This is a genomic window from uncultured Methanobrevibacter sp., from assembly GCF_902769175.1.
Taxonomy (GTDB): domain Archaea; phylum Methanobacteriota; class Methanobacteria; order Methanobacteriales; family Methanobacteriaceae; genus Methanobrevibacter.
Window position 1 is genome coordinate 1 of the sequence record NZ_CACXNW010000002.1, and the last position, 57,671, is coordinate 57,671.

47 protein-coding genes and 4 tRNA genes are annotated in these 57,671 nt (G+C 30.8%); 16 read left to right on the top strand and 35 right to left on the bottom strand.

From position 1 onward, the window contains the following. The 11 genes from rpoB to tpiA form a co-directional block, all read right to left on the bottom strand. Positions 1 to 1,791: DNA-directed RNA polymerase subunit B (gene rpoB, locus QZV12_RS00745; RefSeq protein WP_295615678.1), on the bottom strand; the 1,791-nt coding region annotated here is incomplete at its 3' end. 13 nt (positions 1,792 to 1,804) lie between these two features. Further along, complete coding sequence (locus QZV12_RS00750; RefSeq protein ID WP_295615681.1) at positions 1,805 to 3,373, bottom strand: DNA-directed RNA polymerase subunit B''; 1,569 nt, start codon at positions 3,371 to 3,373, stop codon at positions 1,805 to 1,807. Positions 3,374 to 3,478: 105 nt separating this feature from the next. After that, on the bottom strand, positions 3,479 to 3,727 hold the full coding sequence (locus tag QZV12_RS00755) for a DNA-directed RNA polymerase subunit H (protein ID WP_295615684.1): 249 nt from the start codon (positions 3,725 to 3,727) through the stop codon (positions 3,479 to 3,481). A gap of 448 nt (positions 3,728 to 4,175) precedes the next feature. Then, positions 4,176 to 4,249 (bottom strand) — tRNA-Lys (locus QZV12_RS00760). Between the two features lie 186 nt (positions 4,250 to 4,435). After that, a tRNA-Tyr gene (locus QZV12_RS00765) sits at positions 4,436 to 4,508 on the bottom strand. A gap of 12 nt (positions 4,509 to 4,520) precedes the next feature. Continuing rightward, a tRNA-Pro gene (locus QZV12_RS00770) sits at positions 4,521 to 4,595 on the bottom strand. A 160-nt stretch (positions 4,596 to 4,755) separates the two neighbouring features. Continuing rightward, positions 4,756 to 4,829, bottom strand: a tRNA-Thr gene (locus tag QZV12_RS00775). Positions 4,830 to 5,145: 316 nt separating this feature from the next. Beyond that, complete coding sequence (gene thiE / locus QZV12_RS00780; protein ID WP_366925516.1) at positions 5,146 to 5,772, bottom strand: thiamine phosphate synthase; 627 nt, start codon at positions 5,770 to 5,772, stop codon at positions 5,146 to 5,148. A gap of 284 nt (positions 5,773 to 6,056) precedes the next feature. Beyond that, positions 6,057 to 6,956, bottom strand: a complete 900-nt coding sequence (gene thiM, locus QZV12_RS00785; RefSeq protein ID WP_295615690.1) for a hydroxyethylthiazole kinase — start codon at positions 6,954 to 6,956, stop codon at positions 6,057 to 6,059. A 391-nt stretch (positions 6,957 to 7,347) separates the two neighbouring features. Then, entirely contained in the window at positions 7,348 to 8,574 is a 1,227-nt protein-coding gene (locus tag QZV12_RS00790; RefSeq protein WP_394350712.1) for a phosphoglycerate kinase, read from the bottom strand. A 65-nt stretch (positions 8,575 to 8,639) separates the two neighbouring features. Further along, positions 8,640 to 9,314, bottom strand: a complete 675-nt coding sequence (gene tpiA / locus QZV12_RS00795) for a triose-phosphate isomerase (RefSeq protein WP_295615693.1) — start codon at positions 9,312 to 9,314, stop codon at positions 8,640 to 8,642. Between the two features lie 367 nt (positions 9,315 to 9,681). Here tpiA and twy1 point away from each other — a divergent pair, with 367 nt between their 5' ends. After that, on the top strand, positions 9,682 to 10,596 hold the full coding sequence (twy1, locus tag QZV12_RS00800; protein ID WP_295615698.1) for a 4-demethylwyosine synthase TYW1: 915 nt from the start codon (positions 9,682 to 9,684) through the stop codon (positions 10,594 to 10,596). Between the two features lie 419 nt (positions 10,597 to 11,015). Here the strand turns inward: twy1 and QZV12_RS00805 are convergent, their stop codons facing one another. The 15 genes from QZV12_RS00805 to QZV12_RS00875 form a co-directional block, all read right to left on the bottom strand. Next, on the bottom strand, positions 11,016 to 11,147 hold the full coding sequence (locus QZV12_RS00805) for a hypothetical protein (protein WP_295615701.1): 132 nt from the start codon (positions 11,145 to 11,147) through the stop codon (positions 11,016 to 11,018). Positions 11,148 to 11,184: 37 nt separating this feature from the next. After that, entirely contained in the window at positions 11,185 to 15,690 is a 4,506-nt protein-coding gene (locus QZV12_RS00810; protein WP_295615704.1) for a hypothetical protein, read from the bottom strand. 153 nt (positions 15,691 to 15,843) lie between these two features. Further along, positions 15,844 to 18,939 carry a hypothetical protein gene (locus QZV12_RS00815; protein ID WP_295615707.1) on the bottom strand — a complete coding sequence of 1,032 codons (3,096 nt, stop codon included), beginning with the start codon at positions 18,937 to 18,939 and terminating at the stop codon, positions 15,844 to 15,846. Next, complete coding sequence (locus QZV12_RS00820; RefSeq protein WP_295615710.1) at positions 18,908 to 20,200, bottom strand: hypothetical protein; 1,293 nt, start codon at positions 20,198 to 20,200, stop codon at positions 18,908 to 18,910. The genes QZV12_RS00815 and QZV12_RS00820 overlap by 32 nt, the downstream gene beginning before the upstream one ends. Continuing rightward, positions 20,184 to 21,104, bottom strand: coding sequence for a hypothetical protein (locus QZV12_RS00825; protein ID WP_295615712.1), 921 nt, complete (start codon positions 21,102 to 21,104; stop codon positions 20,184 to 20,186). Before QZV12_RS00825 ends, QZV12_RS00820 begins: the two co-directional genes overlap by 17 nt. Positions 21,105 to 23,014: 1,910 nt before the next feature. Beyond that, entirely contained in the window at positions 23,015 to 24,139 is a 1,125-nt protein-coding gene (sucC, locus tag QZV12_RS00830; protein ID WP_295615714.1) for an ADP-forming succinate--CoA ligase subunit beta, read from the bottom strand. 493 nt (positions 24,140 to 24,632) lie between these two features. Next, positions 24,633 to 25,178 (bottom strand): 2-oxoacid:ferredoxin oxidoreductase subunit gamma, encoded by a 546-nt coding sequence (locus QZV12_RS00835; protein ID WP_295615717.1) that lies wholly within the window; start codon positions 25,176 to 25,178, stop codon positions 24,633 to 24,635. A 1-nt stretch (position 25,179) separates the two neighbouring features. Further along, entirely contained in the window at positions 25,180 to 26,040 is an 861-nt protein-coding gene (locus QZV12_RS00840; protein WP_295615720.1) for a 2-oxoacid:ferredoxin oxidoreductase subunit beta, read from the bottom strand. A gap of 9 nt (positions 26,041 to 26,049) precedes the next feature. Then, the gene (locus tag QZV12_RS00845) at positions 26,050 to 27,180 is read right to left on the bottom strand and encodes a 2-oxoacid:acceptor oxidoreductase subunit alpha (protein WP_295615723.1); all 1,131 of its coding nucleotides are present in this window, start codon (positions 27,178 to 27,180) and stop codon (positions 26,050 to 26,052) included. Next, positions 27,180 to 27,386 carry a ferredoxin family protein gene (locus tag QZV12_RS00850; protein WP_295615726.1) on the bottom strand — a complete coding sequence of 69 codons (207 nt, stop codon included), beginning with the start codon at positions 27,384 to 27,386 and terminating at the stop codon, positions 27,180 to 27,182. The genes QZV12_RS00845 and QZV12_RS00850 overlap by 1 nt, the downstream gene beginning before the upstream one ends. 378 nt (positions 27,387 to 27,764) lie before the next feature. Further along, on the bottom strand, positions 27,765 to 28,133 hold the full coding sequence (locus tag QZV12_RS00855) for a dihydroneopterin aldolase family protein (RefSeq protein WP_295615728.1): 369 nt from the start codon (positions 28,131 to 28,133) through the stop codon (positions 27,765 to 27,767). Positions 28,134 to 28,326: 193 nt separating this feature from the next. Further along, entirely contained in the window at positions 28,327 to 29,088 is a 762-nt protein-coding gene (locus QZV12_RS00860; RefSeq protein ID WP_295615731.1) for a class E sortase, read from the bottom strand. Positions 29,089 to 29,521: 433 nt separating this feature from the next. Next, the gene (locus QZV12_RS00865; protein WP_295615734.1) at positions 29,522 to 30,763 is read right to left on the bottom strand and encodes a hypothetical protein; all 1,242 of its coding nucleotides are present in this window, start codon (positions 30,761 to 30,763) and stop codon (positions 29,522 to 29,524) included. A 224-nt stretch (positions 30,764 to 30,987) separates the two neighbouring features. Beyond that, positions 30,988 to 31,173: a hypothetical protein gene (locus QZV12_RS00870; protein WP_295615737.1), complete on the bottom strand. Its 186-nt coding sequence runs from the start codon at positions 31,171 to 31,173 to the stop codon at positions 30,988 to 30,990. 392 nt (positions 31,174 to 31,565) lie between these two features. Then, positions 31,566 to 32,516 (bottom strand): archaetidylserine synthase, encoded by a 951-nt coding sequence (locus QZV12_RS00875; protein ID WP_295615740.1) that lies wholly within the window; start codon positions 32,514 to 32,516, stop codon positions 31,566 to 31,568. Between the two features lie 610 nt (positions 32,517 to 33,126). Between QZV12_RS00875 and QZV12_RS00880 the strand changes: the two genes are divergently transcribed. The 3 genes from QZV12_RS00880 to rnhB all read left to right on the top strand — a co-directional run bounded on the left by QZV12_RS00880 (position 33,127) and on the right by rnhB (position 36,204). Next, positions 33,127 to 33,765: a hypothetical protein gene (locus QZV12_RS00880; RefSeq protein ID WP_295615743.1), complete on the top strand. Its 639-nt coding sequence runs from the start codon at positions 33,127 to 33,129 to the stop codon at positions 33,763 to 33,765. A gap of 542 nt (positions 33,766 to 34,307) precedes the next feature. Further along, complete coding sequence (locus QZV12_RS00885; RefSeq protein ID WP_295615747.1) at positions 34,308 to 35,378, top strand: rod shape-determining protein; 1,071 nt, start codon at positions 34,308 to 34,310, stop codon at positions 35,376 to 35,378. A 166-nt stretch (positions 35,379 to 35,544) separates the two neighbouring features. Beyond that, positions 35,545 to 36,204 carry a ribonuclease HII gene (gene rnhB, locus QZV12_RS00890; RefSeq protein ID WP_295615750.1) on the top strand — a complete coding sequence of 220 codons (660 nt, stop codon included), beginning with the start codon at positions 35,545 to 35,547 and terminating at the stop codon, positions 36,202 to 36,204. A gap of 162 nt (positions 36,205 to 36,366) precedes the next feature. Here the strand turns inward: rnhB and QZV12_RS00895 are convergent, their stop codons facing one another. The 3 genes from QZV12_RS00895 to QZV12_RS00905 form a co-directional block, all read right to left on the bottom strand. Then, on the bottom strand, positions 36,367 to 36,990 hold the full coding sequence (locus tag QZV12_RS00895; protein ID WP_295615753.1) for an IMP cyclohydrolase: 624 nt from the start codon (positions 36,988 to 36,990) through the stop codon (positions 36,367 to 36,369). A gap of 166 nt (positions 36,991 to 37,156) precedes the next feature. Beyond that, positions 37,157 to 37,564 carry a biopolymer transporter ExbD gene (locus QZV12_RS00900; RefSeq protein WP_295615756.1) on the bottom strand — a complete coding sequence of 136 codons (408 nt, stop codon included), beginning with the start codon at positions 37,562 to 37,564 and terminating at the stop codon, positions 37,157 to 37,159. A 16-nt stretch (positions 37,565 to 37,580) separates the two neighbouring features. After that, positions 37,581 to 38,420, bottom strand: coding sequence for a MotA/TolQ/ExbB proton channel family protein (locus QZV12_RS00905; protein WP_295615759.1), 840 nt, complete (start codon positions 38,418 to 38,420; stop codon positions 37,581 to 37,583). Between the two features lie 319 nt (positions 38,421 to 38,739). On the opposite strand from QZV12_RS00905, the gene QZV12_RS00910 reads away from it, so the two are divergent. From QZV12_RS00910 to QZV12_RS00940, 7 genes are all read left to right on the top strand, one after another. Further along, positions 38,740 to 39,504: a coenzyme F420-0:L-glutamate ligase gene (locus QZV12_RS00910; protein WP_295615762.1), complete on the top strand. Its 765-nt coding sequence runs from the start codon at positions 38,740 to 38,742 to the stop codon at positions 39,502 to 39,504. An 81-nt stretch (positions 39,505 to 39,585) separates the two neighbouring features. After that, on the top strand, positions 39,586 to 40,104 hold the full coding sequence (locus QZV12_RS00915; RefSeq protein WP_295615765.1) for a hypothetical protein: 519 nt from the start codon (positions 39,586 to 39,588) through the stop codon (positions 40,102 to 40,104). Positions 40,105 to 40,223: 119 nt separating this feature from the next. Further along, the gene (gene cofD, locus QZV12_RS00920) at positions 40,224 to 41,129 is read left to right on the top strand and encodes a 2-phospho-L-lactate transferase (protein ID WP_295615767.1); all 906 of its coding nucleotides are present in this window, start codon (positions 40,224 to 40,226) and stop codon (positions 41,127 to 41,129) included. 271 nt (positions 41,130 to 41,400) lie between these two features. Next, complete coding sequence (locus tag QZV12_RS00925; RefSeq protein ID WP_295615770.1) at positions 41,401 to 42,162, top strand: GTP cyclohydrolase III; 762 nt, start codon at positions 41,401 to 41,403, stop codon at positions 42,160 to 42,162. Between the two features lie 137 nt (positions 42,163 to 42,299). Beyond that, complete coding sequence (locus QZV12_RS00930) at positions 42,300 to 43,013, top strand: MJ0144 family RNA dihydrouridine synthase-like protein (RefSeq protein WP_295615773.1); 714 nt, start codon at positions 42,300 to 42,302, stop codon at positions 43,011 to 43,013. Between the two features lie 321 nt (positions 43,014 to 43,334). Further along, the gene (locus tag QZV12_RS00935) at positions 43,335 to 44,387 is read left to right on the top strand and encodes a hypothetical protein (protein ID WP_295615776.1); all 1,053 of its coding nucleotides are present in this window, start codon (positions 43,335 to 43,337) and stop codon (positions 44,385 to 44,387) included. Next, positions 44,378 to 45,277 (top strand): hypothetical protein, encoded by a 900-nt coding sequence (locus QZV12_RS00940; RefSeq protein WP_295615779.1) that lies wholly within the window; start codon positions 44,378 to 44,380, stop codon positions 45,275 to 45,277. Before QZV12_RS00935 ends, QZV12_RS00940 begins: the two co-directional genes overlap by 10 nt. Positions 45,278 to 45,329: 52 nt before the next feature. Here QZV12_RS00940 and QZV12_RS00945 read toward each other — a convergent pair whose 3' ends face one another. Continuing rightward, the gene (locus QZV12_RS00945) at positions 45,330 to 45,587 is read right to left on the bottom strand and encodes a TfoX/Sxy family protein (RefSeq protein ID WP_295615782.1); all 258 of its coding nucleotides are present in this window, start codon (positions 45,585 to 45,587) and stop codon (positions 45,330 to 45,332) included. A 224-nt stretch (positions 45,588 to 45,811) separates the two neighbouring features. Between QZV12_RS00945 and QZV12_RS00950 the strand changes: the two genes are divergently transcribed. The 5 genes from QZV12_RS00950 to hemA all read left to right on the top strand — a co-directional run bounded on the left by QZV12_RS00950 (position 45,812) and on the right by hemA (position 51,098). Continuing rightward, the gene (locus tag QZV12_RS00950) at positions 45,812 to 46,450 is read left to right on the top strand and encodes a DUF134 domain-containing protein (protein WP_295615785.1); all 639 of its coding nucleotides are present in this window, start codon (positions 45,812 to 45,814) and stop codon (positions 46,448 to 46,450) included. 205 nt (positions 46,451 to 46,655) lie between these two features. Next, a complete protein-coding gene (atwA, locus tag QZV12_RS00955; protein ID WP_295615788.1) occupies positions 46,656 to 48,266 on the top strand; it encodes a methyl coenzyme M reductase system, component A2 in 1,611 nt (536 codons plus the stop codon). Positions 48,267 to 48,695: 429 nt separating this feature from the next. Then, positions 48,696 to 49,178 carry a methanogenesis marker 9 domain-containing protein gene (locus QZV12_RS00960; protein ID WP_295615791.1) on the top strand — a complete coding sequence of 161 codons (483 nt, stop codon included), beginning with the start codon at positions 48,696 to 48,698 and terminating at the stop codon, positions 49,176 to 49,178. 51 nt (positions 49,179 to 49,229) lie between these two features. Continuing rightward, positions 49,230 to 49,850, top strand: coding sequence for a bifunctional precorrin-2 dehydrogenase/sirohydrochlorin ferrochelatase (locus QZV12_RS00965; RefSeq protein ID WP_295615794.1), 621 nt, complete (start codon positions 49,230 to 49,232; stop codon positions 49,848 to 49,850). 45 nt (positions 49,851 to 49,895) lie between these two features. Next, complete coding sequence (gene hemA, locus QZV12_RS00970; protein WP_295615797.1) at positions 49,896 to 51,098, top strand: glutamyl-tRNA reductase; 1,203 nt, start codon at positions 49,896 to 49,898, stop codon at positions 51,096 to 51,098. Between the two features lie 128 nt (positions 51,099 to 51,226). On the opposite strand, the gene QZV12_RS00975 is transcribed toward hemA, so the two are convergent. From QZV12_RS00975 to QZV12_RS00995, 5 genes are all read right to left on the bottom strand, one after another. Continuing rightward, a complete protein-coding gene (locus tag QZV12_RS00975; protein WP_394350713.1) occupies positions 51,227 to 52,354 on the bottom strand; it encodes an AAA family ATPase in 1,128 nt (375 codons plus the stop codon). A 352-nt stretch (positions 52,355 to 52,706) separates the two neighbouring features. Continuing rightward, positions 52,707 to 54,839 (bottom strand): Ig-like domain-containing protein, encoded by a 2,133-nt coding sequence (locus QZV12_RS00980; RefSeq protein ID WP_295615800.1) that lies wholly within the window; start codon positions 54,837 to 54,839, stop codon positions 52,707 to 52,709. Positions 54,840 to 54,889: 50 nt separating this feature from the next. Then, positions 54,890 to 55,252, bottom strand: coding sequence for a hypothetical protein (locus QZV12_RS00985; RefSeq protein ID WP_295615803.1), 363 nt, complete (start codon positions 55,250 to 55,252; stop codon positions 54,890 to 54,892). A 63-nt stretch (positions 55,253 to 55,315) separates the two neighbouring features. Beyond that, positions 55,316 to 56,152: a TIM barrel protein gene (locus QZV12_RS00990; protein WP_295615806.1), complete on the bottom strand. Its 837-nt coding sequence runs from the start codon at positions 56,150 to 56,152 to the stop codon at positions 55,316 to 55,318. Between the two features lie 156 nt (positions 56,153 to 56,308). After that, complete coding sequence (locus QZV12_RS00995; protein WP_295615809.1) at positions 56,309 to 57,325, bottom strand: phosphorylating glyceraldehyde-3-phosphate dehydrogenase; 1,017 nt, start codon at positions 57,323 to 57,325, stop codon at positions 56,309 to 56,311. Between the last annotated feature and the right edge of the window lie 346 nt (positions 57,326 to 57,671).

A 57,671-nucleotide genomic window follows, 5' to 3' on the forward strand; every position in this document is an offset into this window, starting at 1 on the left:
TAATTTAGGGAAAATACATAAACTTTTAAGTTCATCTAATAATAATTTGAATGCATATGAAATTTCAACAGGATAAGTTTCGCTGTCTCCACAAATTGGGCAGTACATTTTACGTTTATTCTTATCGTATACTGCTAACATTCCACATTCATTACATACAACAGCTTCATACTTGTCAGATTCATCTAAGAGTCTTTCCTTCAATGCAAGAGCTGCACCGTGTGCAATAAGACAGTCTCTTTCCATTTCTCCGAACCTGAGACCACCTTCACGAGCCCTACCTTCTGTTGGCTGACGTGTAAGCACTTGTACTGGACCAGTTGAACGAGCATAAACCTTATCAGTTGTCATGTGGTGTAATTTTTGGTAATATGCAACACCTACAAAGATTTCAGCTTCAATACGTTCACCAATTACACCATTGTATAATGATTCGCATCCTGCAGATTCAAAACCGTTTTCCTTAAGTGCACGTTTGATTTGATGTTCTGCAGCATCATTGAATGGAGTACCATCCATACGGCGTCCTTCCATACAACCTGCTTTACCTGCTACCATTTCCAATACTTGACCTACAGACATCCTTGAAGGGATAGCGTGAGGGTTTACAATAATATCTGGCACTACACCATCTTCTGTAAATGGAATGTCATCTTGAGCTAAGATAAGACCTACAACCCCTTTCTGACCGTGCCTTGATGCAAACTTATCACCGAATTCAGGTTGTCTGGTATCTCTTACTCTTATTTTAGTTAATTTGCTTCCTTCAACAGTTTCAGTTAAAAGAACTGCATCTACAATACCTTTTTCACCGTGTCTTACAGTTACAGAAGTTTCTCTTCTTTTTTCAGCAACAGTACCGAATTCGTCAATTTCTCCTAAGAATCTTGGAGGAGAGGTTTTACCAATCAATACATCACCAGATTCCACATGGGATTCTGGGTTTACAATACCGTCTTCATCTAAGTTTCTGTAAGACTCTTCACTACGGTATCCTTTAACTCCCTTTTCTGGAACTTCGAATTTATCCTCTTGTCCACCAGGGTATCTTCTTTCAGATGCTTCATAAGATCTGAAAAAGCTAGATCTTCCCATACCTCTTTCAAGAGAGGATTTGTTGAGAATCATTGCGTCTTCCATGTTATATCCTTCATAGGACATAAGTGCTACAACTAAGTTTTGACCGGAAGGTCTGGAATCATAATTGATAGCATCAATGATTCTTGTTTTTACTATAGGAGTTTGAGGATGGTGTAATAAGTGAGCACGAGTGTCAGTACGTAAAGCATAGTTAGATACGTATAAACCTAATGCTTGCTTTGTCATCCCTGCTTCCATTGTATTCCTTGGAGAAGAGTTGTGGTCTGAAAATGGAATAATTCCTGCACAGATTCCAAGCATAGTTGAAGGGTCGATTTCCAAATGAGTGTGGTCTTCATTTAATTGACTTAAATTCATTGCAATATAGGAGTTTTCTTCCTCTTCAGCATCCGAGTATTCTAAAATTCCTAATTCAAATAATTGGTCCCATTTCAAATCGCCATTTGCAATAGCATCCATATGTTCATCTTTAAGTGCTGGAACACCGTCTTCAACAAGAATTAAAGGTCTTCTTGCTCTACCAGGGTCAGTGAAAATATAAATTTCATTATTATCATCATAATAGGTGATGTTCATTTCATTGTTGATTTCACCAGCTCTTCTTTTAGCACGCATTTCATCGGTAAATTCTTCAGGATTATCACAGTAACCGGTTAGTTTACCATTAATATAAATTTTAGCCCCTACCATAAAATTCCTCCGATTAATCTATCATCTCTACATCCATGTCTCTAATGATGTTTACAATTTCCTCTCCGTCAAATCCTTCAGAGATCTTACACATTAGAGCTAAGTTCTTTACTAATCCACAGTTTGGTCCTTCTGGAGTTTCGTTTGGACATATCTTTCCAAATTGAGTAGGGTGCAAATCCCTAGCTTCAAAGTGAGGCTGACTTCTAGTAAGTGGAGAAACAACCCTTCTTAAGTGAGAAAGTGTTGCCATGTAACTGACTCTATCTAAAAGCTGACTTACACCAGCTCTTCCACCTACCCAGTTACCTGTAGCAATAGCATGCTTAATGTTTTCAGTTAAAACGTCAGAACGAACAGCTTGCTTGATTGAAAGCTCTTTTCCTCTGGACAAGCTTCTTTCAAGTTGGTAACTCATATCTCTTGTTAAGGAAGAGAAAGCAACTCTGAACAAGTCTTCCATCAAGTCACCAGAAACTCTTAACCTTTTATTGGTATAGTGGTCCTTATCGTGAGGTTCTCTTTGACCTTCAATAACTTGGAGTAACATTTCAGTCATTTCTGCTAAATAAATAGCCTTATCATAACGTTTGTCCTCTTCAATACCCATATGAGGCAATAGGTATCTGTCGATTACATCTTGAGCACGTTTGATTCTGTACTCTTCAGTCATACCTTTAGCGACTCTGTTACCAATGTATTTGATTGCAGCCATTCTCATGTATTCGGCTCTTTCCTCTTGGGTCATACCCATCATTTCATCATTATCAAGTTTTAAATCCTTTTCAGAAACTTGAATATCGTCTGCAATGTACATTTGGAAGTTAAAGTCATCTGAAATTTTTCTAATAATGTCTTGGTCAGTGGATAAGCCTAATGCTCTAAGCAATATGACTAATGGAATTTCACCAGGAACATATGGGAAAGAGATTCTTAAAAAGACTCCGCTTTTACGTGGCTTTTTATATTCTAAGGTAATTCTTGCTCTGAAACCACTTTTGATAGAAGTTACAATAGCCTTTGCATGCCTATCTTCGATTTCATCAATTCTTTCCAAGATGATCTTATTTGGAGCAATCTCTTCCATAGTAACAACAGCTCTTTCAGAACCGTTTACAATGAAGTATCCACCTGGGTCTTTAGGGTCTTCTCCTTTTTCCATTAATTCCTCATCGGTAAGTCCATGTAAATGACAAATGCTTGATTTAAGCATAAGAGGCAATTCACCAATGTAAACATAAGATTCATCATCTAAAATTGGTTCTTCGTCTTTTTCATTGTCAACTAATGCCATTTGCAAGTACATATGAGCAGAATAGTTTAAGTTTCTAAGTCTAGCTTCAGTAGGGTAAATCATACTTTTAGAACCGTCAGCTTCTTTAGTGAAAGGTTTTTCAATTTTGATTTTACCAGTTTTGAGAGTATAATTTCCCTTTTCGTTTTCTATAGTAATTGGTTCAGTGATATCAATAATGTTTTGAATACGATTTTCAACAAAATCGTTATAAGATTTGATATGATGATCTACAATGTCATATTTATCAAAAAATGAATCTACTAAACCCCATGTCTTGTTTTTCATTTAATATCTCCAAAAAATACAATCAGATAAAAAATCTACATAAAAATTATTCTAATTAATTAAAAATCATAAAAAATATTTTATATATAAATTTTAATTTAAAATCTATTTTTGATTATTTTCTCCACTGACAAGTCTATATGTGACAAATATACCTGCAGTTTCACTTTTACGAGTAATTTTTAAAACTTGACCTTCTTTAGCACCAATTGCTTTAGAAACAGGATCATTTACTTTAATTTTTGGAAGTTGACTAATGTCATAATCAACATCTGCAAAAATTTCTTCAATTTCATCATCAGACAAAATTTCGTGCTTAGAAACAGCACTATGGTTTAATATATTAAATGCCAAAATATTCCTCCGATAAAAGTATTTTAAAATAATATCATTGCAATAAATCAATAACTTTCACTAAACTAATTAATAAAAAATTTCAAATAATCTTTTTAGTAAGCTTTTTAACATTCCCTTTAATTATTTCAATTAATAATTACACTTATTTCTTCATCATCATAGAATAGATTTGATTAAAGGATAAAGAGCCATAGAGTTGTCAATAATCATAAAAATCATAGCTTTTTGGAAATAAAAAATAGACTAAGCCTTGAAAAATTTACAATATCTAAAACACTAACCCCTTCACAATTTAATAAACCATTATTCCAGTAGAATAAATTCCAAATTCAAATACGACAAAATTTAAATATGATTTAAATAAGACACATGAAAATTAAAAAATCTAGAAAAATGTTATTTAAAAATTTAAATTTAGTAAAGTTAATAATAAAAAAAATCAGAGCGGGCCCGACGGGAATTGAACCCGCGGCCGCTTGGTTAAAAGCCAAGCGCTCTGCCAGACTGAGCTACGGGCCCTGATTAAACGACAGGCCCACATGATAGCCCCTACACCACCAGGGCAAAACTATGTGAGTATAAACTATACTCATTAAAATGATATATTTATTATCATATATAAAGGTTTCTATATATCCTATATTTTTATGAAAATTCGAAAAGAAATTTCATAAAGATAAGATAAATAGAAAATAATAATAAAAATCCCGTCTGCCGGACTTGAACCAGCAACATTTGGATCTACAGTCCAACGCTCTGCCAATTGAGCTAAGACGGGATAGATACAAAGTGGGACCACCCGGATTTGAACCGGAGTCTCAGGCTCCCAAAGCCCAAAGGATCGACCAAGCTACCCTATGGTCCCGACATAATTATTATACAACATAATTATTTTATATTACCATAATATATAAATCTTTTGGTAAATTCAGTAAATTTGATATTCTATGAAAAGATTTATTAATAAATTTTGTAGATTAAAAAAGATTAATTAAACAATAATTAATACAAATCAACATAAAAAAAGCCCCGGACGGGAATTGAACCCGCGACCACGAGATTACAAGTCTCGCGCTCTACCAGACTGAGCCACCGAGGCAATGAATAGATTTAATAAAAAAGACTTTTAAAAAATTAAAAAGTTTTTAAAATTATTCAACAATAATATATAGTATAGTATCATTTAAATAGTTTACTATTAAAACTTTTCCTAAAAAATTAATTATGAAAAGAAAAAATGATGGAAAATAATTAATTAAATTTAAAATATTAAAAAATAATCAATTAAATTTAAACTTAAAATATTAAAAAGAAAGTAAATAATCAATTAAATTTAAATTTAAAATATTAAAAAGTAAGAAAATAATAAAAAGAAAACAATCGAATAGTAAATTAAAAATAAAAAAAAAGAAAATTTAAGATGAATAAATCTCTTTTAATTTTTTAGAAGCTTCCTTAGGATCTTCCGCATTCATGATAGCAGAGATAACAGAAAATCCTGCTATTCCAGTGGATTTAATACTTGGTGCATTTTCTAAGCTAATTCCACCAATAGCAACAACAGGAATATCTACAGAATCAACAATATCCTTTAATTCTTCTTTTGAGACAGACTCTGCATCATCTTTAGTTGATGTAGGGAATATGGCTCCAGAACCAATATAATCAGCACCCTCAGCTTCAGCCTTTATTGCCTCTTCAACTGTGGAAGTGGAAACTCCTAATATCTTCTCATCACCAATAATCTTTCGAGCAATTGTAGCAGGCATATCATCCTGACCAATGTGAACTCCTTCACTGTAAATTGCAAGAGCAATATCAATTCTATCATTAACCAATAGAGGAACATTGTATTTGCTTGTGATTTCCTTGACTTTTACAGCTAATTCATAGAAGTCCTTAGTGGAAGCGGTTTTTTCACGAAGCTGAACAATGGATGTTCCACCTTTGATTGCCTCTTCAATGACATTTAAGAATTCTTCATCAGTTTTATTTCTATGGTCTGTAACCAAATAAACAGAGTAATCAATATCTTTTTTCATCATTTAATCATCTTTTTAAAAATTAATTAAATTTATTAAAATTATAAAAATTATAAAAATACCAAATAATTAAATAATTAATTATTATTTAATCATTAAATTAAAATTTTTAAATTAAATTTAATAAATAATTTTTTTATAAAATTTCATAATATCTTTTTTAGAATAAAAAAAATTAATGAAATTAAATAAAATTATAAATTATTATATTAATAATAAAATAAACTAAAAAATAAATAAAAAAATAAATTTATTATATTAATTTAAAATAAACTAAGAATAATTTAAATGTTTATTTCAAATAAATTAGCCCTTTTGATTAATTCTTCAGCATCTAACTTATACAGATTATCAATCAGGAATGTTCTGAAACTACCAGTTCCCAAATCATTTTTCCTTACATAATCTGCAGCATTTTCCCCTGCAACAGTCATCAATGCACATGCTGTGATTCCACCAATCAATGCATCATTAGCACCAACAAAAGATCCGATGATTGTAGTTAACATACATCCGCTTCCTGTAATGAGAGGCATCATTTCATCACCGTTGTCAAGTCCAAAAGTAAATTTTCCATCTGAAATAATGTCTATTGGACCACTTGCAATTACTACAGTGTTTAATTCATTAGCCAATTCCTTTACAATTGAAGCATTGATTTCTAAAGTGTCTTTGGAAATTACATCACTTTCTGCAACGTCGACACCTTTTCCAGCAGCGTCATTATTTTCATTAAGCTTAATCAATTTTGCAATAGCTTTGATTTCAGACATATTTCCTCTGACTAATGTCAAAGGATAATTTTCTACAATTTCCTTTGTCATATCATTCCTAAGGCCACTTACTCCTGCACCAACAGGATCAAAGATAATAGGTTTATTGATTTCCTTAGCCTGATTTGCACTGTTTCTCATCAACTCATTTTGATTTTGATTTAATGTACCTATATTGATTACAAGAGCATTTGCAATATTTACTATTTCTCCACCTTCTTCAGCACCTAAGGACATGATTGGTGAAGCGCCAATAGCTAATGCAGCATTTGCACAATCAGTCACTGTTACAAAATTGGTTATGCAAAAAGTTAAAGGAGCATTATCCTTAACATTCTTTAAAGCGTTCGGAAATTCATTTAAGACATTTTTTACATTTTCACTATCTGTCATTATAATTTCATCTGTCATTTTATAACCTTTCATATATCAAATTTTCAACATTTTAATATTATATTTTTTATATTTATAAAGTTTTTCATAATTTATCATGATTATTCATTATAAATTATTTACTGATTTAACTATTTGAAAAATAAGAATCTGAAAATAAATAAAATATACAAAAAACTTTAAAAAAAAAGAGGAGCAACTTAATAAAATAATTAATTATATTTAATAATATCAACGATGATGAAAAAATAATTAAAGAATTTGAAAATAGCAAAAAATAGTAAAAAAGATTAAATAAAAAAATTATAAAGAAAAGAATTATCTAAAAAAAGATTAAATAAAAAAATTATAAAGAAAAGAATTATCTAAAAAAAGATTAAAATAAAAAATAAAAAAAGAAAAGAATTATTTAATTATCAAATAACTCTTTAGAATCTTTTAATGCTTCAACTGCAGCTAATGGTTTACCTGCCAACATATTAATGGAAGCTCCACCACCACTACTGATATGATCCATCTTATCACCATATCCTAAATTGACAGTAGCTGCTGCAATATGTCCTCCACCAATAATTGAGAATCCATCTGAAGATGCAATCGCATGAATGATATCCTCAGTACAAATTGCGAATTTAGGATTTTCAAATACACCTGCAGGACCATTTGCAAAAATGGATTTTGCTTCACGGATAATCTTGGCATATGTGATTAAAGACTCTCTGCCAATGTCAAAAATAGAAGCATTAGGAATGTTTTCAATTGTAACATCTGCTCTGTCACCTAAAACACTAACTGCAACGTCTTTTGGATAAACTATCTTATCGCCAAATCTTTCAATGAGCTCCTTACATTTATCTACCATATCAAGATATCCTCTTGCTTCAATAAATTCCTTATTGATGGACTTGATGTCATATCCAGCTGCCCAAATGAAGATATTAGCAACAAGACCTGAAACCAATACATAATCTGCAGTTCCATTTTCCAAAACATTCTCTGTTACCATGATTGAATCATCAGCTTTCATACCACCTAATGCAAAAACACAAGGGTGCTGTACATTTTCCAATGCATTTCCAATAACAGTCAATTCCTTTTCCATTACTCTGCCTGCAGCAGAAGGAACAGTTCTTGTAAATCCAACCAATGAAGTTTGAGATCTGTGAGCTGCTGCAAATGCATCATTGACAAACAAATCAACCAATGGAGTTAATTGCTGAACAAGGACAGAAGTGGCTTCCTCTTCAGGAGAACGTTTTAATTGCTCTTCTGAAAAGAACCTTACATTTTCAAGAAGCAATATTTGTCCCGGCTCTAAAGCAAGAATAGATTCTTTTGCAGTAGATGAAAATAGGGAATCAACATATTTCACATCCAAACCTACAGCATTAGATAAAACCTCAGCATGTTGCTTTAATGGGGTAAAATCATCTTTACCTGGACGACTTTGGTGAGCAAGAATAACAGTTTTAGCACCTTTAAGGGACAATTCCTTAATGGTTTCAGCATGTAGCTTCATACGGGTATCATCTAAAATAATTCCAGAATGAGGGTCAACAGGTGAATTGATATCAATTCTGACTAAAACTGTTTTGTCATTTACATCAAAATCATCAATAGTATTAAAATTAACCATAATTTCACTCAATAACAATCATTAATAAATTTATTAAATCTGATAGAAAACCTAACTAAATCCAATTAGATTTTGCTTACTAAATCCAACAATGCATCCTTAGGGTTTTCTGCCTTAATAATTCCAGAAGCTAAAAGAACTCCTTCAGCACCTAATTCAATAGCTGCAGCCATATCTTCACCAGTTGAAATACCTGCACCACATAAAACACTTACATCAGGATTAATTGCCTTGACTTTAGATACACTGCCTTCAACAACTTCAGGGTCTGCTTTGGAAACAGGAATTCCAGTACCTATAAGTTCAGGAGGCTCAACTGCAACATAATCTGGTGATAAGGTAGCAGCTGCAACACTTGTTTCAACGTTATTGGTACATACACATGAAATAAGCTCTGCTTCTTTTGTCTTTTTAACTACTTCTGCAATGTCTGCAAGAGTCATTCTGCATTCAGAGTGGTTTAATAATGTTCCATCAACACCAATTGCTACAAAGCTTTCAAATAAATTACTTCCGGTATGGCCACCAGGAAATACAGCATCAATGTGTTGAGCTAAAACAGGAATGCTAGTTTCCTCTTTAATCCTATAGATATCTATAGCTTGTGGTACCGCTACCATAGTAATTCCAGATTCGTTACCAGCACTTTCCAAAGCATTAGCCAAATCTAAAGCCTTTTGACCGCTGGATTCTAAATAAGTTTTAAAATTTAATATAACAACAGGTGTTTTAAGACTCAAATCAAATCCTCCTTAAAAACAATAATAATATTTCAGCATGATAAATAATAAATAGAATAATTAAAAAAATTATTACTATAAATTATTCTAAAGTTTTGTTTTAAAAACTTATAAAAACTTTATATAAATTTTTTCTTTATATAAAGTTTCCATAAATTCTTTACTTTATTAATAAAATATTTATAATTAATTATATTTAAAGTATTTTAAATTTTTAAAAAGTGAAAACAAATCTTTTAACTAAATAAAAAAGTAAAGTGAAAACAAATATTATAACTTAATAAAAAAAAGTAAAGTGAAAACAAATTATATAACTTAATAAAAAAAAATAAATTTTTACAATTATCAAAAAACACTGCTGATTATCATGACATTTACTAAAGAAGAACAGGCAAAATTAGAATATAGTGGTTACAGATTTGTAGGAGAACACGGCCATGCAGCTGCTAAAATATGTCATTGGACTAGAAAAAGCATGGTAAATGAGGGAGTATGCTATAAGGAACAATTTTATGGCGTTCAATCCCACAGATGCTTGCAAATGTCTCCTGCAGTACCATTCTGCAATCAAAAATGCTCATTCTGTTGGAGAGACTTAAGTCAAACCAGAATAGAATGGGAAGGAGAATATGACGATCCGAAAACAATCATCGAAGGTGCTATAAAAGCTCAAAACAATCTTTTATGCGGTTTTGGAGGAAACAAAAAAGCTGACAAGAAAAAACTTGAAGAAAGCAAGAAACCTACAAATGCTGCTATTTCTCTTGCAGGGGAACCAACATTATACCCTGAAATAGATGAGCTTTTAGCTGAATTCCATAGACAAGATTTTACAACATTTTTAGTGAGCAATGGAATGCTTCCTGAAAAACTTGGAAACCTTGACAACGAACCAACACAACTATACGTTTCCTTAGATGCACCTAACGAGAAAATATACAAAAGCCTTTGTAACCCTCAAATAAACGATGCTTGGAACAAGCTAAATAATACACTTGAATTAATGAACAGTTTTGATAGCCGTACAGCTATTCGAATCACTTCAGTTAAGGACAAAAACATGATTAACACTGATGGCTATGCAGAACTTATCAATAAGGCTAACCCTAAATTTGTGGAAGTCAAGGCATATATGTTTGTAGGATCTTCCAGACAAAGATTAAGTCTTGACAATATGCCATCAAACCAAGATGTTCGTGATTTCGCACAGGAAATAGCGAATAAGACAGGTAGGAAAATAACAAAAGAGTCTCAAGTAAGCCGAGTTGTCTTATTAGAATAAAAACTATTTTTGACGATAGCCCATATGATGTTTTTTTAATTTCTTTTATTGGTTCTTCTTTTTTTGATTTTTTTTAGATTGTTCCAGTTCCATGATTTTTGACCGTTTTTTTTTTCACATTCGTCCAAATAATACCTCCTGTTGATTGTATTGAAATGGATGGAGAAGGACTTGTATGACTTTCTGCATATGATTTTTATGTTACTTTAAGATTATGGTTCGCCTTTGGGATGTTGTTTGCTTCATTGCATATTGGTTTTACTGCATATGTTTTTGTAGGCATGTGCCATTTATCCCACCTATGGAAATAGGAGTAGGAAGAGGATAATCCTTTTTAGGTTCTTAAAAAAGAACTATCCTACAGATAACCTTAAAGAAGAGAATCATATTAAATGATTTTCATCCCCCTATTATATCCCCTAATTTAATTTTAGATTTTTAAAGTGGCCAATAATACTATCACCTAATGTATTTATAGAGTTTTCAATATCTTCAGGGTCTTCAATATCTTTAACTAATGTTTTTCCATCTTCACTGACTATTGATTCCAATTTCTCTTTTAATGATGCGATTTGCTTTTTGTACTTATTAATCCCTTATCCACGAATTGTAGTGACTTAAGTAGTGTTTCCTCATTTTTTTAATCTTTTGCTCATAATAATCTAGAGCATTCATGTACTCTTCGGCTAATATGCACTGTGTTGCATTGAAAACTCTCTCACGAGACTTATTTAAGGCACCATCTTGAAGGGTCATGTCCCAATTAACATTATAGGTAAAATAAAATTCTGGGGCCTCAATGTTTAAAAAAGAATTATGACGAAGTAATTTGGTTTTAACATAAGGATAATTACTGCATATTACTTTGAATGATACTATGAGATACTTTGAATTTATTGCAGGAGCTCCCAAAATTGAGTGATCCTCCATTTTTTCCACTATTTCCTTACCCTCTGAATCCTTTATCACAAACTCATCTTTATCTTCATAGATAATCTTTTTGATGTCTTCAAAGCCTGCTGCATTAAAGTTCATATCATATTTTTCAAAGTTCAGTACTTTAGAATTAATTAATTGATTAAATGTTTCATCTTCATCCTCATCATCATTTTCATCAATAGCTTCCCTTATTTTAAAGATATTAGATTTATCATTATCAAATTTATCACATAATAGTTTGATTTTATTTAATAGTTCGTTGAGAGATATTATAAATTCACCAATATTTCCATAAACAGCATTTTTAGAATTAATTTTTTTACTATAAGCACTAAGTTGTGAAAGCTTATCATAAATTTGGTTTTTATAATTCATATATAATTTCTTATGATTTACCACTTTATTTTCTTCACACATTTTTTTCGCAGCAAATAACCTATCACTACAGATAATCACGTTTTTGTTAAGATTTGCTAAACGATTTTTCAAATAGGTTTCCACTTCCTCTTTGTTAAGTTTTTGAGATTTGACATTTTTATAGATGTCATCGATTATAATTACATCAAATACCATGAATTTCATTAAAAGTAAATTATATGCTCTAATGATATACTTCATTTTCACAGAACAATCTGCAAATTTATTGTCAAGGTCTTTTTGAAATTTTTCCCTATACTCAACAGCAATCTTGTTTTTAGGGATGTATGACCTTGGGATGAGGTCTGCTATTTCTGCCAGCATTTCATCACTTATAACTTCGTAGTTGTCTTTGTTGATTAAATTGCATATTTTTTCTTCATCAATTCCATTACCGTCATATATTTCACTTCTCACGATGTCTAAAACATCTATTTGTTTATCTGAGGAAATATCAGTAACATTGGATATTTCATTTTTCACGGTCACATCAAAAATATCTTTTTTGTTATCCTCAAACAACTTTTGCAATGCAGATATAAATTTCTTATACTGCCATTCATGATTAGAACTTTCAACATGATTCAAATACTCCTTATATAACTTGTCAATATCTGAATTTAACTTTGTAGCCAAAGCATTATCTTTTGTATTAATCTGATTAACAAAGCCCTTTGCAGTATTAACAGCCTCAGCCATAAACCCCTTAATATCAGCAATACTCGTATCGTTAGTTGATTTAGCCAAAATCACAAATTTATCACTATCCTGATTTGGAATTGGAATCTGATCTTGACCGGAATTAAGAATATATTTTACAAAATCAATGATTTTTTTACGTAATGCATCACCACCAATTTCAATGAACTGATCTTTCATAACACGCTCACTATTTTTAAAGAGTATTTCCAATACATTTTTAGCAATATCAGGATACTCTTTCGCAAATTTATTCCAGGAAGCTAAAAACGCTTCATACTCAGAATTTGAATCTGTGATAATGATATCTTCATCCATAGACAATGTTTTATTTTCCATAATACCTTTTATAACCTTAAATGTAGGATTCTCTTCATCCTTAGACAATGTGTTATCTTCAATAATACCATTTATATCATTAAATGTAGGATTCTTAACCCCCACAACATTCAATATATCCAAAATACTATTCTTAAATTGATCCACTTTATTTATATAGTGTATTTCATCCATTCCTGCAATATTCATCAATTCCCAAAATTGTTTATAGGCAAGCATTGTTAAATTTAGTTCACCTCTAAGTGTTTCAATTTCATCAGGACCAAGATTTGAAGACATAACCTGTTCTACAGCATAAATGTAAAGAGTGGAAATATCACACTCGGAAACTTTTGTACCATTAATCACCAAAGAATCATCAGGAACCTGCTTTACATCCAACACAAAAGAAGTGTCATAATAATTGTCATGAACAAAATTAATAATACTCTGACGAACTTCGTTAAAATCATTAGCAGAACTATACTTTCTAGCATAATCATATAGACTTCCAGAATTAAATAAATTTTTCTTGACCTTATCTGCAATATCAGGATATTTTGTCTCAAATGATTCCCAAGAACCATGTAACCTAATCATAGAATCTGAAATTACATTATAATCTTTTTTAGGATAAATGCTATGGTTTTGCCAAATATTTTTAATTTCATCAAACTGACCATGTGATAAACCAGAACCTTTAGGAATAGGATTGTTGTCATTATTAATGTTATTATGTATGTTACCATTAACCTTATCATCAATTTGATAATTATCTTTTATATACACAATAATGGCTGAACGAACATAATGAAAATCAAGATCTTTTCTCAAAAAGAACTTATTCATATCTCCACCCATAAGATTATTTAAAACATTTTGAGAGACATTAGGGTATTTTTGAGCAAAAGCGTTCCAAGCTCCCATAAAGTACATTACATCTTGAGAATTGCCATTATAAATATTATCATTATCCGGAATATCCTCCTCATGGATAAGGTTTATAATATCATTAAGTTCTTTAGAACTCAAAGAATCCTTATTACTAGAACCTGGAGCCAAAACATCCCTATTAGGATAAAGGCGATTTTGAATTGCTTTATACAAATTAATTAAACGATCCTTCTTATCAATACTATTGATATGATTCTCCCAATATCTAAAATTTTCAAAGTTAATCAATTCCTTCAGCTTGATAGTCTCAAACACATCAACATATTTATCATAACTATGGTAGGACCTATACAAATCATTAATAAAAGTCTTCTTCATATCCTCAAGACTTAAAGAATCAAAGTTATCATTATCAAATACAGAATATACAACATGATTAAGTATCTCATTATATCTTGCAAAATTATCATCAATTGAAGCATTTAATAAATTAAAAGACATTTTTGAACCACGATTAATTAAATCTTTAGTTTGTAAATACGCTTCTTTCACTATATGATGATTGAACTCCCAGAAATATATAAAGTATAATAAGTAACTACGTACTTCTTTTAATTGATCAGCCTTTAGATTTTTAGCCATATCAAGATTGAGTTGATCAATTATTACATTAACCTCATTTTCCAATACCATTGAAGAATTCCTGTAATTGTCCAATTGATCAAAAATCTCATCATATGCCTTTACAATCTTTAAGACACCCTCAACGGAAAAATCAAGGCTTTTTCTCCATTCAGAAACTGACTTATTTTCAGAAAATAGTGTTAAATTCTGGTATAGGTCATTACTAATATTTTTCAAATAAGTCAAATCATTATCCAGATCATTAAAAATCAATTCAAAATTATGCTCATTTACTTCTATACTGTGGTAATAATTCTTTTTGTTGAAAATATTTGAATATGGATTATCATAAACCAAATGCCCAAACTTATAATTCACAGATTTATATATGACATTACCATCCTTATCAAAAACACCCAATGATTCCATTATCGGAATAATCATCTCAGACACATTCTTGTATAAATCATAATATGAGACCAAATCACCATTTTTACCAACAAAACAGAATTCCTGAGATTTATAATTATATTTCCAAAGGGTATTTGACAACATAGTGAAATTGTAAAGGTCATTAATATAATCCATTAAAACCCAATAACCAACGGGACATACTTCTTTGAATCGGTTTAGTTTATCTCTTAATGAAGCAACATCAATCTGGGAAAAAGCATATTCCTTAGTATGATTTTTCAATTGTTCCATGCCTATAACATCTTGTCTAGATAGAACTTCCTTTTTTAAAATATCCAGAACCGCAGGATTATGCAACTCAGTAAAATTGAACTTATTGAAACCCTCAATTACTAACAAATCTGCATAAGACAAGTTAAATTTAGTAACACCTTTTAGAACTTGATTATAAACATTCATTTGTGTAGCTATATTAACACGCATCCTTTTTACTTCAAGCATTTCTTTTTCAATTTGATTTATACCTTCAGGCACATTTATTGTTTTCTCACAGTTTTTTCGGATAGCATTCTGGATTTCAAAATAATCTGATCCAGTTGGAAACATAGCGGCAAGATGCATTCCAATCATATTTCCCCAAATTATACGATCCAATACTGTAGAATTCATGGCATTATGATAATCCACATCAAGAGGCAATGATTTTGACAGATTCTCAATTAATTTATATATTGTCCCCATATTCTGCCTATGATTAGAAAGTGCATTATATATTTGAGTTAAATTCATTGTATCATTCTGAGCAGAAACAAGTATAGAAGATAAAAATGTGAGGAGTGATTGGTTATTATACAGTTTATTAAATTCCTGTTGAATTTTCAAATTGTTTGAAACGAATTGTGGCAGTTCATCTAAGATAATATCTGCAATTTTAACAGAACTTCAACTGGAAATATCCTTTATGAAAAATTTATCAATATTTCGTGCAGTCAATAGTTGCTTATATAAGAAAGATAAATCCTTAAAATAATTAACAGAGACATTTTTTATATTGCTTAATGCTGTTAGATTTTTACTATAATCTACAATAAATCCATTATCATAATCTATGTTAGCAAAGGTTTTAATAAGTTCACAACATTGGTCATAAAAATATTTATTAACCATTAATCTATCACAATCACTGAGGTTTGCATATACAAGAGCATAATCTGGGAATAAATGTTTGATATGATAAAAATTCATATGAGTTTGATTTATAGGTTGTCTAAGACCGCTTTTATCCAACCAAACTGAAATATTATAATATGTTTTTTTTAAAATATCCGCTTTTTCAACTTCACTCTTTTTGTTAAAACTATCTCTGAAAGTAGCAGCCCTTTCAATTTTCCATGATGTGTTATAAATATGAGAAAAACCATCCAGGATATATTTTAATGAATACCCAATTTTAACTCCAAAAATATGCTGAGAATTAGTAGCATTGCAATATGCTTCATAATTAATTGATTTGAATAGCTTTAACTGAACATAGAAATCTTGAACCATTTCTATGACCTTTAATTGGCTAAAAATTTCATAATGATTGAAAATACCATTATATATGTTTTCCTTAATAGACTTAACATAATCAAATGATACACACTGATTATATGCATCACAATCAATACCCACAGACTGCATATCAATTTCGACCAATTGATGATAAATAATCAACAGAAGATCAAGATCTTCCATATCATTTTTTACAAAATTCTCAGTATACAACTCCTTCAAACTAACAAAACGTCCCTTAAACTCATCATCAATAAACTTACTCTCTAACTCAGCAATAAGATTACCAAGATCATTCTTTAAAGACACAGACAAATTTCCACCATCAGTTCCATGCTTAAGATCATCAATAAGAGAATTATTAAGCTTTGCACTTTTCAAAACATGATTAAACTCCGCCAAAGCATTCTGATAAATATTCTCCCAAACTTGAATCCTATTAGGATGATTAAAATCAAACAAAGCATTAATAGTACGAGAATGACCTCGCCTACCAATATTCCCATTATACAGATTAAGAGTACTAACCATACTATCAGAAAGATACATATAACCCAATCTACTAGCACGCTCCTGCAAAACCCTAAAATCATTCAACAAAGTCAAGACTCTCTCAACATGAGCCCTATTGTTTTCCGCATAACTATAGGTATTCAAAGAAAGCATATTCTCCAAGTAACTGAGATTAGGATTCCCATGAATATTATTCTGCAAAATAGCAGTACTACTAATAAAATTATTCACCAAATTAGTGCCTTGAGCCATCGGAAGAATATTTTCAACATGATTTTCATTAATATTGTTATTTAAATTATTCCCTATTCTATCAAGAATATTAACCTGATTATTCAGATTATTATTAGCCATGATATCTCCAGCCAAAACAGTTTGGACAGAACTTAAGAAATTAAGCATTTCATAAACATTGCCCTGTGGATTATTTCCTAAAGAAGCATACAATCTGGATAAAAACCTAGTGAGCTCAGGATAATTATTCTGCAGATTACGAAGAAGATGCACTTCGTTACCAATATACTCATTTAAAGCATTGATGAAATTAGGGTCATCACCAAGTTTATCAAGACCAGGTTTAACAGTGCTCACCTCTTGTTGAGGACCATGAGGCATACCACCATCACCTCCTTGACCACCAGGACCATCTTGGCCACCAGGACCACCAGAACCAGCTTGGCCACCATGGCTGTTAGGATTATTGCCAATCTTTTTAACAAAATCACTACCGGACATCCAGCCAGTCTGAGCTACACTTAAACCTAATATAGTAAATGCAGCAGCATTCTTCCAAAGGTTACTGTAATCATGATAAATTTCACCCTCAAAAACACCATAACAAATACCTGAGGCAAAACCAACACCAGCACCAACAATGGAAGATACTACCAAACCAGCAAAAGAAGGAAGAACAGAACCAATATAAGCACCAGCACCATAAGAAACAATAGCAGTACCTAATAAAAATGCGCCCCTAACAGCACCAACCTTCCAATTAGCCCAAGGCTCATCAAAAATCACATTGGTTGCAGAAGCATTATCTCCGCCAACAGCACAATCACCACTGGCAAAATTATAAATATGAACATAACCATCATTGAAAGTAGTATTCATACTGGTAACTGAACCACCTTTGTTATAGATAAAACCATAATCAGAATCATCTATTGAATTATTCGAAAAGGAACTATCATAAATGGTCAAAACCCCAGCATTATATATTAAATAATCACCACAATGATTATTAAAGATACTACAATTAATCAAAGAAGTGGAACCTTCATTAGAAAAGAAATCCCTTTCATTATTATAAAAACTACAGTTAAGAAAAGATGAAGTACCTCTATTTGCAATCATAACATTATCAAAAGTAAAATCAATGAAATGCAATGAAATGGAACGGGTAATCTCTAACTTATCACCACCATCCCTATCCTTAAACCTAACATCAAAACCATTATTCTTAAATATTACAGACATACTACGATCAAAAGGAGGTTGCACTACAAAATCATAATCTCCTGTAAAATTAATAAACAATGAAGACACACTATGATTGCTCAAATAATCCAAAACAGCATTATATGACTTATCATCGCTAACATTAAATGAAATAAAGTCACTGAAATTATAGTTTTCTTCAAATGCATTCTCATAAACACAACTTTCAACACAGGTGAATTTATCCTTAGTTACAGAATTACATTTAAGATAGGAATTCTGCACATAACCGGAAGGTGAAGAAGGAGAACAATCCTTTATCTCAACATAAGAAGAAATATCAGCAAAAATATCATCAGTGGAATGACCATCAATATCACTAGCCCCATTAGATAAAAAAGAACAAGAATGACAAATAACAGTACCTCCAAAAGAGCGGAAAACTCCACCATAATCTCCTCTAAATGTCTTATGCTTTATAACATTATCAGAAAATTTACTACCCTTTGAAAAAACAGTGCCCCTGTACAAAAAAAGCAGTGTTGAACTTAGAAACAGTTAAACTATTCAAAGTCAAATAACCATACTTCCCAATATTAGCAAAATGATAATCATCATTCAAATCATTACCAGATAAAATAATATGAGCACCATTACCATTAATAGTAATAGGACAATAACCTACATCCAACAAATAACGCTCTTTAATAACAGCAGAAGACAATATACCCGGATTATAAGCTTTCGCCCTCCAATCATAAGTCCTAACACGAGAATAATCATTAACAGAAACAGTATAGGATCCACTTTTCATATTAATAACAATATTATTCGCATCAGGGAAATTATTAATATACAAAAAGGCATCAAGCAATTCTTCTGAGTTAGATACATTAATTTCCATAGTCCTATTTGTTGAAAAAGCAGTTGAATTAACTAAACTAAAATAGGTATATTGACTAATGTATGACTGCTCAAACAAAGGAAAAAACTGATGAACTTGATAAATAACAGTGGTACTGTAATCACAGCAGTATAAACAATCACTATCCATTACCCCATATATATTTCTGAAAATATTCAATGAGTGCTCCTCAGCATATAAGATTGAACCTGCCATACTCTGATAATAAATACCCCAATACTCTGCAGTATTATTATTAAAACTACACCAATCGAAATATACAGTATTATAATTATGAACAATAGTACCTGAACCACTAATCTTCACATCAAACTTATAAGCCCTATTATCACTGAAAAAACATTTCTCACACATAAGAGTACCATGATTAATAAAACAATGATTAAAATGTTTGATATTGACATTTAAAAAATTAACATTAGCTTCAGAACCTATATACATAAAATTATAGTCGCCATTACCAACAAGAGTAGCACCATTCCCTTCAACAATCAGTTGTCCATAGGAAAACCTGCTGACATAAGACCATTCCTGATCTTCCCAAACATACTGATTCATAGCATAGGTAAAATTCTCCAAAAGATTAATCTTTACAATATCATACTGAACAAAATCAGCAAGAGATCGGAAAATAGACATCAATTCAGAACCTGAACCCGCAGTTGTTTCATAAAGAATATAACATTTCCCGCTTAACTCAATAACAAGAAAAACATCACCACCAATAGGAGCCCTATATTTTCCTTCACTATAAACAAATTCATAATCATTCCAACTCCTAAGCATACGAGATCCGAAAGTGGTCTTGTCCAATGAAACCAAAGTACGGGTATCTATACTGATTTGCTCACTAATACCTAATTTCATATAAATCACCATCAGAGTAAAAACTCCAAACAATAAGATTACCAGTAATATTCAAATCAACAGGCAAATAACAGGTAGCAATACCTTCATCAGTTAAATTTGAATAGTAAACCCTATCATAAACAACAAAACAAACATAACCCTTACGAATAGGATTCCCATTCCTATCAACAACTTTAACTCTATAGGACTCACCGAGGTCATATAACTTTATGCCCTCAACATACACCTGAATATCACGTTCATTCATAGGAACATTATCAACTTCAATACTTTGACGCTCCAAAACACCATGGGCACCATCATCCTTATAGTACAATAAAACAATATCATAGGTGCCACTTCTATTAATGAAAGAATTTATATTGAAAGATGCAGTACCTAAAGAATCAACATTGGAAGTAGCCACATGTTTACTATTAACAATAAAGTCAACATGACCAAAATAAACAGGATTACCAAATCCATCCAATACCTTGACCTTGTATACATCATTAAAATCATATCGGGTAACATTACTTGTGACAATTACATAATCCCCACCATCACTAACATTATCTGCAGACTGATTACTAGACTCTCCATTATCAGAATCATTAGAATCAAATGGAAAATGTCCTAAAGACTTATTATCATACACACTTGATAGAAGATCTGAATCATCTGAGTCATCAATATAAGAACCATCAAAATCAGAATTATCAAAATCAGAATTATCAAAATTAGAATTATCAAAATTAGAATTATCGTTGACATCATCTAAAACATCAACACTTGCATCAATCTCCCCAACAGTTAAAACATCAATATCATCGTAAGATGCAATATCATTGGATGCAGAAACAAAACCCATACCCAACAATAAAATCAAAAATACAATAAAAAACTTATTAATAAACTTCAAAAAAATCCCCATCAAAATTTATATTTTCCCTTAATTAATATATAGAAATATTTAATCCAAGGACAATTCATTAAATATTAACTAACTACTTTTTCCCATAATAATTGAAATAATATTAATTTAATATTATTTAGGCTTTGTTGAAATCCTATAATTTTGATGCAAGTTTTATAATAAAAATCTTTAAATTTCGTAAAATTAAATATAACCACAAAAAATTTATTTCATCATATAAATTTTAATTAATCCGATTAGAAAATAAGCAATAATAATATATTTACTAAAAAGAACGATAAAAATTAATATGAAAACAAAAAAATTCATTCTCCATGCTTATTTTTGTTATTCGTTACAGTCAAATCTTTCAGGATTTGGATTTGAAAATCCAACCGAAAATTGTATCATGACTGATGAACGATGCCAAAAGTGAATTTAACCTAAATTATATTGAAATTTTTGTTAACTTACACATTTGAATAAACTTAAATAAAGTTAAAAAAATATTCCAGTAAATTATCTAAGATTATTTACATAAATATAGTTAAATTCACCCTTGGCATCGAAAAACTATCTGAATCTTACTTTTCGTAAGGTTTGCGATTTATTGAACTTATCCAATGATAATCGCAAGATTTTTAAGACTCCAAATTACCCCATAACAGCACTTTGCAAAAATTTTTTAAAAGCTTGCATATAAAAATTTTGTATAGTTTTAACGATTTTAACGCTATATTTGTGAATAAGTGTTAAATAATTGCCCTTAATGGTTTTGGATTCATAAATGCAAGTCTACAGAAAATGAAACGATTTAATCGAATTAGAATGTCTGTGACAAAGCATATGACGCAAAAAACATCAGAACAACTATTATGAAGAAATTAATGCTTTTAATACAATTCCAAACAAAACCAACATCAAAACAGGTTATTTCAGATAATGAAACAATTAGGTTTTTAGAAAACCTACCTATAACCGATAGAACAATGTTGAAAGTATCTTTAGCGTAATAAAAGACAGTTTAGTGGAATTAACTCAACCAGAAGCACTAAACTCTTAAAAAAAGGAAACAAAACTAAATGTTTAATCTATAACATTTAAAAATCAATCATATTAATTAAATATAGGATTTCAACAGAACCTATCATTTAACATATCCCACCATTTTTAATATACATGTATATTATCACATATAAATCTTTTGTTGTCTATACCGACATTATTGTTTATGCAATTACAGTTGTCGATTTGAAAATAAGATTTCTTAAAACAACGTTGAGATTGCTACTTGAAACATGAAACCTCCTTGCAGCGTTGTTTGCATTTAATGCATATCCAATACAAATATTGTTAGATTACGAGAAATGGTAATTCCTTGACTATATCTTGAGTCCGAAGTTGAACTATACTCATAATCACAGGTAATTAAACCTCAGAATCAACTTCCCATTTATATCTTGATTTAAATCTGTAAAAGTCTTAATGCCCTGCGACAATATATCTTCATCTAGTAAAAAAAGTTATATGTTAGGATTCTGATTTAATTACTAAAAATTAAATTGGATTTTTCCATTATTAATACATATTAAGCTATAACTTATCGTTATTTACTAAAAAAAAGAGACTGTGAAATTTATAGGCTTATTTATATTTCATTAGATTTCTTTATAAGTAAAAATTAATATTATGATTTTAAGCCTAAACTTTTTTACAAACCAAAAAAAGAAAAATAGAAAAAATTGGAAGTTGTCCTCTTTTATATTAAAAAAAAAAGAAAAATAGAAAAAAATAAAAAAAGATAAACCTAAAAACGGTTTATTAAAAATAAAATAAAAATAATAAAATCAAAACTGCACAAATAGTAAAAGATTTTTGGTCAAGGTTTTTGAGGCGAAGCCTCAAAAAACTTGGGTCTATTTTGCAGCTTCTTTTTCTTTTATTTCATTACACATTTCAACTGCCTTTTTAGCAGCTTCCTCTAATGAAATTTCATAAGGAATGCCTGCTTCATCGAATAGTCTTTGACCTTCCTCTTCATTAGTACCGGTAAGTCTAATTACAATGTTTACATCCCATTTATTAGCATCCAATGCAGCAATTACACCTCTTGCTACATCATCTGCTCTAGTGATACCACCTAAAACATTAAGGAATACCACTTTTACAGGAGGATAATTTAAAACTAAACTTAAAGCTTTCTTAATGGTTTCATCAGATGCTCCACCACAGATATCCAAGAAAGTTGCTGGCTTACCTCCAAATAAGGTAACCATGTCCATACCGGTTAATGTTAAACCTGCACCATTTCCAATAACTGCAATATCCCCATCAAGCTTTACAAAAGCAAACTCTTTCTTCTTGAATCTGTTTTGTCTTACTTGATCCTGGTGACGGAACAATGCATCGTTTTCAATTTCCAATTTTGCATCAGCTGCAATCAATCCATCATCAATTAAAATGAGAGGGTTGATTTCAGCAACTTCAGCATCATATTTATCATAAACATTATAGAGCTTCCAAATGATATCTCCAATTTTGGAAACCAAATCAGAACCTACACCCATTTTACGAGCTATTTCACGAGCTTCATAAGGCAAGAATTCTTTTAATGGATTTACGTTGTATCTGATAATCTTTTCAGGAGATGTTTTAGCTAATTCTTCGATTTCCACTCCACCTTCAGCACTTGCCATAATAATTGGAGCCCTATTAGCCCTATCATTAGATACACTTAAGAAGAATTCCCTTTGAATGTTTGCCTTTTCTTCAATAAGCAAGTGTTTTACTTCTTCTCCTTTAATTTCAAGACTTAATAATTCTTTAGCGATTTGCAATGCTTCACCAGGGTTATCTGCAAACTTAATACCTCCGGCTTTACCTCTTCCACCAACAAGAACTTGAGATTTCAATACAATAGGTCTGCCAAATTCAGTAGCTACTTCCATTGCTTCTTCAGGAGAGTATACAACATGTCCTTCTAAAATTTTAATTCCTTCTTTTTCAAAAACTTTTTTTGCACTATGTTCAAAAAACTTCATTTTTCTCACTCTTACTAATAAGCATGAAAATTATAATAAGAATTTAATTTTAAAAATATGTATAATTTTAAAAATACTTATGAATAAATAAATTATAAAAATAAATGAAATAAATCATCCTATTAAGTTATTTGTTATAATAGAAATAACTTATTATATTTAATCATTAATATTATATGTATTTCCTTATTATTAAAATTATTTATATAAATTCTTAAGAATTAATGGAAAAAATAATAAAAAATTTTTAATTTAATAAAAAAAATTAAGAAGTTTAATTTAAAATGCTATTTTAATAAAAAAAGTTTTTAAAAAAGCATAATTTAATATAAAAAAATAAAAAAAATTCAATCCAAAATGTTATTTTAATAAAAAAAGTTTTTAAAAAAGCATAATTTAATATAAAAAATAAAAAAAAATTCAATCTAAAAAGTTATTTTAAAATTTAATAAAGTTTAATTTAAAAAAATAAAAAAAGAAGAAGATAAAAAGATTATAATAAAGCATATCCTGCTTCAAATGCTTGAATATTCTTATCTTCAGTGCCTTTTGGTACACTATCTAAAATAGCTTGTTTTGCTGCATCAACAGATACAACTTCAGTTACCTTAACAATAGCACCAATCATTACAATATTTGCTACAATCCTTAAGCCAACATCTTCAGTTGCTGTTTTTGTAGCAGGTGCTCTGTAAAGCTTGATCTTATGCTCTTCTACAAAATCAACTATCTCCTCTTCAACAATCATATCAGGATCGATAATCAAGACCCCTTCATCTTTTAAATCACCCATATACTTGATTAAAGCTTCATGAGACATAGCAACTAAAATATCTGGACTAGTTACTTTAGGATAATCGATTTCTTCATCATCAATAACAACTTCAGTTCTGGAAGCTCCTCCACGAGCTTCAGGACCGTAAGATTGAGTTTGAACAGCATTCTTATTATCAAAGAGTGAAGCAGCCTTACCAATGATGACTCCTGCCATAATTACTCCTTGACCACCAAAACCAGCTATACGAACTTCAGTTCTCATTTTAATCCAACTCCTCAAATGCAGACTTAATAGCTAATGGCTTATCAGAATTCTCTTCTGCTAATGCCTTAATGTTAGCAGTCAATTCAGCATGTGGATTATTGGCAAATTCACCAACAATGATTTTTCCTTCCAATTCAGATTCATCCATTTTTTCTGCTCTTCTTTTGTTAACGCTATTTTCCTTAATGTATTGGAACATAGACAATGGAGTTTTCATCTTGTTTTTACGTCCAAAGTATGTTGGACATTGGGAAACAACTTCAATGAATGAGAATCCTTCATTTTCCAAACCTTTTTGAATGGCTTTGGAAAGTTGAATCGGATGAGTGGTAGTCCATCTTGCAACATAGGATGCACCTGCTGCACTGACAAGCTCAGCTAAATTGAAAGGCATGTCTCTTGAACCGTAAGGTGCAGTTGTACCGAAACTTCCTTTAGGTGAAGTAGGACTGATTTGACCTCCAGTCATACCGTAAATATTATTGTTGATACAAATGACAGTGAGATTAATGTTTCTTCTTGCTGCATGAATCAAATGGTTTCCTCCAATGGATGCAGCATCTCCGTCACCAGTGAATACAACAACATCCAAGTCAGGGTTTCCTACCTTCAATCCAGTAGCAAAACTTAAAGCTCTTCCGTGAGTGGTGTGGAGTGAATCACATTTTGCATAACCAGGAATCCTTGAAGAACAACCGATTCCAGAAACAATTGCAACATTTTCAAAGTCAATATCGGTTCCTTCCAATCCTTTAAAGAATGTGCTCATTACAGTACCGTTTCCACAACCTGGACAGAATATATGTGGCAATCTTTCTTCTCTAAGATATTTTTTATATGGGCTTTCATTTTCTACCATCTAAACCACCTATCCTTTAATCTCCTTAATCTTTTCATAAATTTCATCAGGCTTGTGGAGGATTCCTCCAATCTTGCCTATTAAGTGAACATTAGCTTCTCCATGTGCTGCCCTTTCAACTTCATGAACCATTTGTCCCAAGTTCATTTCAGGAACAATGATATCACTTGCAGTTTTGGCAATTTCTGCAATTTCCTCTTCTGGGAAAGGCCATGGAGTATCAATCTTAAGGGATCCTACTTTAATTCCTTCTTCCATTGCCTTTTTCATAGCAGCCCCAACAGAACGGTATGGAGAACCGCAGGAAACAATTACAATATCTGCATCATCACAGTTTTCCTTTTTAACTGAACAGATATCCTTTCTATGCATTAAGACCTTATTGCATAATCTTTCCACTAATTTAGTGTGGGTGTCAGGATCATTGGTATCAGGATAACCTCTTTCATCGTGAGTCAAACCTGTAACGTGAATATTGAATCCATCACCAAAGGCAGGCATAGGAGTTGTTCCATCTTCAGGAGCATCGTAAGGCATGTATTGGCCATCAACCTTTTCAGGTCTCTTACGAGTGACAATTTCAATATCATCAGGAATAATCAATTTCTCTCTCATGTGACCTACAACTTCATCAGCCAAGACAGTTACAGGAACTCTGTACTCTTCAGCTAAATTAAAAGCCTTGATAGTGAAATCAAAGAATTCTTGCACAGATGATGGAGCTAAAGCTATAGGTTCATAATCACCATGGGACCCCCAGCGAACCTGCATCATGTCAGCTTGAGCAGACATGGTAGGCTGACCGGTAGATGGAGAACCTCTTTGAACATTGATGATTACAATAGAAGTTTCAGTGATAAATCCATATCCTATATTTTCCTGCATCAATGAAATACCTGGACCTGATGTTGCAGTCATTGCTTTCATACCACTCCATGAAGCTCCAATAATAGCACCTGCAGATGCAATTTCATCTTCCATTTGAACAAATGAGCCACCGTATTTTGGAAGCAATATTGACATTTGTTCAGCAATCTCAGTAGATGGAGTAATCGGATAGCCTGCAAAGAATCTGCAGTTTGCAGCAATTGCACCTAATGCACAAGCTTCATTTCCTTGAACAAAACGCTCCTCTACCATTATTTCACCTCTTTTTCTACATAAATAGCTTGGTCAGGACAAGATAATTCACATAATCCACATTTAGTGCAAGCTTCCTCACGTTCAGGGAAAGGAAGGTACACGTTTTTTGTATTAACCTTATCAGATTTTGAATAAACATTTTTTGGACAGGTAGCTATGCAAATATCGCATCCCTTACAAAGCTTAGAATCTATAATAATCATTAAATCATCTCACATTCTATAATTATTAAACTGAATAAATTATTCAATATATTAAGATAAATACCTTAATGCATTAATAAAGTTTAGATATAAATTCTAAGATATAAATCATAATACTAATATTTATGGTTTTATTAATTTAAATAATTTAGTATATTTTATTTTAAAAAATTGTATATTTTAATTAAAAAAATTAGCAATTTTTAATTCAAAAAATTAGCATATATTAATTAAAAAAATTAGCAATTTTTAATTCAAAAAATTAGCATATTTTAATTCAAATAATTTAGTATTTTTAACCGAGCAATCACTTTAAAAGTAATTTAGCAAATTAAAATTAAAAAATGAAAAAAGATAAAAAGAGTTGATTTTGAAGAGCTATTCAATTATCTCCTCTACAAACATTAAAGGATAATTAAGCTCTTCAATGAATTTGATTCTGATTACTACCAAAACATCATCCACTTTTGAATAGATCTTTACATCTAACATATCTCCACTGAGAGAGGTATATTCAAATTCAGTCATGGCCTTGTCTAACCTATCCAAATCAATGGAAACTTCAACCTTATCAATGCATGGCTGTAAGGCAAATGATTCTTCCATTGCCTTTTCCAAGCTATCAATATTTGTTTTATTGAAAGGAGTTCCTACAAATTGATGGAATAAAGCTCCCATACTGATAGCTCCTTCAAATATGGCTCGTTCCCTATTTGAAATGTTTGAAAAATATTTTTCCTTATCCATAAAATACCTCAAAATCATTCAATTTATTAAATGTTTTTTGATTAAATCCATAAATAAACCTATAAATTAAATCCATAAATGAAACTTATAATTTATTAAATGTTTCTTGATTAAATCCATAAATAAACCTATAAATTAAATCTATTAATGAAACTTATAAATTAAATCCATGAATAAATCATTGATTATTCTATTAATTAACTCCCATCAAACTGTTTAGCCATCCTAATTGATCAGCCCATACCTGTGAAGAAATTGGGAAAATGCAGAAGTAGGCTAAAACAATAGTTATTGCAATAACAACTGCAAGAATAATTTTTCTCTCTTCAGGAGGAGTGAAATAGCTGACAATCAATCCTAAAACCAAGAATCCTAATGTGATATACCATGCATAATCTGCATGAGGATTTTCTTCCAAAGTAGTTTCATTAATCAAACTGGTGGAATTTAAATCACAAGTGATAATCATTCTTTCAGCAGATGAGCCTATTGGATGGCAGGTTATCAAGAACAATTGCTGCTTGTGAATGTCCCCTTGCTTATGACTTTCATTTAAGTAAAACTTATCATAAGTTCCTGGAACTATCATAGAGTCGTTATATGTATAATTGACTTCACCAATTCCTGGCCATTCCACTGTGACTACATCTCCCTTCTTAAGAGCATCCAACCGTAAGAATGGAGACCCCTGCAAAGTCCTATGTCCAAATAATGCAAGGTCACCTTTAGTTGGAAGACTTGAAGTCGGATCTATGTAAACCCCTTGGGATATGGAAACATTATTGATTTTCTCATGAACTCCAATAGAGGGAATGACAACAACAGATGCATTAATCTCCTTAGGTTCAGCTACATTTTTATATGAATAGTAATTTACTTCAGTTAAAGCATATAAGCTAATAACCAATAAAGCAATTATTATAATAATTGTTGTAGGCCTTATTCTTAAATCCATAAAAATCATCAACATTAAATTTTACATTGAATCAATAAAATCTGATTAAATTTTAATATTTTTAATTAAATTTATATTTCTTATTCTATAATTCATATTTAATAAATTTTTAATATTTTAAATCTTGAAAATAAACATTATTAAACAATCGAAAAAACTATCAATTAAAGCATAGGACCTTTGATAGAAAATCAATAATGGTTGAATAAAGAAAAAAGATTAATCTTAAATTTTATTCACATTCACCACAATTTGTTGAGATATATAAGGAAATTCCCCCTCAAATCCAGCAACTAACTTAAAATGAGAAATATTCTCAGGAACATCCCCATAATAACTAAAATTGTTACCATCATTTGCATAAATTTCCTTTAGTGAATACCCAATTCATCCCAACTCAAATAAGCATTTTCAACATACTAAAAAAGAAAAATTAAAAGAAATCCAAAGATTGGTTTTGATATAAATTTTCATAATATGTCTGATTCAATTCACTTACAACCCAATTTGGAGCAAAATCAGTAGGGATTGTAAGAATGACATTATCCATATTGTTTATTACAAAATTCACATCAGATTGGGGAACTTCAAGCAAAATGATATATTCGCTGTCAAGGTCTCCCAAATTAGACATCCTTTCATAATTTGACAATCTAACACCATAACTAATCAAATAGGAATCCAAAGCACTATCTGAATTATTGGAATTCAATACAGCCTTTTTCAATTGCTCTTCAACATCAGTTGAATAGGAACTTGTATTCTCAAAAGGACGTGTTTCATTTCCTTTAATAAGAGTGTTTGACTTAGAGATTGCACTATCCACTAATCCACTATCCTTAGAGCGTAAAATAGCTAAAACAGTAGCGCCACTTACTAAAGGATCTTCATCTGCACTTTCAGAACTCTCATCCTCTGTGATTTCCAAATCATCATCAAAAGAAGCATCATCCATTTTCCCTTCATTTTCTAAAGAGCCGTTAACAGTGCCATTAGTTGACATAGGCTCCTCTTCATCCATATAATCATAATCTGTAGAATTATCTCTTAATGAATATATGTCAACAACGGAACCTACAGAAATCAGCCCAGCAGTGGCTTGAAGTCTTGAAAGGGAAACTGGAACAATCACAGTATTGACCTTTTCAAATTCAACATTTGACAAGACCTTAGCATCATTGTCCTTTACAAAATCATTTGCATCCTTAACAGACATTATGATGTTTTTGTTTTCACCATAGGACATCATGACCCTGCCGAAATCATCCTTGCAATCAACGATTTTTGCACTGTGATGCATTCTCCAATCCTTCGTTGCAAACATCAAAACATCTACTGACTTAATCTCATCGACATTGTAAGCCCGATTGACCTGATTTTTCAATGCATATGCATTGTCATTTATCTCCAGAGGTCCCTTATACAATGTATTGATTTCATTTAATTTTGAATTCTTTTCTAAATTCAATTCATTTTGAAATGGATGATAGACAAAAAAGTAAAATATTGAAGATACCAATACTAAAATAATCAATGCAAAGATTATTTTTCCAAATAAATTCTTTGAATGCTTATTTTTATTTGATAAATCATCCTTAAACTTCAATAATTTATCTTTAAGCTTAAGATTATTCTTTGAATCAATTTCACCTTTTTCCCCAGCATCAAAATCCAAGAAATCATCATCAAATAAATCATCAAAGCTATCTGGTTTCTTATATTGACTATATTCATTAGGATTTTCAAAATTATCTGAAATTTCCGACTTTTGAGAAAAAATATATTTAGCATATTTCTCATCAACTCCATCTAAATCATCGTCAAATCTTGAATCATCCTTTGAATTTGAATCATTCCTTAAAATTAATTCACCATTAAATCTCGAATCATCTCTTGAATTTAATTCATCATTAAAAAACCCAGATTCCCCATTTGACTTGTTTTTAAGGGAGAATTTTCTGGAATAATCGAATCAAAACTGGGAAAACTTAAATCATCACTATTTTTGTCATCATCACTCCAATTTAAATTATTTTTCTTTTTATTAAATTTAAATAGATTAAATCGACTTTTACGATCACTCATAGCTATCAAACCTAGAATAGAATGAGATATGTAGAAAAATAGGTTTAAAATAAATAATTATAATTAATATAGTTTTTTAGATAAAATAAAAGCTTTAAATAAAAAACCTTTGACCAACCAGATTTTTTAGATAAAATAAAAGCTTTAAATAAAAAACCTTTGTCCAACCAGATTTTTTAGATAAAATAAATGATTTTAAATAAAAAAATCTATTAATAACAGTTTATTTACTAAAAAAACTTAATTTGAAAAATAGCTTGATAAAAAAATAGAAAATACTTTTAAAAACTAAAAAAAGAATTTAAAAAATTAAAAAGAAAAAATTTAAAAGAAAAATAAGAAAGAATAAAAAAACAGCAAAAAAATAAAGAAAAAAGAAATAATTTAATCAATTAATCCTCTTCAACTTCACCAGTACTGATTTGTGCATATTTTGCTTCTTCTTTTTCTTCATCAACTTTTTCAGCTTTTTCAGCTTTTTCTCCAATGATTTCTCCAGCAGAAACCCTATTGATGTTTTCTCTCATGTTCTTGAATCTTTCTTGAGCTGAAACTAAGGAACCGCTGACTTTAGATGCAGTGATTTCCCTAACTTGACCAATATTTTTATTAACATTCTCTGGTGTCAATGCATCTTCAGTATCAATGAAGAATTCCAAAAATGTCATGAACATGTAAATCAATGACAATACAAACAGGAATAAAGCTGGAAGATTTATAGCTCCTATTGATACATTTATTGGTAAAAGCAATAATAATATCATCACAGCTCCAAAACCGATAATATAATAATTGTCGACTTTAGGATATCTTATTGTACTGATCATCAAATAAGCTGCAAACAATATCAATATGGAAGCAACAGCAATATTAAACAATCCGCTGAGATAGTAAGTTGCCAATACGATAGCAGTTCCAGGTATTGGGAAACCGATAAATCCATGATAATTGATCTTATCACCAATCACATTATAACGGGAAAGTCTTAACATACCACAGACAAGTGTCAATACCGCAACAATAGCCACCAAGTAAGCTGCCCAACTGGATATGCCTAATCCCATGTAATATAAAAGGACTGCTGGCGCTACACCAAAGGATACAATATCTGCTAAAGAGTCTACATTTTTACCAAAACCTAATTTATCAACACGATTAAGTTTTCTAGAAACCCATCCGTCTACAGAGTCAAAAACAACTGCAAGCAATATGCATAATGACGCATATGATAAATGATTATCCATAACCATTAATATAGCTAAAAATCCAAACACCAGATTCAATATGGAAATGATGTCAGGAACAGCTAAAAAATATCCCATTCCAACACTTTTTATTCTCATAATTTGACTCCAAATAATACTTTAAACAATCTCCCTTATTAATTTTTGCTAAATAAGGACATACATCCTCTTAAACGATTAAAAAATAATAATTAGTTAATAAAATTATAATTAAATAAGAATATTTAATCAAAATGAAAAAATAAAATTAAATTATTATTTTTAATTAAAAAAATTTAATTAAACCAAGAAAATTTTCCAATATGATTATAATTTCAGCAAATTAATATAATTTTTTGATTCATTGAAAAAATCATATTTAAAAACTACCATAATTCAATTATAATATCATATTATATTTTATTTTCCAATAGTATATAATATATTCTATTAATTAATGATTAAAAACAATTTGATATGAAAAATCTTTTGGAAGCCATACTTTTTTAGCAATAAATTAATAAAAAAATAAACAAAATTCATACCGAATTGCTAAAAACAAAATTATATATTCTAATAAAAAAATATATTAAATTAATATAGTAATAAATTTTAAATTTTAAGCAAAATAACTAATGCACCTTTTTAATGGTGGATTTAATTGTTTAATTAATATTGCTATAATATGGGATTAGGATAAAAAAAAAAACAAACTCTATCACGTGATTATATGATTGAAGACAGAATAAAAATTCTCAGAAGGGCAGCGCAAGTCTCTTCAAGGGAAAACAATGCGCAAGTATGGTGCATCATCACAGGTAATGAAAAGCTAATCGATGATATAGCCTATAATGCAATCACTGCTAAAGATAGAGTTCAAATCATATTTAGAGAATCCATAAAGCTTTTAGACAAGTATACTGCTAAAAGATTTGATTGCCTTATGCTTAAAGGAGAATCCTTGAAAATCAGTGAATTAAGAAATAGATGTGCAGAAAATGGAGGTGCATCAATAGAAATCACACAAGTCCATATACAGACTGTCCCTAATTTACTGGTTCTTGTTGGTGATGAGGAATCCATGAAAGGTTTCAGTGGAGAAACCGAAAGGCAAAAGACAAAAGTGAATATTTTAGCAGAAGATCACACCACCAGCTTCATTAAGGCAGAGCTTAATACAAAAATCAAGTTGCCTTCATTCTTAAGAAACACAGTTACACCATTATTTGATATGAGCGATATTGTCCTATCAACCATTTTAGTTTCTGTTGTAGAAGAAAAGGATATTGAGGAAGTAAAATTAATCAGCCAAAATTTCGGCTTATTCGGTCTTGACTTGAAAAAGACAATCCAAGATAAGGAAAAATAAAAGATTCAAGACAGCCCAAGCAGAGAAAGCCAAAAACCAGAAAAAACAAATGCACCACAAACTGAAAGCTCACAGGAAAATGAAGCTAAAACAATAGAAAGCACTAATGCACCACAAGATGAGAATGTGGAAGAAAAACAGAATTCCCTAGAAGAAAACTAAGCTTAGGAAGACACAATAACACTCAAGAAAACCAAACTGGAAAAGACTCAACAGCCACTCAAGAAAACCAAACTATTAAGACACAATATCCCCCTAAAGAAAACCAAATATAATCCCTAAATTTTTTAAGCGGTTTTAATATTGAAACTTGAAAATAATCAACTATTTTTTTAAATATTTTTCATAATATTATACAAAAACTTATTATTAATAAAAATTAAAAATAACATTATTATAGAATTAATTAATGATTTCTTGAGAATTATAGGATTTTAAAAAAAAATCGACATAATTAATCAACTCAAAAATCTTAAATTATATAATCTAAAATAAAAATAATAAAATAAATATAATTCTATTTTATCAATGGAGGAATAAATTTGAGTATTTTCGGAAATGAAGACGCTATTGAAATTGAACCAACTAGAGTCGTAAAAAACAGTTTAGGTATTGACTTAGGTACCTTAAACACCGTAATTGCAAAACCATCAGGAGATAAATTTGACTTATACCAAATTCCTTCTGTAGTTGCTGTTAAAAAAGATGACCCTTCTGCAGTGCTTGCTGTTGGAGAAGAAGCTAAAAAAATGTTAGGAAGAACTCCAGAAGACATTATTGCAGTAAGGCCACTTAAAAAAGGAGTAATCGAAAATGTTGCTCAAGCACAAGCATTACTCATTAGAGCAATGGAAATTGGTATTAACGAAGGAGAAACTGTAGGAAGAATTGTTATTGGAATTCCTGGAGATGCTTCTGAAGTAGAAAAGAATGCTGCAGAAGAAATAGGTAGAAAAGCTGGTGCTGAATACGTATTAGTGGTTAGCGAAGGTTTAGCTGCTGCTATTGGTGCAGGATTGCCTATTGCTGAACCTAATGGAACCATGGTAATTGACATTGGTGCAGGATCTACTGATTTAGTGGTTATTTCCCTTGGTGGAATCAATGATATTGAAACCGTAAGAGTTGGTGGAGACGACATAGACAACAGAATCGTAGAATTGGTTGCAGAAAAATACAATGTTGCAATCAGCATTCACGATGCAGAAGCTGCAAAAATAGAAGTTGGAATGATCCATTGCAGTGAAGAATTTGAAAACTTAGAATATGAAGTTATTGGTAAAGACTTATCAACTAACAAACCTAAAAAAGTAGTAATTGACTCAATGTTAGTTGCAGATGCAGTAGAACCAAGCATTAAAGATGTTATTGGTGGATTAAATCTCATCTTAGAAAGATTACCAGCAGAATTAATGATGGGAATCTATAAAAATACTGTAGCAGTCGGAGGAAGTTCCAGATTAAGAGGTCTTAAAGAAAGAATCTTCGATGAATCTGATATTCCAATTCAAATTTCCGATGACCCTATGACTGTAGTTGCAAAAGGAACTGCAATCGTAGCTGCTGAACCATTAGCTTTAGAACCGGAAGTACGTTTAAAAGCTATGAAATAAATATTTAACAATTTCAAGCGTTAAATAATACGTATAAATACTATGGATTGTTTTTACAATCCATAATATTCCTTTTAACCACCATAAAACCATATGCTATTTTTAAGATTTTTCTCTATTTTTCAAAAACTACTTTTAATAAATGGAATTTATAGAATTTGATAACATGGATACATTAGGATTAGATGAAGCAGGAAGAGGTCCGGTTTTAGGACCGCTAGTTGTTGCAGGAATCGTAATACCTGAAAAGAAGGAAAAGATCATTGAAAGAATGGGTGTTAAGGATTCCAAAAGATTAACTCCAAACAGAAGAGCTGTATTATACCGTAAGCTAACTAAAATGTTTGATTATGAAACTGTTGTAATCACTGCACAAGACATAGACAACTTAAGGGCAAGAGGAGTGAATCTTAATGAAATAGAAAAGCTAGCAATGAAAAAAATAATAAATAACCTGCGTGCAGACAGAATCATCATAGATGCATTGGATGTAAAGGAAGGCAGGCTTCAAGATGAAATAAGCGAGTATATAGGACATAGCTGTGAAGTTATAGCTGAACATAAGGCAGATGATACATACTTAACTGTTGGAGCAGCTTCAATCATAGCAAAAACAGAAAGGGACATGATTCTTGAACAAATCAATAAGGATTACATAAGGTCTACCAAAGATAAGGATGGAATAGGATCAGGATATCCAAGTGATCCAAAAACAAAAAACTTCCTAAAGAAATTCAAATATGATGAAATGCCGGACTTTGTAAGAAGAAGTTGGGGAACAGTCCAAAAGATCAAAGAAGCTGAAGAAGCAGAAAAATTAAACTAATCTTAGTGAATAAATTCTATTCTTAAAAGAGATAATGAAATAATTTAAAAAGAGAAAAAGAGAAAACAGTGCATCAATAATAAATTAAAAACTGTAAAAATAGAAAAAAGATTAAAAACTAACTTAAACTAAAAAATAAAAAAAGATAAAAAGAAAATATATTTATTCTGGATTAAATCCCGCTATATTCCATTTTCCATCAAATATTGCTGCTACTGAAGAAACAGGATTTTCAAATTCAGCAAATGCACCTTCATCAAAAATGAACTTACATGCAGCATCTGGGTCTTCTGCAGAGAAGGCTACATCTTCAGGACTGTTTTTCTCATAAGTGGAAATGAATTGTGCTTTGCCATCATCTATTTTTTCAACTAAAACCTTACTGTCAGTAACAATTCCAATATAAGCTTCAAAGGAATCTGGATTTCCATTTACAACTGCAGCAATTCTTGGAGTGTTGTAATCATCTTTTTCATAATCCATAGTGATTAATGAATATGCCATTGCATCTCTTATGTTCATGCCAATAGCTATCTTATCTGCAATTGGATTGGTATGAGAACCATTTGAAATAATTGCAATATCACCTACTGTTTTTACACAATCATAAGCAATATAAGAGTTTTTAAAAATATCTGTTTCAAATCCTTCCTTTGGAATGATAGCTGCTTCATCTTCAAGAACCTTTACTTGTCTGTTTGGAAAAGATCTGCTTGAAACTCTATAAGCAACATATGGTTTTCCATCTTCTGTTTTACCTGCTGAAATAATTCTGCCTAAATACATTTTTTACCCCTAAAACAATTGAAATTATTAAATCAATTATAATCTAAAAGATTTGAATCAAAACTTGATTTTAAATAATTAAACTTAAAAAAATTAAAAAAATAAAAAATAAAAATAAAAATAAAAATCAAAATTTAAAAGAATTTTGATTAAATGCCAAAATCAATCACTCTGGACTATGAACTGCCTGTTGAGGAGTCATTCCAGGAGGTGCTTGAATAATGATGGCATGCTCTTTCGTTTTTATCTGCACATCACCTTGGTCTAGAACATTTGCATGAACACCAATAGCATTTCCTCTTATTTCAGAAGACATGTCTACACCATTTACAGTAACCTTCTGCAATCCTGCAACTGGAATCATATAATACTCTGCATCTCCAGTGCTGTCAGTCATATTTGGCTTTCCAGTACCAGTTCCAGTATCGTTACCATTAACTGCCGCTGCACCAAAACTACTTGTTACCACTAAAAAGATAAGCAATGTAAATAAAATATCGATGAAAGGAACCAATTTAATCTCAGGTTGATCCTGATTCATCTTTTCCTTATGACGCTTAATGTCAATTGCCAAATTATCAGCCCCTGAATTATTGTCTTAACTTACTTTCAGTAATTTCAGACTTTACATCACATTTCTCTAGAATAATATTACTGATACTCTTTTCAAGCATACTAGGCTTGAATGAAATCTGAATATTTGAATAAGGGTCGGAAATTTCCTTTACGCTGACAATACCTTCAGCTTCTTGAAGCGCTTCAATAACACAAGGCAATCTTTCATAAACTCTTATTTTAATTACCGCATAACTCCAATTAGTCATTTTAGTAGCTAATTCAATCTTATCCATTTCCTGATTAATTAAACCTTTGATATAAGTGTATAATGGCATAAGAACAATAGCTACAGTCAATCCAGCAATTGTAGTGATAAGAGCAAGATAAATACCTTCCGCCATAGCTGCAGCATCAGGATTTACACCTAAATTCTTAAATGTCATCCAAATACCCAATACAGTACCAATTAAACCTAAAAATGGAGCAAGTTCAATAATGGTTTTTAAAGCGCTGATACCATTTGTCATTTTACTCATTTCAACAATGAAAATCTGCTCCATACTCTCTTCTACTTCTATCTTATTTTTATACCCTATTTTTAATGCTTCAGACATGATCCTTGAAACAGGATTCTTATAGTGACTGATATTTTTTAAAGCTTCAATAGCTCCTCCCTTTTCCATAGAAGAGGTGATTGTCCCCATAATCTCTGTAGCATCAATCTTACTAATTTTTCTAAGGTAAAAAATCTTCCTTATAGATATTAACAGACCATAGATACCAAGCAAAAGAATTATATAAGTGATAATACCTCCGCTTTGGAGCATCCCCATAATCATGTCAAATCCACTGGTAAGCATTTCAATAAACATAATATCCTCTTATGAAATTAATTAAATAATTCATTAAAAATTATTTTTCTAAATATATTTTCTAAAATACATATATTATATTTCTAAATATATTTTCTAAAAACATATATCATTTTTTAAATATCTTTACTAAAATAAATATATTATTAATTTTAGTTTATAAATATTTCATATTATTAAATATACTAATATAATTTTTATTATTTTTAATATATAAAGCATATTGTTAAATTTTTAAAAAAAAATAAGGCATATTTTTAATATTTTCACATTTCAACAACAATAGTTTTTTATATACTTATAAATAATAAATTAAAGTATGACTTTAAAATTATATGGATTAAAAGAAATTCCTTTAGTTAAAAAAGGAGATAATATAGCTAAGATTATTGAAGAGGATTTGGAAAAGGAAGACATTGCCCTTGAAGATGGAGACATTTTGCTTATTGCTGAAACATTGATTTCAAACGCTGAAGGAAACATCATTAAGGTTGATGACATTGTTCCATCTGAAGAAGCTATCGAAATAGCTGCAAAATCTAAAAAGGATCCAAAGATTGTGAAAATCATTCTTCAGGAATCAAATGAGGTTGTTGCAGTTGGACCTAATTTCATTGTAACTGAAACCAAACATGGATTTGTCTGTGCAAACTCTGGAATTGATGAGTCTAATGTCGAAGAAGGATTGGCTACACCTATACCTAAAAATCCAGACAAATCTGCTAAGGAAATCAGAGAATACTTAGAAGAGAAAACAGATAAGGAAATTGCAGTAATAATAACAGACACCCAAGGAAGAGCATTTAGAGTTGGAGCTATCGGAACTGCAATCGGATGTTCTGGAATAAATCCCCTTTGGGTTAGAATTGGTGAAAAGGACTTGTTTGGAAGAGCCCTTGAAACAACTGAAGTTGCTACTGCAGATGAACTTGCAGCAGCTGCATCCCTATTGATGGGACAGGCAAATGAAGGAATTCCGATTGTTTTAATCAGAGGATTTGAAGCATTTGACCATTTAAGAGATACTGAAACTGGAATCAAACCATTGCTTAGACCTAAAGAGTTTGATGTATTTAGAAAATAATTAATATTATATTTTTTCTTTTGAGTGTTGAGAATTTAAAAATAATTTAAATAATTTATTTTTAATTTTTGAGTGTTTAATATGGTTGAAATTGATTTTAATTGTGAAAGCTGTGATTTTTCATTTAGGGATAAAAGTTTAATCTTTTATTTAGACACAGATTTAGATGATTTAGATTCTATTTTAAATTTTTATTCCGATGATGAAAAGTCAAACAGCCACATAGACCTTATTGAAGATGGACATAATAAGGAAAATTCTGATAAAATGACAAAATCATTAATTTCAGGTTTCCTCTATGAGAATTATTGTCCAAACTGCAAAAAATTGATTAAAACCTATGTTCCAGAATCAAATGAACTTTTCACTGTGAAAGAAATTGAAAGGATATTGGCTAAGGAAATTTCTAAAAATCTTAATGAAGAAGAAAAGAAAACATATAAAATACTGTTTTTTGATTTTAAAAAGACATTTTATAAGGATAGGAGAAATGTTTTGGAAAATAATTCCTGTCCAAACTGCAATAATGAAATGTCTTTAGTGATTTCTGAAAAAACTCCATGCCCAATGTGTGGAGGGCAATTAAAAGAAGAATTTTAAAGTTAATATTATAAAAAAAGATAAAATTTTGATTTAAACTATTAAATAAGAAATTTAAAAATTTATCTTATAAAACTAAAAAAAGAATTTTATGCAAACCTATTAAACGAGATGTTATCATGATTACAATACTTTCTGGAGGAACTGGTACTCCAAAATTGATTCAAGGAATAAAGGAAATCTATCCTGAAGAGGAAATAACAGTTATAGTGAATACTGTAGAAAACCTATACATGTCTAGAGGATATATTGCAGCAGACATTGATACTGTAATGTATACCTTTGCAGACATTATCGATGATGAGTTTTGGTATGGAATCAAGGGAGACACTTTCCTTGTTAGAGAATATCTAATGGACCTTGGAACAGAAGAACTTCTTAAATTGGGAGATAGAGACAGAGCAACCAAACTTCAAAAAGCAATCCTGCTTGAAGAAGGATGGACATTAAGTGACATCGTAGAATTGCAAAAAAGCAAATTAGGAGTTAAGGCAACAATTATCCCAATGAGTGATGAAGAGTCTGAAATAACTATTGTAACCAAGGAATATGGAGAAATCGAATTCCATGAATTCCTAATAAAATACCAATGCAACTGTGATGTTCTTGAAGTAAAGTACGGTGATGTCTCTCCAAGTCCAAAGCTTATTGAAGCAATAGAAAAAGCAGATAAAATAATAATGGGACCATCAAATCCTATCACTTCAATCAGACCAATCATTTCAATCAAGGGGGTTGAAGAGGCATTGAAAGAAAAGGATGTTATTGCAGTATCCCCATTTGTTGGTACATCTGCATTTAGTGGCCCTGCAGGACAATTCATGAATGCCTTTGGTTTGGAAACATCTTCAAAAGGAGTTGCAGAGGTTTATAGGCCATTCCTAAAAACACTTGTCATAGACAATCAAGATGAAGACCTTAAGGAAGAGGTTGAAAAGATCATTCCAAATGTCATAGTGACCAATACTTTCATGAAAACAATTGAAGACAAGGTCAATCTTGCAAAAGTGGTTTTAGATAAATAATCATCAAAAATAAAAAGGGATAAACAGATCCTAAAATTTAGAAAAAAATCATCAAAAATAAAAAGGGATAAGAAATACTAAAATTTAGAAAAAATCATCAAAAATAAAAAAGGATAAACAAATCCTAAAAAATACATAAAATAATTATTAATAAAAAACTTTAGAAAAGTATTAAAAAATAAACTATTTTTAAAAAAAATATTTCCTAAATGCTTAAAGTTTAAATATGATTTTAGTTATAACTAAATATATTACTATTAGGTGAAAATATATGATACAAATGACTTTGATACAAATCGATAATTATGGTCCATGGACAGTAACTCCAAGACCACGTACAGAATCTGACCTTCAAATATTACAAGCAGAACTTTTTGCAGATGTACAAAGATTGATAGCTGCTAAAAAAGGTTTAGTATTCTTTACAAGATTTGATAATCTACTTGCAGTAACAAACGGTCTTAATGAAGAAGACCACATGAGAATTCAAAGATCCATTAGAAACAGATACCCAATCACAATCAGTATGGGTGTAGGAGCAGCAGAAACTGCACATGAAGCTCAAAGATTAGCAACCATTGCACTTCAAAAGGAAGGTGGAGCTCAATCTTCTGGAAGAAAAGAAATACTAGCAATCAACAATTTAATTGAAAACCCAGAAGACAGTTTCGTACAAGCTGCACATATTGATATCAACAGTGTTACTGAAACTTTAACTGACATTGAATCTGCTTTTGATACAATCTTTATGGTAAACAAAGCTCAACATTACCTCATGACCAAGTTAAGAGAAAAAGGAGCATTATTGTTCTTTATTGGTGGAGACAACTTCATGTCCCCATGTAATGGCTTAAGCGAAGATGACCTTACCCAAATTCTTAAGGAAATCTATGATGAAATCGGAATCGGTTTAAAGGCAGGTATTGGTAGAGCAGACAATATGGAAGATGCTGCATACATGGCAGACATCGGACTTGAAATTATTCGTGCAGGAAATAATAAAGATTGGATACATGTAATTGAAGAACTTTAAAAAAAATCTTATTTTCACTTAATTTAACTCTCTTTATTTTCCTTTTTTTATTTTTATTTTTTAATTTTTAACTATTTTTAAAGAAAAATTATTTATGAACTATTTAAGGAAGTGTTAACATTAAAGTACTTGCACCTATGGCAGGAATAACAAATGCGGAATTTGCAATGAAACTCATACCTTATGGATTTGACACAGTCACCATTGGAGGATACAATACTGACAATGAGTCAATAGAGGCTTGTGAAAAAATCATAGCAAGAGGTAGAAAAGAGTTCAATTATCCTAAAAAAGAAATCTATGAAGTAATTGAAAATGAAGTTAACACAATTAAAGACAGTTTTGATGTGACAGTGAGTGCAAACTTAAGAGGAACAACTCCAGATCCATTGATTGAAATAAGCAAAATAAAGAACTTGGACATAATTGAAATCAACTGCCATTGCAGACAGGAAGAGCTTGTTGCAGTTGGATGTGGACAAAGCATGTTGCTAAGACCAGATTTGGAAGATTATGTCAAAGAGGTTGTCAAAAAATCAGAATCAAAAGTTTCAATGAAAATGAGAGCAAATGTAGAAGGTGTTGACAACCTTGCAATAGCTAAACTGGCAGAAGACTGTGGAGTAGACTATCTGCATATTGATGCGATGAAAAAAGGAGTTAGAGATGCTGATTTTGACTTAATCAAGGAAATATCAGAAAATACAAATATTTTCATCATTGGAAACAATTCAATCAATTCCATTGCACAATTAGAAAAAATGTTGAATGCAGGAGCAAATGGAATTTCAATAGCTAGAGCTGCTATTAACGGAAAATTAAATTTTGATTTGAATGAAATTAAAATTTAATTATTTTTTCTTTTTTTTTTTGAGTTTGTAAAAAAGTTTAGGCTTAAAATCATAATTTGATTTTTACTTATAAAGAGATCTAATAAAATTATAATAAGCCTATAAAATTTTACAGCCACCTTTTTTTAAATTTTTATACATTTCGATAAAATTACGTACTATTTTTATACAATTAACTTTTTATAAAAAATTTTTTTTAAATTTGAAAAATATTCAATTTCTGAACTAATATATGAATAAAATATATTGTTTAAAAAAATTTATATTAATAATGTTATATAAATAATATTAAAAAATAAACAATTTTTAGGAGATACAACTATGAAATTCCAAAGATATGCCACTTTGGTACTGATACTCTTAGTTTGTATGATTAGTATCTCTGCAGTTAATGCAGCAGATGATTCTACAAGCGGCATTATCAGTACTAGCGATAATGAAGAATTAATTTTAGATGAAATAATCAGCGATGATGTTTCAACAAGCACTGATGCTGATGATATAGAACTAAATTTAGCTGACAATGATGATGTAGATGAAATTATTTCCAGTACTGAAGAACCAGCATTAAAAGAAGAGCAAACAGGTTCATTTACAGATTTAAATAATCTTATTGCTAGTGGAAATGCTGATAATCCAATTACTTTAAACCGCAATTATAAATATACTGATGATGATTCTGATTTTAATAACGGAATCAATATAAACCATGCGATAATAATTAATGGTGCGGGATTTACAATAGATGGATCAAATAAAGCACGTATTTTTAATATAACTTCAGATAATGTCATATTCAATGACATCACTTTTATCAATGCTTACCGCATAGGTTCCAATGGAGGAGCCATTACAGGAGATTGTACTGCAATAAACTGTAACTTCATAAACAACACCGCTGAACTCAGAGTAGGAATAACCGATGATGGCACTGTAACCTTCTTTGGTTCTGGTGGTGCCATGATGGGAGGTACTGCAATAAACTGTAACTTCATAAACAACACAGCAGGCTTGCTTGGAGGGGCTATGTTTGGTGGTAATGCAATAAACTGTAACTTCATAAACAACACAGCAGATCAACAAGGAGGGGCTATTTATCAAGGTTATATGACTCTTTGTAAGTTTGTAAATAATGAATATTATGATACTGGAATTACTTCTGCTAATTTTATTGCTCTAGACTTTACTTCCACCTATAACTCTGGTGAAAAATTAATATTCAATGTACTAGCTGACAAAAAACTTTATGATGGCCTTAACACCACCATTAAAGTTTATCAAGGTGACAACTTAGTAGGAACCTATTATGGATTAAGTGGTAACCAAGGAGGATGGGCTCCTAATTTGAATCCGGAGAATATAAAGTGGTCTTAAGTCTCGAAAATATTGCAGGAATCAATGATTGCACAATTAATATAAAAATTTTAGGTCAAACTACCATCAAAACAAACAACCTTGTAACTGCTTATAATAGTGGTGATAACTTCATTATTACCTTAAGTTATGGTAAACCTTTAAGTGGAGTTGCTGTGACTGTTGATTTCAATGGTGCTGTAAAAAATTATACAACTGATAATAATGGTCAAATAAAAATATCTACCAAAGGATTAACAGTAGGAAATTATAATGCTAAAATCTCTTATGCAGGAGAAGGTTGCTACTTAGGATCAACTGCTAGCGCTGTTGTGAAAATCAACAAAGCTAAAACTAAAATTACAGCCCCTGCAATTACTGCAACTTATAATAAGTACAAAGATTTAGTAATTACTTTAAAAGACAGCAATGGAAAAGCTTTAAGCAACGCTCAAGTAGTCATATATCTAAATGGTATTAAAAAACTCACTACTGATAAAAATGGACAAGTAAAAATATCCACTAAAGACTTGGCACCAAAAGCATATTCAGTAGACATCTTATATAATGGAAATGAGAACTACGTGGACTCCTCTGCTACTACAAAAATAACAGTTAAAAAAGCTACTCCAACATTGACTGCCAGTGCAAAAACCTTCAAAGTTAGTGTAAAAACTAAAAAGTACAGCATTACTTTGAAAGACAACACAGGAAAAGTCATGAAAAACACTAAAGTTACTTTGACTGTCAATAAGAAAACCTATACTGTAAAAACTAACAGTAAAGGTATAGCTACCTTCTCAATTACCAACTTAAATAAAAAAGGTAAATTTACTGCAACTGTTACCTATGCAGGAAGCAGCTACTACAACAAAGTAACTAAAAAATCAGTGATTACTATAAAAGCTTAAAATTAAATTAAAAGAGTTTAAAACCAAACTCTTTTTTCTCTTTTTTATTAATTCATTCCTTGTTCAAATTATAAAACGCTTTTAAGTTTTCCTTATCTTCTTCAGATAAGTTATGCCAACGAATGTTTTGTACAGCACCCTCCAATGCCATTAATCTATTTAAACATGCACTATCATCTATTTCTTTAATTTTTAGCCATGCCTCTTTACTTCCAAGATTGATTAATTCATCGACAGTGTTTATCCCTACATCATTTAACTGTTTTTCAAGTACTTTTCCAATATTTGGCAGTTTAGATAGTTCACCCATTTTAATACCTCACTAACTGTTAAAAAATATTATTGTATTTCATTTCCCCTTAAATCCATTTATTTTAAATTTGTATTTTCAGTTTATAAAATTTTGCACATTTTCAAAAGACAAACTATATATTAAATGTTATGAATATATATTCATAATAAATATATATTCATAATGAAATCATTATCAAATATATTAAATCTTAATAAATTTTAAGAAAATGGAGAGAATAAATGGTTAGGCCAAAGATAGAAAGGAGAATTGTGAAAAAACCTGATTATACTTGCCTAAAGCATGGAGATGTGCTTGAAAATGATCAAGAAACAATCAAAATGAATCTTGATGAATTTGAAGCAATCAGATTAGGTGATTATCACAATATAAAGCAAAAAGAGGCTGCAGAATTGATGGGAATTTCACAGCCTACATTCCACAGAATCATTAACTCTGCAAGAAAAAAGACAGCAATGTCCTTAATTGAAGGCAAGAAAATTGAAATAAACAATGAAAACTTCCAAGGGGAAGAAAAGATTTACATCTGCAAGGATTGTGGATTTCAATGGAACAATCCCAAAAAGGAATACACAAACTGTCCCGACTGCAAGTCTCAAAACATTGAAATAATCAAGAATGATTTGGAAAGCAAATCATCTGCTCCGCAAATCTTCAATGTACCTGAAGCTTCAAAATATCCTTTGAATGAAAGACGTTCATTTGGAGGATCAGGAAGTGGAAGAGGACCATCAAAAGCATGCGAATGTCCTAACTGCGGTTACATAGCACCAAAGATTAGAGGATTCCCATGCAGAAACATAAAATGTCCTGAATGCGGAACACCATTATGCGGTTCAAATCATAAGGAAAAAAGCTAATGAAAACAATGAAATTTGATAGAAATGTGTAAAAATATCAAAATTTATATTAATAATATCGTTTATAAATAATATACATATAATTTAATAAATTAATTTTTGATATAAATCTAAAAATAAATTTAATGAATAAATTTAATGAAATATCAAAAAATCTAATAAAAAATTAAAATAATTATAATTACAACAATTATCAGGTGGGCTTATGTCTTTCATAACTTTAAAAAATATTAATAAGTTATTTAATGGAGAACCTGTTCTTAAAGATATTAACTTAACTATAGAAGAAGGTTCTACCTTAGGTATTCTCGGTAGAAGTGGTAGTGGAAAATCTGTTTTAATCAATATGCTAAGAGGTACAAAGGAATACGCTCCAGACAGTGGACAAGTAATCTTTGACTTGGCAATTTGTGAAAACAAAAAATGCTTGCATGTTGAACCTGCTTCAAAGGCTGGTGAAAAATGTCCAGAATGTGGAGCAGAATTAAAAGCTAAGGAAATTGACTTTTGGAATGCTGACAGATTAGAAAAGGCAGCAATCAGAAGAAGAATTTCCATCATGCTTCAAAGAAACTTTGCATTATACGATGAACAAAGTGTAATTGAAAACGTATTGAATGCAATGGGTGACGAAGGCAGATACGAAGAAGAGAATATTTACAACGCTATTGACTTATTGGAAATGGTTCAAATGAGTCACAGGGTTACTCACATTGCTCGTGACTTAAGTGGAGGAGAAAAGCAAAGGGTATTGCTTGCAAGACAATTGGCTAAAAATCCAATGTTGCTTTTAGCAGACGAACCAACAGGTACCTTAGACCCACAAACCGCTGAAAAACTTCACCAAACCTTGATTGAAGGTGTAAAGGATGAGGGAATCAGTATGGTAATCACTTCCCACTGGCCAGAAGTTATGAATCAATTAGCTGACGATGCAATATGGTTAGACAATGGAGAAATCATTGAACATGGTCACCCAGATGTCATCGTTCCAAAATTCCTTGAAACAGTTCCTCAAGCTGAAAGAGTGGAAAAAGTTGAGCACACCGAAGAAATCATTAGAGTAAAAGACATCAAAAAACATTACTACTCAATTGAAAGAGGAGTGGTTAAGGCTGTAGACGGCGTAAGCTTAACAATCAACCAAGGAGAAATCTATGGTATTGTAGGTCTTAGTGGATCAGGTAAAACCACATTAACCAGAATGATGATTGGATTAACTGAACCAAGTGCTGGAGAGCTTGAAATTAAATTAGGTGATGATTGGATTGATATGAAAAAGCCAGGCCCATTAAACAGAGGCCGTGTAACTCCATACTTAGGTTTATTACACCAAGAATACTCATTATATCCTCACAGAGACATTTTAGGAAACTTAACTGATGCTATCAGCTTAAACTTACCTGCAGAATTTGCAAAAATCAAAGCGGCACATATCCTTGAAACCGTAGGATTTGAAAAGGAAAAATCCATGAGCATTTTATCCAAATGGCAAGATGAGTTAAGTGGAGGAGAAAGACACAGAGTAGCTCTTGCACAAGTTCTCATTAAGGAACCTAATATTGTAGTATTAGACGAACCAACAGGTACCATGGATCCAGTTACAAGAATCATTGTAACCAATTCCATCTTAAAAGCAAGAGATGAATTGGACCAAACCTTTGTAATTATTTCTCACGATATGGATTTCGTATTAGATGTTTGTGATAAGGCAAGCCTAATGAGAGGAGGAAAACTCCTCAGTACTGGAACTCCAGAAGAAATCGTTGCAGAGTTAACTGGTGAAGAAAAAGCAGATATGATTAAAGACCATTAACCCAAGCTTTTTTGGCCTTCGGCCAAAAAACCTTGACCAAAATATTTTCATTTGATACTTTGGTAAAAATCTTTTAATTTTCTTTTTTTTTTTATTTAAATTATTTACTATTTTTTATTTTTAAATTTATTTCAATACATAAATTCTTATTTTTTAAATGAAAATTTTAACTTTATTCCAATACAGGAATCATTATTTTTTTAAATGAAAATTTTAACTTTATTCCAATACAGGAATCATTATTTTTTTAAATGAATATATTCTGTAAATAATTTTTTTAAACTTTTTAAACTATTTTTATTCAAATTTCTAAATTTTTTTAAAAACTTATATTAATATAAACAAACAAAATTTATAATGTTATAATATTAATTAAATAAAATTTATTAATATTCATTAAATTATTTACTAAAAATTAGAGGAAAAATTATGGTATGGGAAAATTCACCGTCACATATTTGTAGAGGAGGAGATGTAAGAGGACTCGCATTCTGTTGTCCTCCAGTAAAACCTTGCCCTATCATGGGAGCTTTAAGAGAAGTTGGATTGACTCCTCAAGAATTCTTAGACATCAAACAAAAATTTGCAAGTGAAACAAGATTAGGAGAAGGACCAGCAACTTGCTTCGGTTCTTTAGTATGGTGCTGCAAAACTTCAAAACCTTGTCCTTTAAGAGACATGACCTTAAACCAAATAGGCATGAGTGAAGAGGAATATATGGATTTGAAAAAGCAATTATCAGAAGTTATATTAAATGCAGGAACACCACCTACATCAAATGAAGCAGTCTTTGCACTTTCACAAACCTTTGACATTAGTGAAGCTGAAGCTGAAAAGGTCCTTGCAGACTGTAATAATGACTTAAGAATGGCTGTAAAATTACTTAAGCTTAAAGAATTGGAAAAGAAATAATCTTTCAAAACGTTCCATCAATTGGATAATTCAAAATAATCATGTGATAATATGGGATTGACTTCTCTCTTTTTTGAAGTTGAAAACAAGAATGTTTTCATTTTAGGCACTGGCGAAGTGGCTACTAGAAGAGCACATCGCTTTTTAGATAAAGGTGCCAATGTCATTTTAGCAGGAAATTCAATTGATGATGAATTAACTAAAAAAGGTGCCATATTAACACCCTTAAAAGACCTTGAGGATATGGTTAAATGGAGCGACATAGTGATTACCGCAAGCGGTGATGAAAAGCTATGCGAATACATAGCATCAATCAGTCAAGGAAAACTAATAAACCGAGCAGACAAGCCAGAAAAGGGAAATATAATAGCACCAACTACTTTTTTAATAGATGATATAGAAATATCAATTTATACAAATGGGCAAAGTCCTTTAATGGCAAGAGAATTGAGAAAGAAAATCCAATCCATAATCACTGAAGAGGATATTTTAGAAATAAAGCTTCAAGACTATGCAAGAAAACTCTTAAAAGAAAAAATAGATGAGCAAAAGCTAAGAAAAGATTATCTGGAAAGCATTCTAAATAATGAAGAAATAAGGATTTGCTTAAAGGAAAATAAATTAGACGAAGCTAAGAAACTTGCTGAAAACCTCATAAACTCTGAGCTATAAAAAAATATTTACTTAACTTATCAAAAAAATAAAGGAGAATCAAAATTGATAATCAATATACGTGTAGACCATACTCTTGCAGATATAGAAACTATGGAAAAAGTTTCAAAAGACTTAAAAAAATTGTTTTCTGCAATAAAAGAAGAAATAGACATAAAAGAATATATTGAAATCAATACATGCAATAGATATGAATATTTCCTTTATACAGATGATTGCAAAGACTTGGACTTGGATTGTGAAAACAAATATATCATAATTCAGTATAATGACGATGCAGTATTGCATTTATTCAGAATGACTTCAGGTCTTGAATCCATGATTATCGGCGAAGACCAAATCTTAGGCCAAGTTAAGGATTCCAAAAGGAAAAGCGAAAGGGAAGGCCATTGCGGCAAGAAATTAGATGCTGTCTTTACAAAGGCAATTCATGTTGGCCAAGTTGTAAGAAACAAGACCAAAATCAATCAAGGATCAATCTCAATCGGTTCTGCAGCAGTTGACCTTGCAGAAGAGCATCTTGGAGATTTGCAGGACAAGCATGTTCTTGTAATAGGTGCAGGTAAGATGGGAACCCTTGTAGCAAAGGCATTAGCTGAAAAGAACTTGAAAGCCATTTTTGTTGCAAACAGAACATATTATAAAGCAATTAAATTAGCTGAGGAACTTGATGGAGAAGCAATTCTTTTTGATAATTTAGAAGAAAAATTGACTAATGCAGATCTTGTAATAAGTTCCACAGGTGCACCTCACCCAATTGTAAATAAAGAAAGATTATTAAGGGTATTTAATGAAAAGATACCTGAAAAAATGATTTTCATCGATATTGCAAATCCAAGAGACATTGAAGAGGATGTTAAAGAATTAGGAATTGACTTGTTCAACATTGATGATTTAAGAGGCATTGCAGAAAAAAATAAAAAGCTTCGTGAAAAGGAAGTTATAGAAGCGGAAAAGATAATTGAAAATGAGTTTGATTTGCTTAAAGAATCCTTCAATTTAATTGAAATAAATGCATTACTTGGTAGTTTAAGAGAGTCTATGGAAGAGATAAGACAACGTGAGAGTCAAAAAGGTATAGTTAAACTAAATAAGGTAGATGCAAAGGATATAAAAACCATAGATAAGATGACTAAGTCAATTGTCAATAAGATATTTTATGACATTTCCGAAAACATTAGAAAAACTGCAAAAAACAATGACGAAGAGTTCATAAGAATATGTGAAACTATTTTAAAAGTAGATTAAGATTAAAACTTTAAAAAAAAAGTGATTTTAGAAATAGATCAATAAAAGATTAAAAAAAAAAGCAAAAAAAGGCCAAAAAGGTCAAAAAGGCTAAAAAACTATTTTAAAAATTATTAAAAGAGAATGTTTTATTCAAACATTCCTTTAACTTCTTCTTTTTTATATTTATTTAACTTTAATGCAAAATAAACATCATCCAATGTTACTGTTTCCTTATCATTGATGATTGCATTATGGAGAGCTGTTTTCAATATTTTTTCCTTAATGTCTCTGCCAGACATCCTTTTGGAAAGCTTGACTAATTTTTCAATGTCCAAATCATAGTTTAATGGATAAGTGTTAAGATTCAATTGGATGATTTCCCTTCTTTCAATATCATTTGGCAATTTAAATTCAATTTCCTCTTCAAAACGACTTCTAATTGCAAAATCAATAGTTGAAGGATTATTGGTTGCTGCAATAGTTACTACACCATCATTTGGATTGATTCCATCCATTTCAGTTAAAAGGGAATTTACAATTTCAGATACATCTCCCCTTAATGATTGGAATGACCTATGCAATGCAATAGCATCAATCTCATCAATAAAAATCAGAGACGGAGCTGACTTCAAAGCAGTTTCATACAATTCATGAATCTTGGTTGCTGCATCTCCAACATGGTCTCCAATCAAGGATGTGGCCTTGACTAAAAATAAGTTAATGTTCAATTCATTTGACAACGCCTTTGCAAGCATGGTTTTTCCAGTTCCAGGAAGACCATAGAACAAAACATTCTTAGGAGCCCAATTGCCGAATTTCTCAGGGTCTTGAAGATACTTGTAAATCAGCTTTGATTTCTTTTTGGCATTTTCCTGACCTACTACATCATCAAAGAAAACATTGGATTTGACTCTTTTTACATTATCAGTCTTTTCTTCATCATTAGTGATTATTGTTATGGAAGTGTTTTCTCCGATAATGGAATCTTCAGGATATGCAGTAATGATCTTAAATGCAAAGTCTGGAATGATCTTTTGATCAAAAAGATAAGAACCTGTCTTTACACTTGTTCCTCCCCATTGATCTATTGCATACTGTTCAAAAAGAACCTTATCGGATATCTCTAAATTATGCCCTTCCAAAAGACCAAAATTAAATGGATAACCTGCAGTTTCCAATACAAGAACTTTAGTTTCATTCTCAACCAAATTAGGTTTATTTATAATGGAAACTTCGGATTTCTTTTTATTTGAACTTTTATTTTCAGATTTCACATTTATCACATCATTGTTAAAATTTAAATTGTTAACTGTTTAAAATTTTAAATAAATTTTATTTAATTATTAGATTAATTATTATATTTCTAACCATATTTAAATATTTTCATTAAAGGAAATATTATAAAAAAATTATTTAAATATGGAAAAAATGAAAAATAGAAAAAGATCCAATAGAATGAAATAATAATGGAAAAATAAAAGAATTAGAGAATAAATGAAAGAATAATATAAGAATAAAATAATAAAAGAATAAGAAAAAATAAAAGAATAGAAAATAAATGAAACTATAAAAAAAATATGAATAAAATAAAAAGAATAGCAAACTATCCTTTTTTTTAAAAAAAAACTATCTTATAATCAATTTAGCTGTTTTGTTAATGCTTGAATATGTACTATCCCCCGCATATTTAGCTGTGAAAGTGTAAGTTCCCTTTTTAGTTAAACTTACATTAACTGTTGCAACTCCTTTTGAATTTGTTTTTGCAGAGTATGTTTTTCCATTAAGGGTGAAAGTGACCTTCTTATTAGGAATTAATGTTCCTTTGTTTGATTTAAAGGTTGCAGACAATGTTTTTGTCTTTGCACTTGCAGTATAGGATTTGCTAGGAACTGTTAAGCTTGGTGTTTGTGTTTTTACATCGATTTTTGCAACAACAAAGGATGCATTGTAGCTGTCATTTCCAAGGAAGCAGATTGCAAAGGTGTAAACTCCTTTGTAACCAAGGTTGATTTGAAGTTGTGCATAACCCTCTCCATCAGTAACAATTCCATCCTCATAATCGTAAACTACACCGTTAAATCCGATTTTCATTGGAACATTTGGCAATGGATTGTCATCCTCATCCACTAATCTCCATTTGAAGAATTCTCCAACACGACCATCGTTGTTATAGTCTATAGCAGTGGTATATAAATTTTCAAAAATGATTTTAGTCCCTTTTCTTAATCCAGGATTTTGATAGAAAACAGCCAATTTATCACTAACACTCAAACCATTATTATCAGTATAGTTAACTATGATGGTACTGTCATCAGAGATAGTTAAATTAGCCTTTCCTTCATCATCTGTTTGCAAGCTAGATTTTTCACCATTGACTATTGCTTCAACATTTGCATGGACTATAGGATTGCCATCTAAGTCTTTAAGATCAATGAAAACAGTATTCCTTTCTACACTGACATTTATGGTGGCATTTACTACAAGAGGTTTTTCCATTACTTTGAATTCATAAAGGGCAGTAGAGGTTTTATATAAATCATCTCCAATGAAACTTGCCACAATACTATAATTGCCTGCTCTTAAACCACTGAGAATTCTGGAATCATAAGACATTACAGTATAATTAAGGACAAATGGATTTAAAGAGCCTAATTCACATAAACTAACATTGAATAACTTGTTTAATAAACTATTGTTTAAATCAGTTATCTTAACGTTTATCTTAGCATCTTGTCCATAGACAATATCCATTACATCGATTTGAATTTTGGTATTTGTGTATACGGTAAAAGGAATTGAATCAGTAGTGTATGAATCATATCTGTCGGTTCCATTGTAAACAAAGTAAATGGCATGAACTCCTATGCTGTCACAGACATATGAATAATTTTCACCAATATGTGTTGTACCTACTTTTACATTATCTGCATAGACATCAAGGTCACAGGTAAAACCAGAGTCTAGACTGTAAACCTCAAATACTGCAGATTGACCTATTTCCACATTATTTTCATTAAGATTAACTATAATAACAGGATTTATCTTATTGACTCTGATATGAACAGTTTCAGTAGTGAAATTATTGTATATGGCATTGCCAGCATATACAAAGTAAAGGGAATGATCCCCTACATCCATACCGGTGAAAGTGAAAGTCTCATTAATGTTTACTGTACCCACTTTTTCATCATCTACATAAACATCAAGAATTGCAGAATCAAGAGTGTCATTAGCATTAAAAGTCAAATGAGATTCCTCATCGATTGAGATGTCATCATCATCCACATTGCCAGTTATATTGACATCCCTTTTAGTTGCATTGACTGTAATGACAGATGATTCTGCAGGAGTGTAATTCTCATTTCCTGCAAAAACTGCTTTGATGTTATAACTGCCTTCACCTAAAGCATAAAAGGAAAGAAGCACCTTTACATTAAAATCACCCTTATAAACATCATTGATATAAAGGCTTATGTTTATATCATCTACAGGTCCGTCTAAAGAACTTGCATTAAAGATAAGTTGTACTTGCTCTTCAACTTTTATATCATATTTTTGAGCAGCAATTTCTAAAAACAATGGCTTTCTATGGGCATATGTGACAGTAAGCTCTTTAGTGGCAGGATTATAAAATTGATTTCCTCCATAAACGAATTTAATCGTATTCTTGCCAAGAGCTAAATTCTCAACAGTGATAGGATATTCATCATCATCAACAATGTATTTCTGTACAAAGCGGTCATTGAGATAAAGGTCCACATCACAAAGAACATAAGGACTTTCTCCATCAAATACTCCAATAGTTAAATTTACCTATTCTCATCTACAATAGCAGGGCAATTAACAATAATCTCAACATCATCAGGGTCATCATTTAAAATATAATCATCTGAATTTTCACTTAGATTTTTATTCTGATTTTCACTTAATGCATCAGTATCCTCATTAAATATATCATCTTCTGCAGACACAGATAATGGGCCATCATCCTCATTAAAGTCATCTTCCTCTGCAGAGACAGTTAATGCATCAGCATCCTCATTTAAAATCTCTTCATTTGAAGTGCTGATTAAATCAGTTTTCAAATCCTCAGGTGAAGAAATAGAATTATCTGCACTTAAGTCGCTTGCTGCAGATACCATTGCAATACTTAAAAAGAATATTAAAAGCATTGACAGTAACATCATTCTTTTATTAAAGCATTCCTCATTTTATCCCCCCAAAAGATTAAATGGTTAAATTAAAGTATCATAAAGCTGCTTCATTCGTAAAGCATCCTGATCTATCAAAGGTGTTTCACAAATGATAGTGGCTTTCCAATCGTTTTCAATTAAATTCAATAGAAGATCCTTAATGTGAGGACCATATTCATCATCTTCAGCTAAAGTATGGTGCTTTTTTTCACCTTTGTCAGTATATTCAATTGTAGTGAAATGACAATGCAATCTATCAATATCCAAATTGTCTTCAAGTTTTGAAAAGATGCAATTGTAATCTTCCTTTTTATTTAAAATTCCCCTTCCTCTCGCATGAACATGAGCAAAATCAATAGTCGGCTCAAAATGGTCAAAGCTTGCACACATTTCAATGATTTCGTCAACATTTCCTAACTGGGAACGTTTCCCAGATGTTTCAGGTGCAAAAGTGAAATTTTCTATTCCCTCTTCTTCACACCTTTCCAAAAGTCTTGCATAAGTCTTTTTAGCCAAATCCATACAGACTTCAGGCTTTCTGCTGGAATAAAAACCAGGGTGGAATGCAAGCCTATAAGCTCCCATGAATTCCCCAACCTTTGCAGATTGAACTAGCCTTTCAATGGAAGAATCAATTTTTTCCTCTTCTTTAGAGCATACATTGATATAATATGGGCAATGCATTGACATTAAAACGCCATATTCATCAGCACAGTCTCTAAGCTTAAGTGCAGAGGATTCTCCTATTCTAACCCCATATGTTGATTGGTATTCAAAAGCGTACAATCCAAGAGGGCCTAAGAACTTAGGAGATTCAAATGCCTTTCCATTAAAATCAATTGGTTTTCCAGCTGGACCAAAAATAACATTATCTTTCATAAAAACACCATAAACAGTAAGTATGATAAAAATACTTCATAAATCTTGAATAATTCAAGACAATGAAATAAATTAAAAAAATATTAAAAAAATAAATTAAAAGATAAAAAAAGAAGAAATTAAATAGAAATTCCTATTTAATTTAAAATGATTGATTTAAAAAATTCCCATTGCCTTATTGGTTTTAGCAATGGATTTTTCATTGTCAGATTCCATTTCCAACATTGCACGAATAGCATCTACATTTTCAGGGACTACATCAGATTCTTGGTGTACCGCTTGCATGTAGAACAATTCATTGTCAACAACGTTTATGGATTCTTTCCATACTGGAATCTCATATAAATCGTTTCTGCTTCTTCCTAAATCTTTAGCATATTCCATAAGAGCTGCAGTTGAGTCTAAGCCAGCTGCTGCTTCAACCACCATAACTCTGGAACGTTTCTCAAGGACGTCAATGACTTCATCATTGGTGACTTCATTGCCAATTTCAACCATAAGGTTGTGTTGGTGCATTAAAGTGGTAGGAACAAGTAAAGCCATAGTAGTTACATCAATGCCTTTCATTACAGTCTGTACATCAGGACCGTGGTGAGAAGGCACTTTTGGAGGGTTAGGAACAATAGCGTTAATAGGACCTTTCTTAACTTCAGATGGGTCAGATCCTCTTCTAACCATTACAGCACGAACCTTTTTAATATCCACTAATGGATTAAGGGTGTGTAAAGTACGGGTTAAACCAGTGGTGTTACAGGATACTACTCTAGCATAGTCAGCACCAAATGAATCATCATAGTTAGAGAAGGAGTTAAATGACAATCCAGTTAATTCATGATCTTCTCCACCTTGGTAAATAGCTTTTACACCAGCTTTCTTATACATTTCAAGGTTTTGAGGACCGATGTTTCCTGGAGTACAGTCAACTACAATGTCCGCTTCTTGAACCATATCTTCAACAGTACCTGCAATTTCAATTCCTGCTTCCTTAAAGAGATTTTCTCTTTCAGGAATTCCAATGTATAAAGGATAACCTTTTTCTTCCACTGCAGTTTTTGCTTCAAAGTTTGGTCTGGTCTTACTTACACCAATAATTTTCATATCATCTTGAGCAGCTACAGCATCAGCCACTCTTTTACCAATAGTTCCAAATCCATTAATAGCTACAGATTTCATTTTTAAACTTCCTTAATAGAATTAAATTTTGAAAAGCTAAAAATCATTTATAAAAAATGTTTTAAAACTTTAAAATTTTTAAGTTATATAAAATTATAATTAATTGTTTAAAAGTTTTAACAACTTTAATTATATAATTTAAGTTTTATTATTTAATCTATATATAATTTAATATTTAATCTACAATCCTTTTTAAAGAAATCAGTGTAAATAAATTAGTCCTATTTTAATTGATTTCCACCATTATAATATTAAAAAAAGGAAAAAATAAAAGAAAATAAAATAAAGTAAATGAAAACTAAAAAAAGGAAAAAATAAAAGAAAATAAAATAAAGTAAATGAAAAC

Coding starts and splice junctions, on each gene's coding strand:
- QZV12_RS00750 (WP_295615681.1), bottom strand. CDS start 3,373: ATGAAAAACAAGACATGGGGTTTAGTAGATTCATTTTTTGATAAATAT.
- thiE (WP_366925516.1), bottom strand. CDS start 5,772: ATGAAAAAAGATATTGATTACTCTGTTTATTTGGTTACAGACCATAGA.
- thiM (WP_295615690.1), bottom strand. CDS start 6,956: ATGACAGATGAAATTATAATGACAGATAGTGAAAATGTAAAAAATGTC.
- QZV12_RS00790 (WP_394350712.1), bottom strand. CDS start 8,574: ATGGTTAATTTTAATACTATTGATGATTTTGATGTAAATGACAAAACA.
- twy1 (WP_295615698.1), top strand. CDS start 9,682: ATGACATTTACTAAAGAAGAACAGGCAAAATTAGAATATAGTGGTTAC.
- QZV12_RS00810 (WP_295615704.1), bottom strand. CDS start 15,690: ATGAATTTAACTCAAATATATAATGCACTTTCTAATCATAGGCAGAAT.
- QZV12_RS00820 (WP_295615710.1), bottom strand. CDS start 20,200: ATGAAATTAGGTATTAGTGAGCAAATCAGTATAGATACCCGTACTTTG.
- sucC (WP_295615714.1), bottom strand. CDS start 24,139: ATGAAGTTTTTTGAACATAGTGCAAAAAAAGTTTTTGAAAAAGAAGGA.
- QZV12_RS00835 (WP_295615717.1), bottom strand. CDS start 25,178: ATGAGAACTGAAGTTCGTATAGCTGGTTTTGGTGGTCAAGGAGTAATT.
- QZV12_RS00840 (WP_295615720.1), bottom strand. CDS start 26,040: ATGGTAGAAAATGAAAGCCCATATAAAAAATATCTTAGAGAAGAAAGA.
- QZV12_RS00845 (WP_295615723.1), bottom strand. CDS start 27,180: ATGGTAGAGGAGCGTTTTGTTCAAGGAAATGAAGCTTGTGCATTAGGT.
- QZV12_RS00850 (WP_295615726.1), bottom strand. CDS start 27,386: ATGATTATTATAGATTCTAAGCTTTGTAAGGGATGCGATATTTGCATA.
- QZV12_RS00855 (WP_295615728.1), bottom strand. CDS start 28,133: ATGGATAAGGAAAAATATTTTTCAAACATTTCAAATAGGGAACGAGCC.
- QZV12_RS00860 (WP_295615731.1), bottom strand. CDS start 29,088: ATGGATTTAAGAATAAGGCCTACAACAATTATTATAATAATTGCTTTA.
- QZV12_RS00870 (WP_295615737.1), bottom strand. CDS start 31,173: ATGAGTGATCGTAAAAGTCGATTTAATCTATTTAAATTTAATAAAAAG.
- QZV12_RS00875 (WP_295615740.1), bottom strand. CDS start 32,516: ATGAGAATAAAAAGTGTTGGAATGGGATATTTTTTAGCTGTTCCTGAC.
- QZV12_RS00880 (WP_295615743.1), top strand. CDS start 33,127: ATGATTGAAGACAGAATAAAAATTCTCAGAAGGGCAGCGCAAGTCTCT.
- rnhB (WP_295615750.1), top strand. CDS start 35,545: ATGGATACATTAGGATTAGATGAAGCAGGAAGAGGTCCGGTTTTAGGA.
- QZV12_RS00895 (WP_295615753.1), bottom strand. CDS start 36,990: ATGTATTTAGGCAGAATTATTTCAGCAGGTAAAACAGAAGATGGAAAA.
- QZV12_RS00905 (WP_295615759.1), bottom strand. CDS start 38,420: ATGTTTATTGAAATGCTTACCAGTGGATTTGACATGATTATGGGGATG.
- QZV12_RS00910 (WP_295615762.1), top strand. CDS start 38,740: ATGACTTTAAAATTATATGGATTAAAAGAAATTCCTTTAGTTAAAAAA.
- QZV12_RS00915 (WP_295615765.1), top strand. CDS start 39,586: ATGGTTGAAATTGATTTTAATTGTGAAAGCTGTGATTTTTCATTTAGG.
- cofD (WP_295615767.1), top strand. CDS start 40,224: ATGATTACAATACTTTCTGGAGGAACTGGTACTCCAAAATTGATTCAA.
- QZV12_RS00925 (WP_295615770.1), top strand. CDS start 41,401: ATGATACAAATGACTTTGATACAAATCGATAATTATGGTCCATGGACA.
- QZV12_RS00930 (WP_295615773.1), top strand. CDS start 42,300: ATGGCAGGAATAACAAATGCGGAATTTGCAATGAAACTCATACCTTAT.
- QZV12_RS00935 (WP_295615776.1), top strand. CDS start 43,335: ATGAAATTCCAAAGATATGCCACTTTGGTACTGATACTCTTAGTTTGT.
- QZV12_RS00945 (WP_295615782.1), bottom strand. CDS start 45,587: ATGGGTGAACTATCTAAACTGCCAAATATTGGAAAAGTACTTGAAAAA.
- QZV12_RS00950 (WP_295615785.1), top strand. CDS start 45,812: ATGGTTAGGCCAAAGATAGAAAGGAGAATTGTGAAAAAACCTGATTAT.
- atwA (WP_295615788.1), top strand. CDS start 46,656: ATGTCTTTCATAACTTTAAAAAATATTAATAAGTTATTTAATGGAGAA.
- QZV12_RS00960 (WP_295615791.1), top strand. CDS start 48,696: ATGGTATGGGAAAATTCACCGTCACATATTTGTAGAGGAGGAGATGTA.
- QZV12_RS00965 (WP_295615794.1), top strand. CDS start 49,230: ATGGGATTGACTTCTCTCTTTTTTGAAGTTGAAAACAAGAATGTTTTC.
- QZV12_RS00985 (WP_295615803.1), bottom strand. CDS start 55,252: ATGCTTTTAATATTCTTTTTAAGTATTGCAATGGTATCTGCAGCAAGC.
- QZV12_RS00990 (WP_295615806.1), bottom strand. CDS start 56,152: ATGAAAGATAATGTTATTTTTGGTCCAGCTGGAAAACCAATTGATTTT.
- QZV12_RS00995 (WP_295615809.1), bottom strand. CDS start 57,325: ATGAAATCTGTAGCTATTAATGGATTTGGAACTATTGGTAAAAGAGTG.